Raw genomic sequence first — 57,671 nt, forward strand, 5'->3', positions numbered from 1 at the left:
AAGGACGTCGCGGGGTTCGGGTCGGCGATCTTCAAGGACAGCGCCTGGTTCGAGTCGGCGACCTTCGGGGGCGCTGCCGGGTTCGAGTCGGCAACCTTCGAGCGCGACGCCCGGTTCGTACAGGCGGTTTTCGAGCGGGCAGACAGCGTCGGGCCCTTGGTGTGCTCTGGGCGTGTGGTGCTGTCCGGGGCGGTGTTCAGTGGTCCGGTGACGCTCTCGTTCGCTGGGCGCCGAGTGGAGTGCCGGCGGACGCGTTGGTCGTCAACGGCCGAGCTGCGCCTGCGCTATGCCACGGTGGACTTCGCCCACGCAGTCTTCGAATACCCCCTTACGATCGCCGCAGAACCTGATCTCTTCCTTCTCCCCGACGGACAACCAGTCGGGGAACAGGCGTGTGCCGGTACACCCGACGCCGCTGTACGGCTGGCATCGCTGCGCGGAGTGGACGCGGCCCACTTGGTCCTCGCTGACGTCGACCTGTCGGGGTGCCTGTTCACCGGGACAGTGCATCTCGACCAGCTACGGCTGGAGGGCACATGCTCTTTCGCCGACGTCCCGCCCGGCCTGCACTGGCGGCGCTGGCGCCCGGTGCGGTTCACGCAGCGCCACACCCTCGCTGAGGAACACCACTGGCGCGCGCGACAGTCGGCAGCGGTCCCCGGTTGGAACACGGCGACACCCGGTGCCGGGCATGCTGGCCCGGCACAGCTGGCGCCGGTGTACCGTGCGCTGCGCAAGGCCTTCGAGGACGGCAAGAACGAGCCGGGGGCGGCGGATTTCTACTACGGCGAGATGGAGATGCGCCGCCATGACCGTACCGGCACCAGCCGCTCTGAACGTGGGCTGCTGCACGGCTACTGGCTGCTGTCCGGCTACGGCCTGCGCGCCTCCCGGGCCCTGGGCTGGCTAGTTGCCGCGATGCTCGTCACCATCCTTCTGCTGATGGGCTTCGGACTCCCCGGCCACTCCCCGAAGCAGGAGGCGACCGGCACCGTGCCGCCGGGGGGAGGCAGGATCACCTTCGAGATCGACAAGGAGGACCCGCAGAACCCCATCGGGTACAGGATCACCGGCGACCGCTTCGAGAAAGCTCTGAACGTCACGCTCAACTCCGTCGTGTTCCGCTCCAGCGGACAGGACCTGACTACCGCCGGCACCTACATCGAGATGGCCTCCCGCCTGATGGAACCCACCCTGCTCGCCCTCGCAGCCCTCGCCGTCCGCGGACGCATCAAACGCTGACCGCTCGCCACCACGTGCCCCACCATCACCAACCGTGCCGCTGCCCCCCGGAGGGCCAATTATCTCTGCGCAAAATGGCCAACTGTCTTTGAGCGAGCCCGGTCACCAGCGGCCTTGCACCGCCTCTGGCCAACTATCGCTGAAGGTCACAAAGGCGTGCACGTCTTCACCGGCCGGGCCGACAGCCGCAGCGCCGCCGTCCAGGCCGCGCTCGAGGTCTGCGACGCGGCGCGCGCCGCGTCGCAGGCCGGGCTCGAGATTCCCCACGGGCGCCCGGACGGTTGGGGCGCCTGCGGCTACCGGCCCGGCTGGGAGCTCGACTGGCCCGCCGCGCAGGCCGGCCCCGGGAGGAGCCCGTACAGCTGGCTCAACTCCAGGCCCATCGACCTGTAGCTCTGCCCCGAAACAGCCGCTCTGCTTGGCGGCTTCGACGACTGTCCCGGGCCCATCCATCCCGTACGAGACGAGACGGAGAACCCAAGTATGTCGTCCCTCCTGCGCGTTCAGGGCCAGATCGGCCAGCGCACCCTCCTCCTGACCACCGCCGCACTGCCGTTGACCGGCTGGGCACTGCACATCCGGACGGGTATCACTGCGGCACAGCTCCCGGGCCTGCTGAAATTCTGGCACCGCGGCCCACCTGGCCCGGCCGAACACACCCGGAAGTGACGTCCTCGCCGAACTGCGACGCCGCGTCGCGGCCGGTGATATGCGCTGGGTCATGGACGTCCGGACCCTGTCCCGGGCCATCCCCGAGTACCCGGTCACCCACAGTTCCGCACAGGAGAGCCGGAGGGAGCGAGCTGATGAACGAGAACAACTGGCGGTTCGTCAAGAAGCGGACCGCCGCCGACGGCGCGGTGTACGTCTCCGCCGACGGAACCCGGTACCGGCGCACCGGCGGAGCCGAGCTCCAAGCGGAGGCAGAATTCCAGCGCCAGATTGCGGGCTTGGACTACCCGGTCCCGCACGTCCTGGAGGAGGGCGTCACCGACGACGGCCACTACTACGTCGTGGAGGAGTCGCTGGGCGACCAGGCCCTGCACGACCGGGCGGTGGCGTCACTGGACGGGAACCGCAACCTGCCCGACGACGTCGCCGACACCGCCGCGCAGGTCGCCGCCCGGCTGCTGCGCGCCCAGGCCGCCCACCTCGTTCAGCCCGCGCCCGGCACACTGCGGCAGTGGCTGGACAGCGCCGGGTTCACCCAGAACGTCTTCCAGGAGAACCCCGACCTGGACAACACCCGGACGCACGCTGCGCTCGAGCACGCGCTGGACCACCTGGGCACGGTTCCGCTGGTGCGGGGCCACCTCGACTACGGCCTGCCCAACGTCCTGCCGGCCGGGGTCATCGACTGGCAGCACCACGGCCTGGTGCCACTGGGATACGACGTCCTCCCGGCCCTGGAAATCATCGCCTTCAAGGGCGGCAACAAGGGCTACACCGCCAGCCCCGGCCAGCGGCGCCGCTACCTCGCCGCGCTGGACGACGCGAGCCTGAACGCAACCGGACAGCCGGTCACCCAGAACCTGGGCGCATACCTGCTCGTCAAGGCCCTGTTCTTCCTCGCCCTGATGCGGCCTACCGACCCCTCCCGTACGGACAAGCACCTGAAGTGGCAGTACCGCCGTCACCTCTTCACGAAGGGACTCGAGCAGTATGAGCGCACCGGGACGGTCGATACCGCCCTCTTCCCAGCCTCGAAGAGTTCGCCGCTGGGCACAGCGCCGGCGACCATCCGTGACCGCGACTACCTCCTGGACCGCGCCGGGGTGATCTTCAAAGTCATCGGCGATGTCCATCCCGGCACGCACTTCCTGGGGTACGTCAAGTACTACCCGGACGCCCGCGGCGACCGGGTGCTGTTCGGCCGGACGTACCGGCAGAACAGCGTCGTGTCCAAAGCGTTCGGGATCCTCGCCGACCGGCCCGAGTGCTAGCTCTACTCCCCCGCCGTGGGGTGCGTCATCACCGGCGTGCCCCGCGAGGACATCGTCACCCACTACTCCTGCCGCCAGACCCTCGCCGCACTGCACCAGGCCCCCGGCCTCCTGGACCAAACGGCGGTCAGCGAGGACCTGCTCGCCATCATCAACTGGACCGTCGCGGCCGGCGCTGCGGACGTCATCGGCGTGACCGGGTCCTTCCTGGTCGACGCCTGCAACGCCCGCTCCGACATCGATCTGGTCTGCTACGGGCCGCGCGGCTACGAGGCGGCGCAAGCACTGTTCGCCGAACGCGCCCTCATCCAACCGTACGAGGGCGAGACCCTCACCCGGCTGTACGTGCGGCGCGCCAAGTACATGGTGGGGGGAAGCTTCGACGCGCTCATGCGCCAGGAGGCCCGCAAACTGCAGGGCCTGACAGCCGGTGCGGGGGCGCACATCAACTGTGAGCCGCTGAGGGCTGACGGCGACAAGATGTTCGCCGGGGTGGTTGCCAAAGAGGTAGGGGCGATCTCCGTCCTTGCCCGGATCACGGATCACTCCGAGGGCCTGGTCACGCCGGCGCTCTACGGGATCGAGGTGGACACGGTCACGGAGTCCACGGTCGACGAGCCGTCCGTGTTCGCCCGCCGGATCACCCACCTTCGCAGCTGCCTCGGTGCGTACACCGGGGCGTTTCGCACCGGCGACGTCGTCTACCTGTCCGGCCGGTTGGTCCACATCCAAGGACCCGATGCACACAGCGGCTTCGGCATCGAGCTGACCCCGTGGTCGGCAGCCGAGTCCTTCCTCGCCAACCTCACCCGCTGAGCCATGCGCACGGCGTCCATAGCTCGCGTTCACGGTTGGCGGAACCTCCACCTGTACCCCCGGCGACGATCCGTCGGAGCTCATCCCCCGCACCCCGCGCGCTGTCCTGACTCACGACGTCTCCTTACGGCGTCCCCACCCTTGTGTATAGGCGGTCAGTGACCACCTATGAAACGCGGGTACGGCGCCTGGCCGCGGTCGGCGGGTCACCACTGGGTGATGAGCGGGGTGTCCGGTCCGTGCTGCCGCCAGGCTTCGGTGAGGCGGACGAGGCGGGTGGGGGCGGCGATGCCGCGCACGGTGGCGATCTTGCCATCGGCCAGATCGAAGGTCACGGAGCCGACCACCCGGTCGCCGACCACGGTGACGATGGCGGGGGTGCCGTTGACGAGCGCGAAGTACATGGCGGGCGTACCGCCGGCAAGGCGCCGCTTCACGGCTGAGGGCTTGAAACCGGCCCGTGCGACGGCGGCGATGCGCTCCGGAGTGTCGAACCGCAGCAGCGTCTTGGCCAGGCCCGCGCCGTCGGACACCGCGGTCGCGTCGTCGGTGAGCAGCGCCACCAGCCGTTCGGTGCGGCCCGAGGTGGCGGCGGCGAGGAACTCCTCGACAATTTTGTGGGCGGACGCTGGGTCGACCGGGCCGTCGCCGCGGCGCGCGGCGGTGATGCGGCGACGGGCCCGGTGGAGGTGCTGCTGGCTCGCGGACTCGGTGATGTCGAGGATCCCGGCGATCTCGGCATGGCTGTAGGAGAACGCTTCGCGCAGGACGTAGACGGCCCGTTCGACGGGTGACAGGCGCTCCATGAGAGTCAGCACGGCCAGGGAGACCGATTCGCGCTGCTCGAATGTGTCGGCCGGGCCGAGCATCGGGTCGCCGTCGAGGAGAGGTTCGGGCAGCCAGGCGCCAGCGGTGCGTTCGCGGCGGACCTGTGCCGAGCGCAGCCAGTCGAGGCACAGGTTGGTGACGACCTTGGTCAGCCATGCTTCCGGCACCTTGATCTGCTGCCGGTCCGCGGCCTGCCAGTGCAGGAACGCATCCTGCACTGCGTCCTCGGCGTCGGCAGCGGAGCCCAGCAGCCGGTACGCCAGCGAGGCCAGCCGGTTCCGGCTGGCCTCGAACCGACTGGTGTCGAAGCGATCAGTGGCGGTGCTGTCCACGTGGATCACCCTAGGCGGCTACGCGACCGCTCTTCTCGGCGGACGCATCCGGCGCGGCGGCCAGGCGGCGCTTGCGCTTGGGCAGGCCGAGGGTCGGGTGCGAGGTGCCCCACAGAGCCCCCTTTTCGATGGCCGCCTTGATCCGCGCGGCCTTCCGCCCGCCCATGTACTTCGGCTTTGCCTGCCCTTCGTCGTCGACCGACTGCCAGAGCCCGTCCCGCCGCCCGAGGCTGATGGCGTTGTACAGGTAGACCAACTTGACGTTCGCGATCTTGCAGCCGGTCAGGCGTCCCACGATCGCCTCGATGGCCTGTCGGCCGGTGTAGCCGGCCGAGCCGCAGGACATCGGCAGCGGCAGGCCGTTGTCGCCGAGGGCATGGACACTGTCGCCGACGGCGTAGACGTTCGGGTGAGAGACCGACCGCATGGTGCGGTCGACGAGGATCCGGCCGTTCCCGGTGACCTCCAGCCCGCCGGCGGCGGCGATGGGGTTGACCGCGAACCCGGCCGTCCACACGGTTGCGTCGGACGCCAGGGCGGTGCCGTCGGCGCACAGCACCCGCGTCGCTTCGACGGCTTCGACGCTGGTGTGCTCCAGGACGGTGACGCCCAGCCGGTCGCAGGCCTGGCGTAGGTGGCTGCGGGCTCCGGCGGAGAGCCGGGCGCCCAGCTCACCGTGGGCGATCAGCGCCACTGACAGGCCGGGCCGGGCTTCGGCGATCTCGGTGGCGGTCTCGATGCCGGTCAACCCGTCGCCGACAACGACCACACTCCCGCCTCCGCCCCGCCTGCCCAGGCCATCCAGGCGCTCGCGCAGACGCAGCGCCGAGGGCCTGGCGGCGACGTCGAAGGCGTGCTCGGCCACGCCGGGAACGCCGTGGTCGGCGACGTGGCTGCCGAGCGCGTACACAAGCGTGTCGTAGCCGAGGTCGCCGCCGCCGTCAGCGTCGGCCACGGCAACGACCCGGCGCTCGGGGGCGACGGCGGTTACCCGAGCCACGCGCAGCCGGATCCCCGTGCCCGCGAAGACATCGGCGAGCTGCGGAGCTTCGATGTCCCGGCCGGCCGCCAGCTGGTTCAGCCGCAGCCGCTGGACGAAGTCCGGCACGGCGTTGACCACGGTGATCTCGGTGTCCACCGGGGACAGCCGACGGGCCAGGTTCCCGGCCACATAGGCCCCGGCATAGCCGGCACCGAGGACGACGATGCGGTGCTTCATGTGTCGCTCCTGTCTGTTCGCTTGCCTTCGTGACTTGAGCGGAACAGCGCCCCGATTGCTGACAGGAACTGCATGTGGCATGGGTCACAGAGCGGCAGGAGCGTCGCCAGGCGATGCTCGCGACGCCGAGGCGGCGCAGATGCAGGCCGAGCGTGGGCATGCCGCTGGAGGAAAACGGGCTGATCAGTGCGTACGGGCTCGGGCGCCTGCGGTACGAAGGGCTGCGCACCCTGCTGCCGCTCAAGCTGGAGCAGCTGCGGCGCGCGGTTGATGCCGAACGCCAGCGCGCCGACGCGTAGGTACCTTGGCCCATCCCGCCGCACGGCTCAATCATCACGTGACGATTGAGCCGTGCGGCGGTACCGTGGCGACATCAATCATCACGTGATGATTGGCGGAAGCTCATGGCAACGTGCACCGTCTGCGGCAAACAGCTGCCCGCCCAGCGCGGCCCCCGTGCCCGCCGGTACTGCTCCCGCGCCTGCCAGGCCAAGGCGTACCGCACCCGGCAGCAGCACGCCGGGCACCGTGCCGCAGCGGCAGACGAACAGGCGCTGCTCCGGGAGTACGAGGGTGCGAGCAGTCTCACGCTCGCCGACGATCTGGCATCCGCCGCCCGCCGGCTCGCTGGCGCTCTGACGGCCGGATTGCCCGCAGACGACTTCGACCTCGGGATCGTGGCGCGCATCCCTGTCGTCCTCTCGGCCCGCGCCCAGCAGGCCGCCCCCACCGGCGAGGCGGTGCACGGCATCCCGGACACCACCGCCTCCCCCACGACGACAGTCATCGACCCGACCGAGCCCGCTGCCGACACCGTGACGGCGCCGACCGCAGTCTCCACCCCGGGAGACAAGATCCCGCCGAACCGGCTCTCCGCGCTGGCCCGGTAGGGACTGGGTACCAAGGCCCCGAAGCTGGAGCGAACCCCGGAGCCCAAGCGCACGGCGATGCTCACCGCGGTGATGCGCCACCTGGAGGCCAAGGCGATCGACGACGCCCTGGACCACTTCGAGATCCTCATGGCCACCCGATTGATCAGCACCGCGAAACGGTCCACGGACAAGCAGCGCCTGTCGACCCTGCCACAGCTGGAGAAGGCATCGCGGATCGTGACCAGGGCGGCGACGGTGTTCATCGAGGAGCTGGAGCTCATCGAGCAGACCGGCTGCGATGTCGACGTCAGCGCGCTGTGGCGGGCCTTGGAGGAGGTCGCACCCCGGGCCGCACTGTCCAGCGCGGCGGTCATGGTGGTGAGCCTGGTGCCGGAGGGCGACGACACGACCTAGACCACGCTGCGGAGTGCGCTGGCGCTGCGCTACAACACCGTCAAGCCGTTCCTGTCCTTGCTGGGTGAGTCGAAGGCGCCGGACGCTGCGCCCGACGGCCGGCGGATTCTCACCGGGGTACAGCGGCTCCCGGCGCTCTCGCGGAGGAAGGTGGGCGAGAAGCCGCTGCTGCCGCGTGAGGTCGACGACAAGCTGGTTCCGTCGCACTGGCGCAAGGCGGTGTACGCGAACGCGGACCTGCCGGAGGGGGCGGTGGACCGCGATGCGTACGCGGTATGCGTGCTGGAACAACTCCCACCAGCACGGCGCCGATAACGAGGAAGAGGACTATCTCTTCGATGAGCCAATCGGACATTTGCTTCAGGTCCCTTTCTTTGTGGATTCGCCGCGGTCGGCACTGTCGGTCAGTGACTCGGATGCGGTGGCCAGTGTTTGCGGCGTGAGGCACAGCGCGAACGGCACCACTTCGTAGAACTTCATCGCCTTGCCGTCATCTGACACTTCGATGTGGTCCGCGACCAGGCCAACCGTCTGCAGCCGTTTGAGGTGCACTTGGAGCAGCGCCCTGCTGATCCCTAGGTCCCGAGCCAGTTGGCTCACGTAGGTGGGGCCTGTTGCCAGGGCAGCGAGTACACGCATCCGGTGTGGACTGGCGGGGGTCGCCAGGACTTTCACCAGACTGTCGCCCGTCAGATCAGTAGTTTCCATAGAACTCCTCGGCACATGCAATGAATTAATGGCACGTGCAGGGAAGTTGTCAACTCACGTCTCGCAAACGGTCATTTATGACAATCACGGTGCGCGGCAATCGTTGGTTGGGGTCGGCGCCCGTGTCATATCGCCATCGATCGGGGCGCTGGGGCGCCTCCGTCGTGACCATCTCCGTAGGTGTGCCAGACCGCCGCGCCTCGCCATGGCCAGCGGTCGGGCGAATTTTCTGTGGCCGGAAAGCAACATGATGAGTTGAGACATCTATCCCGTTGTGCGAATCGGCATTTTATGACCTCTGCCAGAGGTCAGTACGGTCGGATTCATGGAGTGGAACTTTCAGACTGCAGAAGAACTCGCGGCTGCCTTGCGTGCCGGTGAAGTGACCTCGGCGGAACTGACCGATGAGGCGATTGCCCGTATCGAGCGCGACGACAAGGTGACCAACGCGATCTGTGTGCCGGACTTCGACCGTGCGCGGGCCGCCGCGCGCGGTGCCGACCAGGCGCGCGCCCGCGGCGAGGTCCGGCCGCTGCTCGGTATTCCGGTGACGGTCAAAGAGTCCTACAACATGGCTGGGCTGCCCACGACCTGGGGCATGCCGCAACACCGGGACTATGTGCCGGCCGAGGACGCGGTACAGGTGTCGCGGCTCAAGGCCGCGGGCGCGGTGGTGCTGGGTAAGACCAATGTGCCCTTGGGGCTGCAAGATATCCAGAGCTTCAACGAGATCTACGGCACCACTAACAATCCGTGGGATCACGATCGCACGCCGGGCGGATCCTCCGGCGGATCAGCGGCGGCCCTGGCGTCCGGATTCTGCGCGCTGTCCATCGGCTCCGACCTCGCCGGTTCGCTGCGCACCCCCGCGCATTTCTGCGGCATCTATGCGCACAAGCCGACACTCGGACTGGCGGCAACCCGCGGCATGGTCGCGCCGCCGGCACCGCCATTGCCGGTCGACCTCGACCTCGCCGTCGTCGGTCCGATGGCGCGCACTGCCCGCGACCTCACGCTCCTGCTCGACGTCATGGCCGGACCGGACCCGCTGACGCTCGGCAAGGCGCACGACTTGACGCTGCCGCCCGCGCGCCACGAGCGGCTCGGCGACTTCCGGGTCTTGGTCGTCGACGAGCATCCGCTCATTCCGACCGGGTCCGCTGTGCGGGCGGGCGTGAACCGGGTGGCCGACGCCCTTGTCGACGGCGGCGCCCGCGTCGAACGGCACACTCCGCTGCTGCCCGATCTGACCGAAGCCGCGACGCTCTACACGCAGTTGCTGTTTTCGAGCTCCGTTGCGCGTTTTCCCGTCGAAGCGTACGAGCAGCTGCGGACCCGCGCCGCCGGACTGAGCGCAGACGACCAGAGCCTCGACGCGACGCGGCTGCGTGGCATGGTGTTCAGCCACCGCGACTGGATCGAGGCGAACAACCATCGCGAACTCCACCGCCACGGCTGGCGGCAGCTCTTCGCCGAGTTCGATGCCGTGGTGTGTCCGATCACGCCCACTCCCGCGTTCCCGCACGACCACAACCCCAATGTGTTGGAACGCCGGATCGACATCGACGGCGTCGGGTACCCGTACTTCGACCAGCTCGTCTGGGCCGGTCTGGCCACTATGCCCGGCCTGCCCGCCACCGCCATACCAGCGGGCCGGTCCGCCGAGGGTCTGCCGGTGGGAGTGCAGCTCATCGGTCCGATGTTCGAGGACCGCACCCCGCTGCGGCTGGCCGAACTGCTCGAGCAGAAGATCGGCGGCTTCCAGGCACCGAAGTAGGGCGTACTACCGGGTGTCCGTCGAGGATGAGGTGCGGATGACGAGCGAGGGCTGGGGCCTGGTCCTGATGCTCGCGGCCTGGCACGCGGGACCGGCCATGCCGGCTGTCCAGTCGCCTCGACAGCCGGATCGTGTTCGCATCAGACGCGAAGCCTTCGCGTCTGATGCGAACACCGAAGGTCCACCAAGGATGTTGTCTTTCCTCTGACCAGTGGCTTTGTCCACGAGAACGAGCAGCAGATGTTCACCACTTCGGGAGGCGCCTGGGCGTCGGCAGATTCGAACGGTCGGTGAGTGTCGACAGCGTCTGGCGTCGTGCTCAGGCCCACCAGTCGTTACCGGAGTGCCAGTGCCGCACCCACTCCTCAAAGCCCCATGCCTCGTCCGCGGGCACCGGGATCGCGCCGACGTCCGCCACCATCCAGACCTCGCCGCGGCGGGATCCAGCAGTCAGCAGAATCCAGAACGACTGCCCGTCTTCAGAGCCGAGAACGACCGAACCTTGGGTGTACACGGTGTTGATGCGCGGGTCGTCGTCATCGACGGTGTCGTCGTCCTCCCATGGCCAGGCTGCTTCAAGAGGGAACGGTTCTCCTGGCGTGCGAGGGCCAAGGTCCGGCCAGCTCGCCGGCAGCCACCCGAGGGGCTGCAGGCCACCGTCCTCGGCGGGGCCGAGACTTGAGCCGTTACTGACCTCTGTGACGAATGTTCTGTACGGCTCCGGAAGCGTCACCCGGTTCTCGGCCTCCCACGCGGCGACGCCTTCCTGGCCCAGCGGGGGTTCGCGCCACTCCGGCGCGAACGCGGAACGCAGGAAGTCGACTGTGGCGTCATCAGGACGCTGATCAGGTGTAGTACTCACGGGAACATGCTGGCAGAAGAGACCACCATCCGTTCTCGCGCCCCATCACTGCCCCCAGGCAGCGTGCTGGACTTCTCGTGAACATCGAACAGGCGGCGGCAGCAGTGCCTCCCGAAGTGGTGAACATCTGCTGCTCGTTCTCGTGGACAAAGCCGGACCAGCGGGAACAACCCCCACGGCCCCTTCCTGGTGTATTCGGTTCCCACCCCTACGGGCGGCCCAGGCCGAGCGTGGCACCTCGTGCACGACTCAGTAGGTTCATGTGGAGTCGTGTACGACTTTGGAGGGGTGATGGATCGAGACCGCAAGGGGTTCACGCCCGCGTTTACCGGACTGCCAATGGGCCAGCGCCGCGGCTTCTCAGTTGCGGACGTTGAGGCCGTTCAGAAGAAGCTCACGGGGTTGCTTGCCGACATCGACGGCACGGCGTTCTCGGTGAACATCCCCCGGCAGGGGCTCTGGACGCGAGAGCAGGTCAGTCTGCTGTGGGGGCGAGTCCGGCACCTGGCAGGGGTACGTGCCCTGTTCGAAGTCGCTATCGAGCACGCCGGCGCGACTGTCACGTTTACCGAAGTCCTTGAGCGCTCAGGGCTCGATGAACGTCAGCAACGCAACGAACACGCACGCCTGAGCCGTGTTGCAGCGGAGCTGTTCGGGGAGAAGCGGTGGCCGATCGAGAACTGGCAGGGCAGCTACAACGGCAACAGCGGCAAGTCCGAGATGCTCTACCGGATGGATCCCCAGGTTGCCGACTGGTGGCGTGGCCTGACGAGCTGACCTTGGGTCTGGGCTCTGTGTGGGTCTGCACGGCCCGTTGTCGCCCCTCACCTCGTGGGGCGGCCGAACGACACATGAGGAGAAGTGAATGACCAACCATGCCAAGCCTCCGGCCGACCCCTACCAGGACGTGCCAACGACCGTGGTCTTCGACGAGTTCTCGGAGACGGCCACCACGCTCACCGGCCTCTTCAACGGCCGCTCGAAAAGGGCAGCGACCGCCGAGGAGCGTGAGGAGTGGTGGGACAAGGTGATGGCACTGCGCGACGCGCGCCGTGCCGTACCGGCCCACGATCGGGATCAGCTCATCGCCCACATCGTCCGATGGACCCGAGAGATCGAGGAACTGGAGTCGTCCGAACGTGGCTGAGGCGAGCAAGTACTTCCTGACCGAAGAGCAGTTACAGGCATTGTTCGACCACACGGTCCGGCGCTATGTCTTCGGTCGATACCAGCCCCAGCCGGACCAGCCGGTCCTGGTGCTTCTCGGCGCCCAGCCGACGGCCGGCAAGTCGCGGGTACCGCTGCACGCCGTTGATTTTGACGAACACCTCGTCCAAGTGCCACTTGTCACCAGGCCCCGGACGGCGCCGACGTAGAGCAGCGGCATAAGCCGGGCCGAACCGGCGCGTCCACTGGTGGACTGTCTCGTGGCTGACCTCGATGCCGCGCTCGAGCATCAGCTCCTCGATGTCGCGCAGGCTCAGGTTGAAGCGGTGGTACAGCCACACGCAGTGGGAGATGACCTCCGGAGGGTAGCGGAAACCCCGGTACGACGGCGTCACCACGGACAGCCCCTCCAGCGATTCGACCAGACAGATGATCACGCCGTCTGAGAAAGCCACCACTCAACCTGACAACGCCTCGAAGACGCCTCCTACTCCTACCTGGTCGAGAACCCACCGCCACCTCTGGCCGCGACCGCGCCGGACATCACCGTCTACGTCTCGGGACTGTCCAAGAGTGTCGCCACCGGCCTGCGGGTCGGCTTCGTCGTCGCCCCGCTGTCTGTGGTGCCGTCGCTCGAACGCGCGATTCGGGCGACCATCTGGAACACCCCGGCCCTCACCACCGCGATCGCCTGCCGCTGGCTCGACGAAGGCACGGTGGACCACTTGGAGGCGCGGAAACGAGACGACGCCAAGGCACGCCGAGCACTTGCCGGACAAGAGCTGGCAGGGCTCCCGCTCATCAGCCACCCCTCGTCCTACTTCACCTGGCTGCCGCTGCCCGACGACGCACGCGCCGATCGTCTGACCGCCACCCTCGCCCGTCAGCACATCTCGGTAACCACGGCCGAGCCGTTCACCACCTCGGTCCACACACCGCAGGCGATCCGCCTCGCCCTGGGCTCAACCGATCTGGACAGCCTCCGGTCGACGCTGTGTACGGTGCGACGAGTCGCTGTCGAGGACGCCTACGCTTGAACGCCTCTCGATCAGCCAATTCCTGCCCGCACCGGCGTCTGCCCACGAAAGGTCGTCGGCGCTGGAGGCCTGCGGAAACCTCGTGGCGGATCTTCCGCGGGGCCCGGTGCAGCCCGAATCGAAAGTCGTCACTGACTTCGGCGTCTTGGGGTCTGGATCTGTGTCGGGACCGGTGACGCGGTCCGTCCGGGCTGGTACGCCGAAGACATGCGGTATCCGGATGGGGGCGGGCTGACCGCCGAGCAGCGCAAGCGCCGGGAAGAGGTGCGGATGCGGACCGTTGACCTTTTCGAGGAGGACGGGGAAGTCCCGTGCATCGCACGGGAGTTACGGGTGAGTGAGAAGTCGGTCTACCAGTGGCGCCGTAGCTGGAGGACGGGCGGACGCGAGGCGCTGTGCTCCATCGAGCGCGATCAGTAGCCGAAGAAGTGACGCGGCACCTTTCTGACCTGCACGTACTCCAGCCGCCGCCCTTCTGGCCTGCGGGTTAGCGGTCGGCGGTTGTCGTCGCCTGTCATCGTTGAGTCCCCTCGCACGGCCCGGAGACGGCTCCAGTCGGATGTATCGGGGTCACGGCCCCCGTCTGGCTGTGCCCGGAGGTTGTCAGCACCAGGTGGCAGGATGCCGTGCTATGACCGCACCGATCAGTGAGTCGTGGACGCGAATCGAGAACTGGCTGGCCGAGCACGCCCCGGCGACCTATGCCGCGCTGGCGCCGCCCGCGGATCCGGCGGACATCGCCGCGACCGAACGCGTCATCGGCCGGCCACTACTGAAGCCCTTGGTGATGTCGCTGCTGCGGCACGACGGTCTCCTCGACCAGCGGGGCTCGCTGCTGCCAGGGTTCTACAGACCGATGAGTGCACGCGAGATAGCGGCCGCGTGGCAACTCTTCACCGGCTTCTACGACAAGCGCACGGCGGATGAGGAAGGAGAGGAGGTGGAGTACGACTTCATGAAGATCGGGGTCAGCAGCCTCCTGTACGGACATCCGCAGTTGATCCCCATCGCGCGGAACGTCGGCGGGGGTTGCCTCGTACTGGACCACCGTCCCGAGATCGACCGGGGGCGCGTCCACGAAGCCGAGGCCGTGGAAGGCATTATGCGCGTATCACACGAGATGTGGACGTCCCTGCCGCTGCTCATGGAGGCGATCGCCACGTCTCTCGAGACCAACCAGCCCCTGAACGGCTACATGCCGGTAGTTGACGAGGACCAGAGGCTGGACTGGAACCTCATACCGCTGCGCAGTGACCGGGGGGTCTGTAAAGTTAATGGCGGTTCTGGAGTTGTTAGTGGGTCAGCGGCAGGCGGCGGAGAGCCGACCGTCGAAGGTGATCTCGAAGGCGTTGAGTGTGGCTTTCCATCGCTGTGACCAGCGTTTGCGGCCCTGCCCCGTCGGATCCAGGCTCATGACGGCCATGTAGACGCACTTGATCGCTGCCTGCCCGTTCGGGAAATGTCCGCGGGAGCGGACGGCCTTGCGGATGCGCGCGTTGACCGACTCGATGGCGTTCGTCGTGCAGACAACTCGCCTTATTTCGATATGAATTGGAGAAACGGCACGAACTCGGCCCAGGCGTTCTCCCACAGCCTCACGATCGCTGGATACTTCCCGCCCCAGGCGTCACTGAACTCCAGGAAACGTTCCGTGGCGGCGTCCTCGGTCGGAACCGTGTAGACCGGCTTGAGCGCCTTCGAGATCTTGTCCCAGCCCTGCCGGGCCGCGTAACGGAACGACGCCCGCAGCAGGTGAACGACGCAAGTCTGCGTGATCGCCTGCGGCCAGACCGCCCCGACCGCGTCCGGGAGGCCCTCGAGGCCGTCGCAGACGACCATGCAGACGTCTTCCGTGCCGCGGTTCTTGATCTCGGTCAGCACCTGGAGCCAGTACTTGGCGCCCTCGCCGCCGTCGCCGGCCCACAGCCCGAGGATCTCGCGGGTGCCCTCGACGGTGACCGCCAGGACCACGTAGATCGGCCTGTTGGCCACCTTCCCGTCGCGCAGCTTCACGTGCACGCAGTCAATGAACAGGACCGGGTATACCGAGTCGAGGGGCCGGTTCTGCCATTCGTTCATGCCGTCGATCACCTTGATGCTCCTATCGTTGGTCAAGCGGCAGCGAGCCACTCGCGGTAGGTGCTGGCGAAGGTGTCATCGCGGCGAAGGCCCCGCTCGAGGAGATGACGGCGGGCCAGATCCCGAAGTGGTTCGCGGCGGCGGTGAGCGTGATGTCTTGGCCTGGCGGGCTGGCCTGGGGTCCGCGATCTCGGGGACCGCGACCGTCGTGGTCAGGAGACGGAAGACCTCACGTGCGATCGCGCGCTTGAGAAGCCGGAGGATCTCCTTCTTCGTCCGTCCGGCGTCGGTCTGTCGGGCAACGTAGTCACGGGTGCGCTGATCTCGGCGCATACGGACGAGCGCGATCCGGTGGAGGGCCGCGTTGGCCGCGCGGTCCCCGCCGCGGGAGAGCCGGTGCCGGTTGGTCTTGCCGCTGGAGGCCGGAACCGGGGCGACGCCGCACAAGGCGGCGAAGAACGCCTCCGTGCGCAAGCGGGCGGGATTGTCACCGGCCGTGATCAACAGCTGTGTCGCGGTGTCGGGCCCGATGCCGTAGGCGGCGCGCAGGCCAGGGTTGAGCCGCGTGACCAGGACGTCCAACTCCGAGGTCAGAGCCATGTGTTCGGCGGTCAGGCTCTGGACGCGCCGCGCGAGCGTGCGCAGAGCGGTCAGGACCGGAGCGTGGATGGGATCGCTGCCGATGCGGAGCCGGACCAGGGCGGCGACGCGCATGTCGCCCCGCAGCACCTCGTACTTCGCGCGGATCCCGTCGGGTGCGCAGATCCGGATGGGTCCGATCTGGTTCAGTGCCGCGGTACGGGCCTTGATCGCGGATCGTGCCGCGTTGTGCAGTGCCCGGATCCCGGTGCCGGTATCGCCCTTGGGGGCGCTGGTGGCCCGGCCGGACACGACCGCCCGAGCGGCGGCGTAGGCGTCAATGGGATCGGACTTGCCGATCCTGCGGCGCTCGGCCTTGTCCGGCCGGTTGACCTCGATCACGGTCGGGCCGGCCTCGCGGGCCGCTCGCGTGAACCCCGAGCCGTAGGAGGATGTGCCTTCCACCCCGACGGAGACGACAGTGCCATGAGCGGCCATGAACGCGATAGCAGCCTTGTATCCAGCGGCCGTTGTGGGGAACTCGGCGTCGGCGAGCTGCCCGCCGCGGTCAGTCACCACGGCGACGTGGATGGTGTCGGCGTGGGAGTCCGCTCCGCCGATCACCACGTGTTCGACGACGGCTTCGGTGTCCGTTCCTGTCATGCTGGAAATGCCTTCCTGACCGGAGGTGGCTCCGGCCGGGCGGGGCAGACAGGACAGTGATGGGGCCTTTGGCCAGGCTCCTATAAGGTCATGATCCACCCGGCCGGGGCCTCGGGAACGGGCCCCGGCCGGGTGGACAGACCAAGGCGAAGACAGCCCAGCAGGACGTCAGTCAGTGATCGAGTCACGACCACCGGGAACCCGGATACCACTATCACTGTCCGTGATCGTGGAGATGGTCGTCTTGGAGACTTCAGCGCTGTAGACCTCCGCGAGATGGACGGAGATCTCCCCGTGGGTCAGGCCGCGGGCCGACAGCGAGAGCACCATCTCATCAACGCCGGTCAGCCGGCGCTGCCGCTTCTTGACAATCTGCGGCTCGAAGCTGCCCGTCCGGTCCCGGGGGACCGCGATCTCGACCGGCCCGACCTCGGTCACCACAGTCTTCGAACGAGTGCCGTTGCGGGTGTTGCCGTCGGCGGCCCTCTCATGCTTCTCGTGGCCGAGATGATCGGTGATCCCACCCTCGAGAGCGGACTCCACGAGCCTCATCGTCAGCTGCTGCTGCAGCAGCCCGCCCTCACCGGTCAACTTGATCCCGCCAGCCTTCGCGCGGTCCACCAGTTGCCCGATCAACTGGTCGTCCAGGGCCTCCGGCATCCCAGCGGGCTGCACTTCCTCGACGGCCTCAGCCGAGACGATCACGTCTGTCATCAGGTGTTACTTCCTGTGCGAAGATCCACCGTTGACCGTACAGACCCTGACAAGTCGTTCGAACTACAGGTCTCTACACCCTCGTTGTCAGAGGCAGCGGTCAGGATGCCGGTCATGACAGACGGAACAACCTGGCTTGCTGCCCCTCAATCCATCGCCTTCGGGGGCTACTACGTGGTGCTCGCCCGCGGGCTGTCGCCGGAAGAGCTTGCCGACCGCCTCGCCGTGTCCGTGCTGTACGACACGGAGCACATCGCCGTGGCGGTCGGGGAGCACGCCGGAGAGTCCCTTCTGGAGCTCATAGACGACACGTACGGCGATCCCCTCGACGGTATCGGTCTGCGCCTCGGCCGAGCCGGGGACCGGTCGTACGCGGTCGCGTACGGCGGTTGGCAGGGCGAGTTCGGCACGCTGGCACCGGTATCGCGCGGCGGCGCGCACGTCTGCCTCCTGGAGTACGAGGAGGAGAACGGCAAGCCGGTCCCGCCCTGGTTCCAGTACTTCCACGACGGCCGCGTGCTGAGTGGCCGCAACCTGCACCTGGACACCTCGTGGGGCTACCAGGGGGTCGACGGCGACCCCGCGACGGCCGCCCGCGTGCAGGAGCTGCTGACCGCCGCCGGCCTGCCGGACCCAGAGCGGGACCGAAGGGGCTCTGCTGGCCGATGAGGCCGCGGGCGATGTGACAGTGATGTGGCCGGACTACCAGCGGATCATCGCGCTGTTCGCGACGTCGGGGTCGGCCTGGCGATGCAAGGACGTGTGCGTGGAGCTGAAGCTGGGGACCGAGGCCCGTCACGTGGAGGGCATGCGCTCGAAGCTGAAGCGTCTGGTGGAGCGGGGGATCCTGGCCGAGACCGCGCCGGGGCTGTTCAGGGTGGACGGACGGGAGTTGGGCTGGTGAGCGCCGCCCTGGAGACCGGCCCTCTGGTGGTGGCCGAGTCCGCGTTCGCCGCCTCCCGCGGCCTGTTCGAGCAGGTCGCCACGGATCTGACGTCGCCGGACGCCGCCGTGTTGACGCATTCAGGGCTGGAGGACCTGCTCGCGGCGCGAATGCGCGAGGTGACCCGGCAACTGTTCCAGGACCATCTGGATCTGCGCGCGGTGCGCGAGCGGCGGGCCGATCCGGTGGTCGATGCGGCCGGTGTCGAGCGCACCCGGATCGAGCGGGGCCGGACCCGGATCCTGGCCACGGTGTTCGGGAAGGTCACCGCGACCCGGATCGCCTATCGGACCACCGGCTCGGCCGATCTGCACCTGGCCGACGCCGCGCTGAACATGCCGGCCGGGATGCACAGCCTGGGGCTGGCCAAGCTCGCCGCCACCGAGTCCGCCCGCGGCTCCTTCGCCGAGGCGGTCAACCGCGTCAACGCGCTGACCGGCGCAGGGATCGGCCACCGGCAGGTCCAGGAGCTCGCCGCGGCCGACATCGACGCTTTCTACCAGGCCCTGGTGCCCGAGCCGTGCACCGACGCCACGCTGCTGGTGCTGTCCACCGACGGCAAGGGCGTGGTGATAAGGCCCGAGGCGCTGCGCGAGGCCACGGCGAAGGCCGCCGCGGCCAAGAACGGAAACAAGATGGCGAGCAGGCTCGCGCCCGGGGAAAAGAACGGCCGCAAACGGATGGCCACCCTGGGCACCGTCTACGACACCGAGCCTGCCGTCCGCGGCGTCGACGACATCATCGCCGACCCCGCTGACCCCGTGAAGGAGCGTCGCCCGGGACCGAAAGCCAGGTCCAAGTGGCTGTGCGGCTCGGTGAACGACACCGCCGAGCAGGTCATCGCCGCCGTATTCGACCAGACCGAAGCCCGCGACCCCGGGCACCGCCGGACCTGGGTCGTGCTGGTCGACGGCGCCCGGCACCGGCTCGACCTCATCCGAGCCGAGGCAGCGCGCCGGAACGTCACCGTGCACATCGTCATCGACATCAGCCACGTGCTCGAATACCTGTGGGGCGCCGCGCACTGCCTGCACCCGGCCGGCGACCGCGCGGCAGAGACCTGGGTCGCCCAACACGCCCGCACCATCCTGGCCGGAGGCTCCGAGCAGGCCGCGGCCTCGATCAGCGCCGCCGCCGACGCCGTCGGGCTCAGGCCCGGTTCACGCAAGGGCATCGACGACGCCATCGGCTACTTGAAGAACAAGGCCGCCTACCTGCGCTACGACACAGCGCTGACCGAAGGCTTCCCGATCGCCACCGGGATCATCGAGGGGGCGTGCCGCCACCTGGTCAAAGACCGCCTCGACATCACCGGAGCCCGCTGGGGCCTTTCCGGCGCAAAAGCCGTCCTGAAACTCCGAGCCCCGCGCAGCAACGGCGACTTCGATACCTACTGGGCCTGGCAGGAGACACAGGAGTTCACCCGCAACCACCAGGCCCGATACCGCGACACGCTCATACCAGCGGCTTGATCACCAGAACCCTCATTGGATCTGCACCCAACTCCGTTCACGGAAACGAACAAGGACATGGCATCACCGATGTCGCATACGAGAGGCAGCCGCCACTATGGAGGACTCGCGAGCGCGGCGCGAACCAAGCCCACGCCGAGGCCCCCCAAGGCTGAAGGCGTCACCATAGTTTCCGCGGGGCCACAAGGGCAACACGGTGCCATTGCGCAGTCAGCGGGCACAGGCGACGCCCCCGGCAGATGCCAGCCCCCAGTCCTGCTGTGGCAGATGACCGGTCGGGCAGGAGTCCGACCGCCACGGAGGTGGCGGTGACCTGTACGAGACGCCACACGCCACCTGGCCGCCGTGGCTATACGAGGCCAGGGCCGACACGGGTGTGCCCGATCGGTGAGCTTGCGCCGTTGACCGTGGAGTTGCCGGCGTGGACGACCCGGGACTTCGCCCCGGTGACCCTGTCCGTCGCCGCGGAGGCCGACGACACCGGGGACTTGCCGGCCTTGGACGCGGTCACCGTCACCGACAGCCGATGGCCGGCATCCCCCGACGTGATCGTGCGCGCCACTGCGGTGGCGCCGGTGATGGGCCGGCCGTCACGCAGCCACTGGTAGGCGTACGCCAGTCCGGTCGTGTTCCACGTCCCGGGGGTTGCCGTCACGGTGGACCCGATCACCGCCGGACCGGTGACCTTCGGAGGCGTCACGACCTCGATGACTTCGACATCCTGGGTGTTGATGACCAGGGTCGCCATCGGCTCGGGGTTGCCGGCGACGTCGGTCGAGAAGTAGTCGACCGTGTGGCTGCCGAAGCCCTTGACGACGGGCTTCTCGTCACTGAGAACCTTCCAGTCCTCGCCGTCGACCCGATAGCTCGTCGTCGCGACACCGCTCAGCGCGTCGTCGGCGGTCAACGTCACCGCGACCTGGTCGGCCGAGTCGGCACCCGGCACACGACTCATCGAGATATGCGTCGAGGGGGCGGTCGAGTCGATCCAGACATCGACGGTCTGCTCGCCGGTCGAGTTTCCGGCAGCGTCCCTGGCCCGGTACGACAGCGAGTGCTTGCCCTGGCCGGTCACCGCGACCGGACCGCTGTAGGCCTGCCAGCCGTCCGCGCCACCGACCTGGACGGTCGGCGTGGCGTCACGCTGGTCCGACGCGTGGATGGTCACGGCCGCATTCCCGCGGAACCAGCCGTTGTCGCCGGCAGGTGCCGCGGAGTCGACCGTGGCACCGGCGAACGGCGCCACGTCGTCGGCGCTGACCGCGAGAACCCACAGATCGGCGATCGAGGGATCGAAGGTGCGCTCGGGACCGCTCGGGAACTCGTACCTGACCCGCACCGTGCCGTCGTTGGCGAGGACCTCGGGATCGTCGACCAGGAGGTCGTACGTCTCCGTGCCCATGCCCGCGGCCTCGTGCTCGACGACCTGGGTCCTGATCAGGTGACCGTCGACGTACACGGGGTACTTCTTGGTCCTGGCCTGGTCGAACGTCTCGATGTTGCGCAGGATGAACGGCTTGCCGGGCTCGACGGCGACCTCTGCGGAGAACCAACTGCCGGGATAGCCCTGGTTGGCGTAGCGTCGGGTCAGCCCGGCCTCGACGTTGGTCCCGCTGTTCGGAGCGGCCTGGAGCGCGTGGGCGGTCTCTGATTCCGGTATGCCGAAGTCGACGTGGTCCAGCGCGGCCCCTGTCGGCGGGGTGGACAGCGTGACCGGGATCTGCGCGGGCTTCTGGTCCAGCGTCGTGCCCTCGCGCTCGAATCGCACAGTGACCGCGCCGGCGCCGGCCACGACATCCTGCGGGATGACGACGGGAGCCGTGACGCTCGCCGACGACCCGGCCTCGATCGTGACGGGGTCCGACGGCACGGGCGCGGCCCAGCCCTCCGGTGCGTCGACGACGAGTTGGCCGCGAACCGCGGTGCGTCCGTCGTTGGACACCTCGGCGTGGGCGACGGCGTGGTCGGCCGGGTCACCGTCGACCGTCGTGACGCCGACGGAATCGATGACGATCCCAGAGGCGACCTCGACCCACCAGGTGGACTCGGTCATCGTGAACGTGCCCGCATCGGTCGTGAAGGTGATGGTCGCCGCGGCGTCGACGCCTCCTGGCGTCCGGCGCTTCGGGACGGTCGTGGTGAATGGCAGCGCGACGGTCTCCCCCGCCCCCAACGACTGGGTCGACGGCAACGCCGTCTTGACGTCCCACCCGTCGACGGACACCTTCGCGGCGACGCCGGTGAGCTCATGATCGCCGCTGTTGGTCAGCTGCACCGTGCCAGCGAGGTCCTGGCCCGGCACGGCTGTTGAGGTGAGCGGAGGGATGGTGACCCGCACGCCGAGGCTCAGCGACACGGCCCGGCCCAGGAGCTGCTCGAGCCTCACCAACCGGGTGTCGAGCTCGCCGAGGACGGGCTCGTCGATCCCCGCTCCGTCCAGCTCGGCGTGGAGGTACTGGACGGTGGTCAGTGCGTCGATGAGCTTCTGCGGCTCGGTCGAGACGTCGCTGCCGTCAGGGGTGGCGGCCTCGACATCGGCCAGCGCCGCGGCCATCGCGTCATGCACTCGGGCACGCCGCGCGGCCGGGAGGTCACCGACATCCGCCAGTTCGCCGGCTCGGGCGTCCAGGCCCTGCACCGCGTCGACGATCGTGTCGAAGAGGTCGGGAGCCGGTGTGGTCGCGACCGGCAGCGCGTCGAAGGCCAGCAGCCCGACTCCGCGGGACGTGCGGATCATGGGGCCCGCTCCGTTGTGCGCGACGTACGCGAGGCTCGTGATGTCCAGCGCCGGGGCGGACAGCTTCAGTTCGAGCCTGCCCCGCGAGAGGTACTGGACATCCGTCACCTTCGCGGAAGTTCCGCGCAGCCGGAAGTCGGCGCCTACGCCGGGGTCCACTGTCAGCGGGTCGGTCTTGGACGCGAGCTGGACCCTGATCGTGTCGGCCTTGCGGGACGTGAACGACGCGGACACCGGATTGGGCGCGGCGACGCCGTCGGAAGGTCCGTCGTACAGATCACGCATCAGGGTCGCCGCCACCTGCTCCCCGAACAGCTTGTAGCCGTTCGACCAGCCGAAGTGGCAGCTGTCGTGGTTGCTCAGCCCGGTCGGCGACAGCACCGTGACGTCGAGCGTCTCCGGCATCCGACGCTGGGCGTCGCGCAGGGCGACCGCCTCGGAGTTGAGGCACGGGGACGTCCGGACCTGGGTCACGTACACCCGCGGCTCCTGGGCGCCGCGCGCGCCGCCGAAGTCGTCACGCCAGTCGACCAGCAGGTTGGTGAACCCGGTGACGTGCTGGGCGGCGTTGTCCGCCTCGGACTCCCCTTGATAGAACAGGACGCCGGAGATCTTGTCGATCGTTCCGGACTTCACGAGCCGCTGCCGCAGTCGGCCGTAGTTGGTCGAGATGTCGTCCGGATCGCTGTCGTTGCGCTGCAGGAAGCCGATCGGGGCCCCGCCATGTGCGCCGTTGATCACTGCGACGGGCACCTTGTTCTGCTCCGACAGCACCCGTGCCATGCGGATACCCCACTGCCCGACCGCTCCCTGGTTGTAGAACGGCTCCCCCGCGGCGAACTTCCACTCACGGTCGGCGCCCGAGACGTCGGGCTGGAAGTCATTCGTGCCGTACGTCCGCAGGAACGGCGACATCTCGCCACGGGATCCCGGCTCGACCCAGGCGGTCGCCTGAGCGTTCGACTGACCCTCGATCACGAACACGTCTCCCGAGACGACATCGGTCCAGTGACCCACGGTGCGTGCCCGGCCGCCGGACACCGTCTCGAGGGTGAAGTCGTACGTGTGCAGGCCCGCCGTGAGGTGCCGGTCGAAGGAGAACGAGTCACCGGCCCGCTGCTCCTCGACCTCGTCCTTGCCCTCGGACGTGGTCGTCAGGCGCACCGTGTCGACTTCCGGCGACGTCACGGCGCCGGCGATCCTGACGTCGGCGCCATTGTCGGCGCCGCGCGGATAGAGCTGACGATCCTGCGGTGCCGAGGTCAGCTTCACGGTCGACGGCCGGGCGAACACCGTCAGCGTACGGGTGTCGAAGGAGCCCGCGTCGGCTGCGAACGTCCAGTCCGGTTCGCCGGCCGGCTGGTTGCCCATACCGATGTCCATCGGCCCGCCACCCGTGAAGTGGTTCACCGCGAAGGCCGTGCTCGGAGCGACCGCCGAGTCTGGATCCGCGCCGACGCTGTGCACCTGGAAGCTGCCGTAGAAGCCCGGCGAGGGCACGTCATCGGCGTCATACGCCGCGGAGGAGGCGTCGGCTATCTGGTCGCTGACGGTCTTCTCGTACGAGTTGGGCCACATCTCTAGGTACCCGGGCATCCCGGTGCCGGTCCTGACGCCGGGGACGTTGGAGGCGACGTCGAGGTCGTCGACCCGCTGGCGCGTGATCTGCCCCGGCCGTGTGGGCAGTCCCAGACGTCCGGGATCGTCCGTGAACGCCTCCATGTCGGCCCACACCCATTGGGTGCCCGAGCCCGAAGTCGTCTCCAGGCAGTACCCGACGCGGTCGAAACCGCCGGACACCGAAGCGGTGTCGTCGAATGAGTACGGCACGTCCTGGTTGCTCCAGTCGGCGCCCGTCGGAACGTCGAGTTGGAGCACGGGTTGGAAGCCCGCCGAGCCGGCGTTGTCCCCACAGGACGTCGGCTCGGCGGACGCGGCTTGCGCCACTTGCGTCACGCCGGGAAGCACCGCCACGACGAAGGCCGCTGCCAGAGTGAAGGTGACAAGCCGGGCGCGCAGGGCGATCTTCACGGGGACTCCTCGGCTCGGCTGTCGGTTGGCGGTTGGCGGTTGGCGGTTGGCGGTTGGCGGTGGATCGGGCGGGGCTCGTGGATCAGAGCACGCGAACGTGCACCTGGGAGGAGGATCCCTCGACCGACGCGTCGCCGGCGTAGACCACCTTCAGGGTGCGCAGGCCCCGTTGATTCATCGTCAGCGCAGTCGAGGCCGTGCCGCCGGCCGAGAGTGTGAGGGTCTTGACCCGGTGCCCGTTCTCGTAGACCAGCACGCTCCCGCCCGGTGTGCCCGCCGTGGTCGAGACCGTGACCGTGAGCGTCACCGACTGCTTCTTCTTCACCGACGTCGCGGAGAGGCCGACGACGACCTGAGACTTCGCCGCGGTCACCCTGGCGGTCTCGGCCGAGGTCGACGACGCCGGAGCCTTTCCGGCCTTGGACGCGGTCACCGTCACCGACAGCCGATGCCCCATGTCGGCCCGGACCAGCCGGTAGGTCGAGGCGTTCGCGGCGCCGATCGGATGCCCGTCGCGGCGCCACTGGTAGGCGAACGACAGGCCCTTGGTGTTCCACGAACCCGTGGTCGCGGTCAGCACCGAGCCGTACTTCGGTGTCCCGGCGATCTGGGGAGCGACCAGGGCCTTGATGGTGTCCACGTCCGCCAGGTCGACGGCCACCGAGTGCACCGGCTCCGGGTTTCCGGCCACGTCGGTGGAGAAGAAGTCGACCGTGTGCCGGCCGAAGCCCTCGACCGCGGGAGTCTCGCCGGCCAGCACCTTCCAGGCGCTCCCGTCGATCCGGTAGGTCGTCGTCGCGACGCCGCTGAGCGTGTCCTGGGCGGTGAAGCCGACCGTGGCCCGGTCTGCCTCCGCCGTCCCGGGCCCGCGGGTGACCGCGAGCTGGGTGACGGGAGCGGTCCCGTCGATCCATATTTGCGCGGTCCGCTGACCGGTGGAGTTGCCGGCCGTGTCCTTCGCCCGGTAGTAGACCGAGTGCTTGCCGTCACCGCTGACCATGACCGGAGCGACGTACGCCTGCCAGCCGGCGGACTGGCCGACCTCGACCGAGGGAGCGGTGTCCCGGTTGTCGACGGCGGCGACGGCCACGGAGGCGTCACCCCGGTACCAGCCGTTGTCGCCAGGCGCGGCGGCACTGGTCACCGTCGCGGAGGCCAGCGGAGCCAGGCTGTCGTCGGACACCGGCAGCACCCAGCTGTCAGCGATCGACGGGTCGAAGTAGCCCGAGGCATCGAGCGGGAACTCGTACTTGATCCGTACGGTGCCGTCGTTGTCGATCGCGGCGGGATCATCGATGACCGTCTGATAGGTCTTCGTGCCCATACCGGTCTCGGTGCGCTTCAGCATGTACGTCTTCACCAGGGTGTCGTCGACGTAGATGTTGTACTTCTTCGTCCTGGCGCCATCGAACGTCTCCCGGTTGCGGAGCATGAAAGGCTTACCCGGCGTCACATGCACCACGGCCGAGTACCACGAGCCCGGGTTGGCCGAGTTCGCATAGCGTCGGTCGAGGCCGGCTTCGATGTTCGTCCCGCTGGCCGGTGCGGCCATGATTGCGTGGGCATTCTCCGAAGCCGCGTTGCCGAAGTCGACGTAGTCGAGGACATCCTGCGTCGGCGGTACCGCGAGGTTGACCCTGATCGTCGCGTTCTTGCTGGCGAGCATCGCACCCTCATCGACGAAGTCGACCTCGGCGTCCTGGTCACCCGCGACGGTCTCGAGTCCGGGGAACAGCGGGAGTACGACGACCTTGGTCGCCCCGGGCTCGATCGTGACCCGGTCGGAGGCGGGCGGGGTCTTCCACCCTTCCGGCAGGACCGCCGTGACCTGGCCCGACACGGCGGAGCGGCTGTTGTTCTTGACAGTCGCGGTCAGAGTGGCCTTCTCGTCGGAGCCGTCGACCGGGTTGGCCGACGTCACGGTGGTGATGTCAACGCCCGACGTCACCGAGACCCACGGCGTCGAGTCGTTCAGGGTGAACGTCCCGTACTGGCTGGTGAAGGTCAGCTTGACCGAGGCGTCATACGTGCCGGGCTTCTGGTGTTTCGGCACACTGACCGTGAACGGCAGTTGTGCGCTGTCGCCCGCTCCGACCGTGTCCTTGGTCGAGCTGGTCGGGTCGACATTCCAGTCGTCGACCGTCACGACGGCCTTCAGATCGCTGATCGCGACATCACCGGCATTCGCGATCCCGATCGTTCCGGGGACGCTCGCTCCGGGCAGCCCCGGCTCGGCGACGGGCGGGACAACCACCGAGATTCCGAGACTCGCGGCGACCGCCTTGCCGAACAGCGCCTCGATCGACTCCAGACGGGTCGTCAGGTCGTTCTTGACCGGTCCGTCGACCGACGAGTCGGCCAGCCAGGTCTTGAGGGTACGGATTGTCGCCACGCCGTCGCTCAGCCGCTGCGATGCCTGACCCGAATCGCCTGCGACGTCCGCCGCGAGGGCATCCTCGACCTTGCCGCTCGCGGTGTCGAGTGCCCCACCGATGTGGGTGCGGCTCGCCGCACCGAGGTCACCCGCAGTTGCCAGGTCGCCGGCATGGTCGTCGGTCTTATGGATTTCAGAGACGATGTCGCCGAACAGGGCGCGCTTGGTGTCGGAGTGGATCGAGTACGAACCCGAGCCGACGGTGAACGTCACGACACCCTTGCCGACCGATACATCGCTGACACCATCGGCCTTCGTGATCGGCGTGCCGCCCTCGGTCACGGCCTCGATGTTTCGGGCCGGGATGCTGACTCTCGAGGTCGTGTTGACCGGGACCGTGATGTCCAGGGACATTCCCTGATCGGTCTTCTTCCAGTTCGAGCCGATCGTCCCGTACACGGATTCGTAGGTTCCATGGCCGCTGGTCAGGTCGCCGCCCATGGCCGGGGCGATCTTCGACTCCTTGTAGCCGGCCTTGATCGCCGAGATGCCGCCGATGTTCTGATACATCCAGTCACCGACCGCGCCATAGGCGTAGTGGTTGAAGGAGTTCATGCTGACATCGCCGAAACTGCCATCGGGGTTGATCGAGTTCCAGCGTTCCCACATCGTGGTGGCACCGTGCTCGATCTCGTAGCCCCACGACGGGTAGTCCTTCTTGAGGATCATCGTGTAGGCCAGGTCGGACCGCCCGATGCTGCTGAGCGCCGGCAGAAGCCACGGTGTTCCGAGGAACCCGGTCGTGAGGTGGTAGTCGCTGGTCTTGAGCTTGGCGACGAACTTCTCGCCGACCTTCTCGCGCAGCGCCGGATCGGTCACGAGGTTCATGCCGAGCGCCATGGCGTATGCCGTCTGGCTCCCGCCTTGGACCGTGCCGTCGGCCGCCACGAGCTTCGACGTGAAGGCATCGCGCACATCGGCTGAGAGCTTCGCATAGGTCGCCGAGTCGGCGTCCTCACCGATCGCTTTCGCCATCTCCGAAAGCATGCGCGCGTCTTCGGCGTAGTACGCGGTGCCGAGGACATCGGTGCCGGTGTTGTCGTCGAGGTTGAGCCAGTCGTTCCAGTTGCCACGCGCCGAGTCGATGAGGTCGTCGCCCGCGCCGTTCTTCACGAAGCCGAGGAACTTCTTCATCGACGCGTAGTTGGCCCGCACGATGGCGTTGTCACCCTGCGCGTGCCACACCGCGTACGGCACCGTGACCGCCGAGTCGGACCAACCGAGGCCACTGCCCATGTCGATCGTCGGCACCGATGGAGCGATGCCCGGGTAGTTGCCATTGCTATAGGCGGAGTCACGCAGGTCGGTCGTCCACTTGCCGAGGAACGCGCGGGTGTCGCGCAGGTAACTCGCGGTCGGCGAGAAGACGTTGATGTCGCCGGTCCAGCCGAGGCGCTCGTCACGGGCCGGGGTGTCGGTCGGGATCGACAGGAAGTTGCCGCGCTGTCCCCACGAGATGTTGCTCTGGAGCTGGTTGAGCATCGCGTTGGAGGTCGTCAGCGTTCCGGTCGCCTTGAGATCGGAACCCCAGACGACGCCGGTGACATCGCCGAGTTCAGGTGCGCTCGTGACATTCGAGATCTCGAGGTAGCGGTAGCCGTGCTGCGTGAACTTCGGTTCGTAGACGACCGTGCCGCTCGTGCTGAACGTGTAGTAGTCGGTGACCTTGGCCGCGCGGAGGTTGGCGGTGTAGAGGCTCCCGTCCTTGTTGAGGACCTCGCCGTAGCGGATCTTGACGGTCTGTCCCGTGACGCCCTGCAGGCGCATCCGGGCGACGCCGACCATGTTCTGGCCGAGGTCGTAGACGTAAGTGTCGGCGGAAGGACTGGTCCTGGTGAGTGCCGGAAGCTCGCCGGTCGCGCGCACGGGCTCATCGGGCTGCGGCACCAGCTTGGCGGTGTCGGAGGCGCCGACCGTGGCAGGGTTCCACGCCGCGTCGTCGTAGGCGGGGCGGTCCCAGCCGGGCTGTTCGGCCCCCGCGTCATACGTCTCACCGTCGATGTTGTCGGCAGCCACGTATGGACCCGAGTGGCTCTTCCACGTGCCGTCGGTCTTGATGACCTAATGGGTGCCGTCGGTGTAGTCGATGCGCATCTGCGCGATCAGGCCGACCGAGTTGCCGAACATGCCGGGGCCCCACATGCCGACCTTGCCGGCCCACCAGCCGTCACCGAGCTCCGCGCCGATCGCGTTCCGGCCGTTGGCAAGCTGATCGGTGACGTCATAGGTCTGGTACTGGATGCGCTTCCTGTAGTCGGTGTCGCCAGGGGCCAGGAACTGGTCGCCGACCTTCTTGCCGTTGAGCTCCAGCTCGTAGGTGCCGTGCGCGGAGGCGTATACCCTGGCCCGGGCGACCGTCTTGTCGGGGTCGGTGGTGAACTCCTTGCGCAGAAGCGGCAGATTGCTGTCGCTGGTCCGCAGGATCGCGTCGAGCTTCTTCTCCACGAGCAGGCCGTCCGGCGTCAGGGTGCCGCCGGTGAACGGGTCGGTGGGCCCGGAGAAGTCGGTCCGGAACAGCACGTCGCCGGCCTTCGAGGTGACCTTGACCGCGTGGATGTGCGCTGTCTCGGGTCCCTCGTTGGCGAGGTCCTGGCGGAAACCGATGAAGCCCTTGGCGAACGTGGCATCGGCGCGACTGTCGATCTCGGCGCCATCGAGCCTCGTGGTGATCGTGGGGCCGTCGACGGTGATCGACAGGCGGTGTGTGCCGGTGAGCAGTTGGGCGGATGTCAGGGTCGTGATCGGGATGTTCCCGAGCAGGGAGTAGCCGCCGTTGACCTTCTTGTGCGGCCGGAACTTCGGGACTGCGGTCCCGTCGGCGGTGCTGACCTGCCACATGTACGCGTTCCCGGTGTCCGACGCGCGCAGGTAGACGCCCAACGCCAGGTTGTCGAGGGTGAAGTCGACGTCTGTGGTGTAGTCGGTCCACTTGTCCATCTCGCCGCCGGCGGACTTGCCGATCCAGTCGCCGGTCCACTCGGCGGCGTCCAGGATGCCGGTCTCGAACCAGCTCGGAGCGCTCCAGTCGCCGGCCTGGTCGTCGCCGTCCCAGACCCTGGCCTGCCAGTAGTAGCGGGTCTGCGAGGCCAAGTCCGGCCCGGCATACCGCACGTCGAGCTGGTCGCTCGACTCGACCTTCCCCGAGGACCACACGTCGTCGGCGGCTGCGCTCGTGCCGACCCGGACCTCGTACGCGCTCTGCACCACGCCACGGGCGCCCGACGTCGACTTCCAACTGAACGTCGGGGCGTTGCCCGCGATGCCGAGCGGGTCGGTCCGGGCGTTCGTCTGGAGAGCGCCGACCGCGAGGCCGTTCCCCTTCGTTGCACCGGCCGCCGGGTCCGCGACCAGGAAGGCGACGGTCACCATGACGAGGGCCGCAAGCAGCGCGAAGAACCGGCGCCCCACTGGGGCGGCGGGTGGGACAGGGAGTGCGGCAACTGGTCTGGCAGGCGTCATGCCGACGGGCCTTTCGTGGCAAGAGGGGGCCCTCGCGGTTCCCACTGCGAGGTGAAACGTTCCAAAAATGATGTGGCAGTCGTCACATGTCAAGGGTTTGGACAACATCGGCCACCGCACTTGACCGCGCCCAGGTGCGCAACCACGCCACCGAGCCCACGCTTACCGTTGATTGAAACGACACATTGTCGAGCCGTGGCGGCGGCGATCTCAGCTGAGCTCACCGCGAACCGCCCAGACGACCGCCTCGATCGGCGTCCCACGTCAAGGAGGTCGCACAGGGCCCGCAACCTGCGGCGCAGGGCCCGCTCGCTGGTGTCGAGTTCGCGTGCCGGCGCCTCGGGCGCGCGCCCAGCCGCGCGCCGGACGACACGGGTCGAAGTTGATCCCCAGGGCGGCGAAACGGGCGGCGGCTCGGCGTACATGGCCCTGCGGTCGATCCGCCGGCCGGAGCCAAGGATCAGGCGACCGCGCCCCCGGCGGCCTCGGACCCGGCGGTGGGCCCGAAGTCCACGTCCTCGCCGCCGAGCCGCAGGCGCACCGCCTTTCAGACACTGCTGTCCGAGCCCAGGTGCGGCACGTCTGCGGGTCGGGTCAACGCCGTGGTCGGGAGCGACCATGCGGTCTGTCCGGCCGCCTCGCCGAGAACTGACACGCTCCGTCCGACTACAGCCGGCAGAAAGCCAGGGCAGGCCACAGAAAAATCAGCGCCGCCTCCTGGTCTTGGCGTTTCCGTTGGTCTCCTCAACCGCTACAGGCCATAAGCAAACGCCAAGTGGGTTGGGTGTGGCTCTTCCGCAGGGACTCTGATCAAGCGCTGAGCTGGGATGTTGTTGGTTGGGCTGCGGTGGGTCATGGTTGTCTCCTACGGTGCCGGGCGAGGTGATGGCGATGGGATCGGTGTTGGGGCGTCTTGAGAAGCTGTCCTCTTACCGCTCTTGGGGTGTGCGAGGCGAACGGGTATCCGGTGTTGACGTCCGGATCGGGTGATCTTCAGGCCGTGCGTGCATGAAGACAGGGCCCCTTGGTAACATGCGCGACGGCGCTGACGCCCGGGGCCTTCCCGAGCCGCTCGCGGTGTACAGGTCCCACCAGGCGGGGTCACTGTCCTCCAACAAGCTGTCGCTCGTCCCGTACAACTGGGAGCTGTACCGCGAGCACGAGGGACTGTCGGTCCCGCGGGCGACGCGGGCGCTGGCCGGCGCTGTGTGGCAGTCGCTGCGCAACTCGCGGATCTAGGAACCTCCGCGAGACCCGGCCAGACACCCGCCCGCACGACCTACGAGGCGGCCTGACCCGTGGCGCCCGCATTGCGCAGGAACAGTTGGAGCAGCAGGCGGCGGTTCTCGGGCGTGACACCGTGCTGGCCATCGCCGAGCGGCTCGCGGCCGTGGACCCAGCGGTGCTGGTTCACGATCAGGAAGTCGCCGCGCTGGAGCGTGTAGGAGACCTGGCCGGCGACCATCTGCTCCGCGAGTTCCTTGGCCGCCTGGGCGTGCTCCTCGTCGAGGCCGGACTCGGCGAGCATCTTGGCGGTGAACCGCACGAACCCGCGGTCCTCGGGCTCCCCGTCCAGGACAGGGAACGGCGTGTACTCCTCGCCGACGTCGGACAGGCCGAAGAAGCCTCCGTAGCGGTACGCCACGTATGCCAGGAGGGCGCGACTCGATGGCGTCAGGCGCGATACGGCCTCGCGAGCATCGGAAAGGACGCTCGCGCCAGCTCCGAGCGGGTCGGGGCGGACGCACAGAAGCGTGGTGTGGTCCGGCGGCAGGGTTGCGTTGACCAGGTCCATGTGGAATGCGTTGTACCCCGTACCGGTGGACAGGCCGGGATTGGCGTTGAGGTTGGTCCCGATTTCCTTCCACAGCGACCATCGCTGGAAGGGCTGGAAGGGGATTGCCACTTCGGCGAGAATCGCCGTCGCCAAGCGGAGGAACTGTTCCTCGACCCTCAGGGCCTGGGCGATGTTCCCCAGACGTACCACGGCGTACCCGCCCTTCTCCCCGTTGAGCGCCGCGAGAAGGGAACCCCGGATCTCGTTGAACAGCGGAGCCGAATCCAGTGCGGTCCAGCGGCTGGTGAGCGCCTGCAACCGGCGTCGGGACCGGTTCCTGATCGCCCTCCTCGACGACTCGGGGCTGCGGATCAGCGAGGCCCTGGGCCTGCGGCATGCCGACTTGAACCTCCGCAAGGGCGAGGTGCACGTCGTTCCGCGCGAGAACAACGCCAACCGGGCCCGCGTCAAGGGCATGAAGGGCCGGATCGTCCCCGTGAGGCCGGAGCTGTTCGACCGCTACGCCGCCTACATGGAGAGCGAGTACGGCACGCTGGACTGCGACTTCGTGTCCGCCAACCTCTGCCGCAAGCCGATCGGCTCCCCGATGACCCGGGCGAACGTCAACGAACTGGTGGAACGCCTGCAGAAGCGGACCGGCATCGCCCATTTCTCGCCACACGCCTGCCGGCACACCTACGCCACACGGCTGTTGCGGGCTGATGTTCCGATCGAGGTCGTGGCCGAACTCCTTGGTCATGCCAGCCCGCAGACCACGGCCGAGACCTACAGTCACCTCAATGTCGAGGATCATCGCCGGGCGCTCCTCTCGGCCGGGATCATCCAGCGCCAGAGCATCCTTCTTGTCCGCCGTATACGGAGATTTGCGTCCCACCAGGACATCCTTCCTCGGAACAACAAGATCCATTGCCAGGGTGTCCACATCCCGGGGGCAGCCTCAATCCACGGCCTGTCCTGGTCGAACGTCATGGGCGGCACGGGCGCAACGGTGACGACCTATCAGCCCGGTCTGGGCGACCTGCACTCACAGGCAAGGCGTTCGGCATGGCGATCCGCTGATCCACCGGCCGTAACGGCCCTGGAGGGACCTTTCCTCGGGGGCCACCAGCCCTCGAAGAGATCCGGGCCGTCGGACGGCCCTCTGACGATCACGTCCGTCACCGTTCGTTTCGGCACCCAAGCACCTCAAGGGGCACGCGCCCGTCGCTCCCGTGCCCGCGCAACGGGCGGACCTGCATGGGGGTTCTCGCGTAGTGCCCGGGCGCGGCCGACACCACTGTGTCCGCGGCCGTCGGCGGCATCGGCGACGACCCGGGCCCACCACACCCGACGCACCGTCATGCGCGCACACTCAACAGCGTGACGGCCCCTCCTGAGGGGCCGTCAGCCGATCCGTCGCTCAGCTACATAAAAACCCCACACCGGGGCTCAGTGCGCGTGCGGTACGAGAACGGGCTTTGGCCGGGGGTGATGTTCTCATTCACCGGACCTGCACGGATCATGACCTCATGTCCCACACTTCACGGCGCAGCCTGCTCGCCATCCTCGCGGCCTCGGCCGCCACCGTCCCGCTGAGCGGTCTTGTCGCCGCCCCGGCCCAGGCCGCCGGGCCGGCGCCCGTCCCCGTTGAGCCCTTCCCCGGCCCAGCCGGCCTGACCTCGGCCCGTTCATCCGTGACGCTGCCCCCGCTGAACGCGTCGTACTTCGCACCGTTGACGCTGAACGCCTCGCTCACCGCCACAGTCCTCTCCGGGACCGCGACCCGCACCGAGGTCACCTCCGGCGGCAATCGCGTAGCGCTGCTGACCCACGGCGCTCGGACCGTCGTCCTGCCCGGCCCGACGCGTACGTTCACCGAGAACAAGAAGCCGTTCGTGGACGACTTCCAGCGCACGCTGCCGGACACGTCCCTTCCGGTCGCGGACCGCCAGTACTGGGGCACATCTCCGGGCGGCGGCAGCTGGTCCACCCTCGGCCCCGCCGACACCGACTACTCGGTCGTGCCAGGCACCGGCATCATCGCCCTCACCACCGACTTCGCCAGCCGCCACGCCACCCTGCGCGACAACGAGATCACCGACGTCGATGTGCGATCCGTGGCCCGGTTCGACAAGGTGCCCACCGGCCAGGCCTGCTCGTACGCCCTGTCCTTCGGCTACCAGGACACCCACAACAATTACCGGGCCCGGCTGTCCTTCCTCACGTCTGGCGCGGTCGAACTGCGTGTCGAGAAGGAAGTCGCCGACACGGTCACCCAGCTGACCGCGGTCGTCACCCTCGCCACGGGCGTGCCCGCGGGCACCGACTGGACGATCCGGGTGCGCCGCGAGGGCGCCCGCGTCCAGGTCAAGGCATGGCGCTCCTCCTCCACAGAGCCATCCGCGTGGACAGTGGAGGTCACCGACTCCACCTTCGAGAAGGGCCGCGTCGGCCTGCGCGCGCTCGCCAACGACGACTGCACCAACCTCCCGGTCAACCTGCTCGTCAGCCGCTTCGAGGTGGACGCCGCCAACTGGGCGACGCCGCCGAGCGTCACACACGACGACTGGGTGCGCGTGCTCCCGGAGCCGTTCAACGGTACCTGGACTCCGGCGCTGGAGCAGATCATCCGTGGCTGGGCCGGCTCCACGGTGCCGGACGTCCTCGCGTACGCGGCGATGTTCCTCGCCGGCGCGCCGGCGGTGACCAGTGGTTCCGGACCGGCCAAGGACAAGCAGGTCCTGGGCGAGTCGGGGTACGGCTACCTGAACCCGCAGGGCTACCGCTACGAGGGCGCCGACTTCCACGAGTACATGAACGTCGGCTGGACCTTCCCCGACGGCACCTACACCGGTCCGTCGAGCAAGCAGGTCGGCAACCTCGACTGCTCCGGCTACACGCGCATGGTCTACGGCTACCACATGGGTGTGCCGATGGCCGCGGGCGAGGACACCTCCGAGACCCGCATCCCGCGCAAGTCGCGGTACATGGTCGACTACGCGCCCGGCGTGCGCATCGACCAGACGACTGACGGCACGGCCCCGCCCGCCGCAGCTCTGCTGCAGCCCGGCGACCTGGTGCTCTTCAACGCCGACTCGGGCGACGACAACGCGACGGTCACGGTCGACCACGTCGGCATCTACCTGGGCAAGGACACGGCCGGCAAGCGCCGTTTTCTCTCCAGCCGCAAGACCATCCATGGACCCACCATGTCCGACCTGGGCGGCGCCTCGCTCCTGGACGGCACGGGCACCTACGCGAAGAAGCTGCACACGGTCCACCGCATCTGACACCGCGCCAGGCACTGAGCGCGGGACCTGCTGCGCTGGTCACAGCGAGCGATGTCGGACCTGCTCGATACCCGCGCGCAGGTCCTGTGCGATCTCGTCGTCGCGGCCGACACATCGATCACCACAGGTCTGCCGCCGACCGCCTCGTCCGCGACGTGCCGCACGTACCGGCTGTGCTCCCAGCCGGAGGACCAGCCGCAGCCCGGACACACAACGGCCACGCCATCCCGGGTCCGCGCCACGATGCGGATCAACTCCGTGCCCGCCCACAATCCACGGGATCTAATGACGGTTGAATGCGAGAGCTGACCAAGAACACCAAAGGCCCACCTTGCTCCGGCGGCCTGCTCGGCCCGGTCGTTCAGCTGGCTGTTGCGACGAGGCGTCGCAGCGTGACGTGGGCGGGTGGGCCCCAGGTCGGCTTGCCGCCGGGGCGGCCGTGGACGCCGGCATCTCCAATGAGGATGCAGACGAGGGCGCGCAGCACCGCCCAGCCGCGGGCGCGACGCAAGGTCGCGGCGTCCGGGGCCGGCCGGTAGGCCCCGTAGAAGTGGTCGGCGGCGCCGTCCGGCAGCAGTACCCAAGGGGCGGCGAGGTCGCAGGCTGGATCGCCTGCGAAGAGGTCGCCGAAGTCGATCACGCCGCAGAAGGTGCCGTCCGCGGTGAGAACATTGGCCGGATGCAGGTCGCCATGGAGCCACAGTGCCGGGCCCGCCCAGTCGGGCGCGGCGGCGTCTTCCCAGACCGCGCGGACGGCGTCCGGGTCGGGGATCAGCCCCAGCTCGGTGGCAGAGGCGAGCTGCTTGGCGAACTGCTCGGCATGGTCGGCCAGCGGCCCCCCGCGGTCACGACCGACGGGCGCCCCGGTGGGAGCGGGTCGGTGAAGAGCCGTCAGACTCCTCCCATGTCGCCGTCATCAACTCTGTGTTCTCGCCGGGTGCTGACGAACTCGCCCGCGCCGCACGGCTGGTAGCGGCCGTCGAGGAAGGGTGGAGGCGTGGTGCGGGCGCGGTCACGTTCGAAGGAGAAATGGTCGACGAAGCGATGGCAGACACCGCCCGGCTGTTGCTCGAACAGCACGCCGGCTACCCAGGCCCCCCGTCGGCCTGACCGAGCCTTACCAGAGTGACCGTGACGCCCTGGCCACGCAGGGCCTTGACGGTCTCCGGGTCCGCTTCGGTGTCGGTGACCAGGGTCCACGGCGGGGCGAGCCGGGTCCAGGCGTGGAAGGGACGGCGGCCCAGTTTCGCGGCGTGGGCGAGAACGTACACCCGCTGGGAGCGGCGGGCGACCAGCTGCTTGAGCCGCGTCTGGCGGTGATCGGCCTCGCAGAGGCCGTGTTCGGCGGTCACCCCGTCCGTCCCGAGGAACGCCCGGTCGAACGTCATCTGCTCCAGGGCGGCCTCGGCGAGCGGGCCGATGAAGCTCTGGCTGAGCGGGCGCAGGGTGCCGCCGAGGCACTGGACGTCGAGGGTGTCGACGTCGCCGAGTTCCTGAAGGGCGGTCAGGCTGCTGGTGGTGACCGTGAGCGGCTTGTGGCCGCGCAGTTCATGGGCGAGGGCACCCACGGTGGTCCCGGCGTCCAGGAAGACACTCTCGCCGGGGACGATCCGGGCGGCGGCCCAGCGTGCGATGGCCCGTTTGGCGTCGAACGCCTCGCCCGTGCGCTGGCGCAGGTTCGCCTCGGGGTGCGCGGTCAGGGCCATCGCACCGCCGTAGGTGCGGGCCAGCCGGCCCTCCCCGTGCAGCCGGGCCAGGTCACGGCGGATGGTGGACGCGGTGACCTCGAAGGTGCGCGAGAGTTCCTCGACGCTGGCCAGTCCGGTTGTGGTGGCGAGGTGGACGATCTGATCGCGACGGCGTGAACCCGTGACACTCACGGTGGATGTGCCCCCGTCCTGTGGTGATCTGAGTCGGCAGCGTGACGTCCGCGGCGGTGGCGGTGGGCGTGGCGGGTCAGCCGGTGGGGTTGGGGGCCAGCGCGGCCGCCTGCCGAAGTGCCTCGATCATGCTACCGGGATCGGCGGTGCCGGTACCGGCGATGTCGAAGGCGGTGCCGTGGTCCACGGAGGTACGGATCACCGGCAGGCCGACGGTGAGGTTGACGCCCGCCTCGAGGCCGAGGATCTTGACCGGGCCATGGCCCTGGTCGTGATACATGGCGACGATCAGGTCGTAGTCGCCTCGGCCGGCGAGGAAGAACGCGGTGTCGGCGGGCAGTGGCCCCCGGGCGTCGATACCGTCCGCGCGCAGGATCTCCAGCGCGGGGACGATCTTCTCTTCCTCCTCGCCGTAGCCGAACAACCCGTTCTCCCCGGCGTGCGGATTGATTCCGCAGACCCCGATCACCGGGTGCTCGACCCCGGCCCGCACCAGGGCGTCGTGGCCGCGCCGGACGGTGCGCTCCACCAGGCCGGGTTCGATCCGCTTGACCGCGTCGATCAGGCCGATGTGCGTGGTGACGTGGATGACCTTGACGGTGTCGGTGGACAGCATCATGGACACCTCCTCGACGCCGGTCAGGTGCGCGAGGAGTTCGGTGTGGCCGGGGTAGAGGTGGCCGCCGGCATGCAGGGCCTCCTTGTTGAGGGGGGCGGTGCAGATGCCCTGGACAGCGCCGGAGAGAGCGAGTTCGGCGGCGACCCGTACGTAGTGGTATGCGGCGTCGCCCGCGACCGCGGAGAGCTTGCCCCAGGGCAGGTCGGCGGGGAGCAGCCCCAGGTCGATGACGTTGATCCGGCCGGGGGTGAACTCGGCGTCCGCAGGCCCTTCGACGGTGACGATCTCCACCTGGCCGGCGAGTCCCACCAGCTCCGCGGCCCGGCGCAGCCGCTCGGCGTCGCCGACGACCACGGGCCGGATACGGCTCAGGGTGCCGGGGTCCAGCAGGGCGGGGACGATCACTTCCGGGCCGATCCCTGCGCCGTCGCCCATGGTGACGGCGATGACCGGCAGCGCGTCGATGTTCTCGGCGGCGGTCGGTGCGGTGTCGGCGGGAGCGGCGGGGGTGGCATTCATGAACGTGCCTTTCGCGTGGTCGTGAGAGGAGCGGCGGGGTTTCGGGGCCGGTCGGCCGGGGGCGGGAGGTGGGGCCGTCGGCGTGCAGGCAGCCGGATTGCGCAGAGCGCGGGCGATGACGCGTAGCGAGTCGGCGTCGCCGAAGCTGCCCGGCCGGGTGACGACGCTCCGGCCGTCGGGGGTGACCGCGAATACTGCCCCGTGGTGGACCTGTCCCAGTGGGCGCAGTTCGCGGACGGCGAGGGCGTCGAGCACCCGGCGGGCGGTCTCGCCGCCGGTGAGCACCAGGTCGGCCGGGCCGGGGGCGGCGTCGAGCAGGGTGGCGGCGGTACGGGCCAGGTTCTGGGCGAGGGCGCGGGCTGCGGCGGGGTCGGGCGGGCCGTTCTGGCGCAGGGTGAGCACGGTGATGCCGGAGCGGAGCGGGGGCGGGGGGTCGCCGGGGTGCGCCGCCCGCGGGTCCAGGGCGTACAGCGCCGCTCCGTCGCTGACCAGACGCCGCACCTGTTCGGCGGCGACGGGTTCGGCGGTGCCGACGACGACGAGCAGCGGGCGGGCGGCGGGGCCGGGCGGGGGCAGTCGCGCGGGTGGCCCGCCGCCGAGCGTCCGGCCCAGGGCGAGGGCGAGTCCGCCGGAGCCGGCCAGAGCGACACGGGGGTCGACGTCCAGTGCGGCGGCGAGCAGCGCGTCGAGGTCGGCGTCCGTCTCCGCGTCGGCGACGACGGGCAGGCCGGTGGCGAGCGCTTCGCACAGGGCGGTGCGCAGGCGGTGGGCGGAATCCCGTACGGCGGTGAGGCCCAGGAGCGCAACGGGGACGCGAAGTGCCTCGGCGACCGAGCGCGGCGGCGGGGTGGCCTCGGCGCGCCAGGCGTGCCCGGTGTGCAGGGGAACGCTGTCGGTGTGCAGGACGCCGTCGCGGACGGTGCGGTGGGCGGTGGGCAGTGCGGGGGCGAGGAGTACGCCCCGGCCGGTGGCCACGAGGGCGGCGATCTCGGAGGCGAGGTTCCCGCGCAGCAGGGAGTCGACCTTCTTCAGGACGAGGGTGCCGGGGGCGGCTCCGGTCATGACGGCGGTGATCCGGGCGGCGGCGCCGGCGGCGGAGAGCTGCCGGGAGTCGAGGTCGAAGACGGTGGTGGTGCCGGCGGGCGCAGACGCGGCTGTGCGCGGATCGAGCAGCACTCGGGTGCGTGTTGTGCGCGAGAGCAGTGCGGCGGCGGTCTCGGCGGCGCCCGACAGATCGTCGGCGACGGCGAGTATCCGCTGACCGGGTCCGAGCGGCAAGACGGCCCTCCTCGGGTAGGAATCATCTGCTGGTGGAGATGGAAGTCGCACCGCCGGTGACCCGCGCTGGACGGCTGCGCGTCCCGCCGGGCGGGGCGCTCTCGATACTGACACACGTTGCGCGATTCGCGCGAGAGACCTTGCGCATATCGCGCACGTCATGTCACGGTGACCGACACGAAACACCTGGCACCCGCCGCCGGTGGATACCAACCGGGGTCAGCGAGACGCAACCCCCGTAAATGTCAAGAGGTCAACGATGACCCGTTTCGATACCGGTGCGCCCCTGAGCCGACGCACCCTGCTGCGTATCGGCGCCGGAGCCGGTGCCGGCCTCACGCTCGGTCTTGGATCGGCGTGCGCCGGGCCGACCGGGGCTCCCGGACCGGGCACGATCAGTCTGGGGTTCAACCGCTCCCTGGTCAGTCTGGACAACAAGCTCAACCAGTTCGACGCGGCCCTCACCGTGCAACGCGCCGTCCGCCAGTCACTCACCCGGGTCGGCGAGGGACTCAAGCTCCAGCTGGTTCTCGCCGACCGTTTCGAACTCACCGCACCCACCCGCTGGACGGTCCGGCTGCGCTCGGGGGTGCGCTACTCCGACGGCAGCCCGGTCACGGTCGCCGATGTGGCCACCGCCCTGAAGATGTACGGCGAGGTGAACGGCTCCTTCATCACCGGTCTCTTCCCGGAGCTGCCGACCGTCGAGCCGGTGGACTCAAGGACCTTCCATCTGCGCACCGAACGTCCCGTGCCAGTACTCGACTACCTCATGGCGAACATCCTCATCACCCCTGCCAAGGCCAACCGCCCCGAGGAACTGTCCGGCGGCGTCGGCTCCGGGCCGTACATCGTGACGTCCGCCAACGGCGGCACAGGCGAATACACCCTGGCCCGCAACACCGCGTACTGGGGCGCCCGTCCGCGCATCGACAACGTGCGGGTGCGGTTCGTGCCCGAGGAGTCGAGCCGGGTGATGGCGATACGCGCCGGGGAGCTGGACGTCATCGACTCCCTCACCCCCGACTCCGCCGACCAGCTCGCCGGGCTGCCCGGGGTGCGTATCGAGCGGGTCTCCGGCACCCGGATCAACCAGCTCTTCTTCAACTTCCGCAAGAAGAAGGGCGAACCCCTGGCCGACCCCCGGGTCCGGCAGGCGCTGAGCCTGGCCGTGGACGGGCAGGCGCTGGTGCGCGATGTGCTCACCGGTTCCGCCGAGGGGGCGCAGGGTGTGGTGCCACTGGCTCTGGCGGGCGCGGTACGCACCGGCTCGTACGTCTACGACCCGGGCAAGTCGCGGAAGATGCTGGAAGCGCTGGGAGTCCGGGGCCTCAAGGTGAAGATCATCTGGGAGACCGGCGAGTTCGCCGCCGACACCTCCGTGATGGAGGCCGTCCTGGAGATGCTGCGCGAGGTCGGCGTCACCACCACCCTCCAGCAGTTCGAACCCGGCGGAGACATCCTGCAGTGGCGCCAGGGGCGTCGCGGCGACTGGGACATCCTCGGCAACGGCTACGGCAGCCCCGCAGGCCAGGCCATCACCACCCTCCAGGGCATGTTCGGCGGCACCGCGGAGAAGGAGATGACCCGCGACACCTACCAGGGCTTCGTCGTCCCCCGGATCGCCGACGCGCTCGCCAACGCCTCGGCCGAGACCGACACCGCCCGCCGCCTGGCCCAACTGGGCACCGTACAGCGGGAGATCTGGGCACTGTGGCCCGCGCTGTGGGCCTTCGTGCCCGATGTGGTCACCGCCCGGCGCAGCCGCGTCCAGGACCTGGGACTGCAGTCCGTCAACTCCTACGACCTCGCCACCGTGCGCCTGGAGGGCTGAGCGATGCCCCGCTATCTGGCACGGCGCCTCGGACAGAGCCTGCTGACCGTCTTCATGACCGTCACCACCGTGTTCGTCCTGGTCCGCCTGGCCCCCGGCGACCCGGCCTCCGCGTACGCCGGCCCCACCGCCACCACCGAAGACCTCGCGCGCATCCGCGAACAGTTCGGCCTCGACAAGCCGCTGCTCACCCAGTACGGGGTCTTCCTCCGCGACCTGGTCACCGGCAACCTCGGGACCAGTTACTCCTTCCGGTCCCCTGCCCTGGAGGTGGTCCTGGACCGGCTCCCGTACACCATCACCCTCGCCGCCTCCGCGATCCTGCTCACCACCGCCGTCGCCGTGCCACTCGGGGTGTGGATGGCCCGCCGCGCCGACACCGCCCGCGAACTGGGCGCCAACGTCGTCACCATCGCCGGGCAGTCCATGCCGGACTTCTGGAGCGGCGTCATGCTGCTCACCGTCTTCGCGGTGCTCTTCCCCGTACTGCCCGCCTCCGGCTTCACCACCTGGGGCGGCCTGGTCCTGCCCACCGTCACCGTCGCCATCCTCCAGATGGCACTGATCTCCCGGCTGGTGCGCCGGGAGATGATGACCACCCTCGCCTCCCCGTACGTCACCGTCGCCCGCTCGCGCGGCGTCTCGGAACGCGCTCTGACCTGGCGGTACGCCATGGGCAACTCCACCATCCCGGTGCTGACCGCCCTCGGCACCCGGTTCGCGGGGATGCTCAACGGTGTGGTGGTCGTCGAAGTCGTCTTCGGCTGGCCCGGCGTGGGCTCCCTGGTGGTCCGCGCCCTGGAAACCCGCGACTACCCGCTGATCCAGGCCACCGTCCTGGTCACCGCGGCCCTCGCCGTCCTCGTACAACTCCTCATCGACCTCGCCTACCCGCTGCTCGACCCGCGGGTACGCCTCGGAAAGGCGGCCTGAGCCATGAGTACCGCACTCCAGTCCCCTGGCCCGGCCGCTCCCGAACGCCCCAGCGCCGTCAGCGCCACCGCGCAGGCCCGATCCTCCGCCACCCGCCGGCGGCGCGGCTCCCGGCTGAAGCTCTGGGCCGGTTCGGTGTGCACCCTGTTGGTGGTGCTGCCCATCGCGCTGGCCTCCGTCCTGCCCCTGCCCGGCCCCGACCACCAGGACCTGGGCCGGCGCCGGCTGGCCCCGCTGACCGACGGCCACCTCTTCGGCACCGATCAGCTCGGCCGTGACCTGCTGTCCCGGGTGCTGCACGGTGGGCAGGTCTCCCTGTCCATCGGTGTTCTCGCCGTCCTGGTCTCCGGAGTGATCGGACTGGCCGCCGGAGCCGCCGCCGGGTACTTCGGCGGCTGGGTGGACGCGGTCGTCTCCCGTCTGCTGGAGGCCCAGCTCTCCCTGCCGCTGCTGATGATGCTGCTTCTGGTGGTGGCCCTCTTCGAACCCTCGATACCGGTGATCACCGCCGTCATCGCCATCGCCCAGTGGCCCGAGGTGGCCCGGCTGACCCGTTCCCTGGTGCTGGTGGAGCGTGAGAAACCGTACGTCGCCGCGGCGCGGGTGCTGGGTCTGCGCAGAGTCGGCATCCTGCTGCGCCACATCGTGCCCAACATCGTGGGGCAGGCCAGCCTGGTCGTACTGCTGCTCCTCGCCCAGGCCGTGCTCCTGGAGAGCGCACTGAGCTACCTGGGCGCGGGGCCGCAGCGTCCCTTCGCCACCTGGGGACGCATCATCTCCGACGGCCAGGACTACATCACCACCTCTTGGTGGCTGGTCACCCTGCCCGGCCTGGTGATCGTCCTGCTCGTCGTCGGGGTCAACCTGATCGGCGACGGCCTTCGCGACCGTATCCGCACCCGCCGTCCAACAGCAGAGGTCACCTCATGAACACCCCTGTCACCGCCGAGGCCGGTACCGCCAACGAGCGCCCCCTGCTGGACGTCGAGGACCTCCAGATCGAGCTGCTCACCGCGCACGGCGTCGTGCGCGCGGTCGACGGCGTCAGCTTCCAGATCGCTGCGGGCGAGACCGTCTCCATCATCGGCGAGTCCGGATCCGGGAAGTCCACCACCGCCATGGGCATCCTGCGGCTGCTGCCCGAAGGGCTCGCCGTGCTCTCCGGCTCGGCCCGGATCTCAGGGGTGGACGTCGTCGCCGACCCCGGTGCCGCCGCGAAGGTCAGGGGCCGCCGAGTCTCGCTGATCCCCCAGGACCCGATGACCGCGCTCAGCCCCGTGCACAGTGTCGGCCGCCAGCTCGGCGAGGCGATCGCCCTGCGCCACCCTTCCCTGAGCCGCGGCCAGGCCCGTGACAAGGGCCTGGAACTCCTGGCCCGGGTCCGGATCGGCGACCCGGACGCCGTCTGGAAGGCGTACTCCCACCAACTCTCCGGCGGCATGCTGCAACGTGTCCTCATCGCCATCGCGCTGGCCGCCGAGCCCGTCCTGCTCATCGCCGACGAGCCGACCTCCGCCCTCGACGTCACCGTGCAGGCCGGGATCCTGGACCTGCTGATGGAGCTCCAGGAACGCACCGCCGTCGGCATCCTGATGATCACCCACGATCTGGGAGTGGCCCGGCTGGTCTCGGACCGGATTCATGTGATGCGCGACGGCCGCTTCATCGAATCCGGGCCCGTCGAGCAGGTGGTCGACGCACCCCGCGAGCAGTACACCCGCGACCTGCTCGCCAGCGTTCCCGTTCTCGGCCCCTGGGACGAGACCCCTGGCACCGTTCCCGCCGTTCCCGCCGACGAGGAGGCCGTCCGATGAACACGCCGTCCATGAACCCGCCATCGATGGACGCCCGCACGACGGGCGACCTTGCGGTGGGCGACACTGCCCGCGACCTGGCGGCGGGCACCCCCTTCCTCACCGTCGAGAACCTCGTCGTCGAGTACCCCGCCCCGGGCGGCACGTTCCGGGCCGTCGACGACATCTCCTTCACCGTCGAACGCGGCACCTCCCTGGCCGTGGTCGGCGAGTCCGGCTGCGGCAAGTCCACCCTGGCCCACTCCCTGGTCCGGCTGGTCCGCCCCACCTCCGGCCGCATCCTGCTGGAGGGCACCGATCTGGGGGCGCTGTCGGAGCGGCGGCTGCGCCCGCACCGTCGCCGGGTGCAGATGATCTTCCAGGACCCGTACGGATCCCTCGACCCGCACCTGAGCGCCGAGGACATCGTCGCCGAGCCGCTGCGGCTGGCCGGTGAACGGTCCCGCACCGCCCGGTCCAGGCGCGCCGCCGAACTCATCGACCGGGTGGGGTTGCCCAGCTCCGCCCTGCACCGCAGGCCCGCGGAGTTCTCCGGCGGGCAGCGCCAGCGCATCGGTATCGCCCGCGCGCTGGCCAGCGACCCCGAACTACTCGTCTGCGACGAAGCCACCTCCGCGCTGGACGTCTCCGTACAGGCGCAGGTCCTGGCGCTGCTCCGGGACCTCCAGGCGAGCACCGGGCTCACCTTCATCGTGATCTCCCACAACCTGGGTGTGGTCCGCGAGATCAGCGAGGAGGTCATCGTGATGCGCTCCGGGCGCATCGTGGAGCGCGGCGCCACCGGCGCCGTCCTGGCCTCGCCCGTCGAGCCCTACACCCGGGCGCTGCGCCGCGCCGCCCTCGACCCGGCCGCCATGCGGGGGCGTAAACCGCGATACGTCGTCGCCGCCTGCTCAGGCGGAACCACCACCGATGACACCCGCACCGTCACCCGTACAGGCACTGGCACGGGCAACGACACCGACACCGGGCCCCGGGCTTCTGCCGACGCGGCGGCCGCCCCGGGGACCGTGGAATGAGTGAGATGACCAGCACCCCGCATACGGACAACTTCCGGCCGGACGCCCCGTCGACGGGCGCCGGCCCGGCCGGCACCACCCTGCCCGGTGTCCCCGTACCGCTGTCCCGGCTCGTACTCGGCACCATGACCTTCGGCGACACCGTCGGCCCTGCCGACGCCCTGACCATGCTCGACGCGGCACTCGACGCCGGAATCACCGGCGTCGACACCGCCAACGCCTACGTCGGCGGAGTCACCGAGACCATCCTCGCCGATGCCCTCACCCCCGCCCGGCGGGCCCGGATGGTGCTCGCCACCAAGGCGGGCATGCTGCACCCCGACACCGGGGACCACTCACCGCTCTCCCCCACCGGCATGCGCCTCGCCCTGGAGGGCAGCCTGCGGCGGCTGCGTACCGACCACGTGGACCTGTTCTACCTGCACCAGCCGGACCGTACGGTCCCCTTGGCCGACACCCTGGCCACCGTCGCCGAGTTCGCCGCCGAGGGCAAGATCGGCGCCCTGGGCGTCTCCAACTTCGCCGCCTGGCAGATCTCGGAGGTCGTCCACACCGCCGAACGGATCGGCGCACCCGGGCCCGTGATCGCGCAACAGCTCTACAACCTGCTGGCCCGCCGCGTCGAGGAGGAGTACCTCGAATACGCCCGCACCAGTGGCCTGTTCACCATGGTCTACAACCCGCTGGGCGGCGGTCTGCTCACCGGCCGCCACCGCTTCGGCGACACCCCGGCCGATGGCCGCTTCGGTGACTCCGCACTCGCCGCCATGTACCGGCAGCGCTACTGGGACCCCCGTCTCTTCGCCGCCGTCGAACAGCTGGCCGCGATCGCGGACGGGGCCGGGATCCCGCTCACCGACCTCTCGCTGCGCTGGCTGCTGGGCCGCGACGACGTGCACGCCCTGCTGCTCGGCGGCTCCCGCCTCGACCACCTGCGGGCGAATATCGACGCCGCCCAGGCCGGGCCGCTGTCCGCCGACGTGACCGCAGCCTGCGACAAGGTCGGCGCCGCACTGCGCGGCCCGATGCCCGCCTACAACCGCTGACCCCCTCCCCACCAAGGAGAGCCTTGATGAACGCTGCCCGGTTCGCCACCGCCCTGCGCTCCCGCGAACAGATGATCGGCTACTGGTCGGTACTGGACACGCCGGTCGCCACCGAACGGATCGCCCGCCTCGGCTACGACTACGTGTGCCTGGACGGCCAGCACGGACTGCTCGGCTACAGCGGACTGCTGCACAGCCTCACCGCCATCGACGCCGGCGGCGCCTCCGTCGGCCTGGTCCGGGTCGAGGCCAACGACCCGGTGCCGATCGGCCGGGCGCTGGACGCGGGGGCCGCCGGGGTGATCGTCCCGTTCGTCGACACCCCGGAGCAGGCAGCCGCCGCCGTCGCCTCCTGCCGGTACGCACCGGCCGGGCGGCGCTCGTACGGGCCCATGCGGGCAGCGCTGCGTATCGGCCCCGCGCCCGCCGAGGCCCACGACGCCACCGTGGTCCTGGCCATGATCGAGACGGTCGCGGGGCTGGCCGCCGTCAAGGAGATCTGTGCCGTGCCCGGCCTCGACGGGGTCTACATCGGCCCCTCCGACCTGCGGATCGCCCTGGGCGGGGCGACCTCCACCGACCCCGCCGTGGACCCCGAGTTCGAGGCCGCGCTCACGACCGTCCGGGAGGCCGCCGACGACGCGGGCATCGCGGTCGGCATCCACACCCCGGACGGAATCACCGCGGCCCGTCGGCTGGCGGAGGGCTTCACGTACGCCTCGGTGGCCAGCGACCTGACCCACCTGGAGCAGGTGGCACGCGACCATCTCGGGGCGGCCCGCCGCCCCTCCGCCACCTGACCCCTGCCCTCGGATTCCGGGCCCCGATACGCCGGCCACCTGCGCTCACGCTCGCCTCCGTACCTCGAACCGCCGTTCCGCCCGCACACAACAGGACGAGGAACCTTCCGTGGAAACCCGTCGACAGCCCGCAGCCTCCCCGCCACCCCCGCCCCGGCCGGACGGCGTCGTGCGCCCCCGCCCGGACGACCCCGCCCGGCACGAGGCGTTCCTTCCCGCGCCGGCCGTACAGAACCACGCGGCCAATCTGGCACTGCTCGCCGACGGCGACCTCGGGTGCGTCTGGTTCGCCGGCACCCAGGAGGGAGTCCCCGACATCTCCGCGTACTTCTCCCGCCTCTCCACCGACGGCACCTGGAGCGAACCCGTACAGCTCTCCGACGACGCCACCCGGTCCGAACAGAACCCCCTGCTGTTCCTCACCCCCTCCGGCGCACTGTGGCTCCTCTACACCGCTCAACTGGCCGGCAACCAGGACACCGCCGAAGTCCGGATGCGGATCTCCGACGACTCCGGCCGCACCTGGGGACCCGTACATACACTGTTCCCCGCCACCGAACGCGGCGGTGTCTTCGTCCGGCAACCGGTCACCGTGCTGCCCGGCGGGCGCTGGCTGCTGCCGGTCTTCCACTGCGTGGCCACTCCTGGCGTCCCCTGGGCCGGCGACCACGACACCAGCGCGGTCATGATCAGCGACGACGAGGGCCGCACCTGGACGGAGCAGCCGGTGCCGGGCAGCACCGGCTGCGTCCACATGAACATCCACGCGCTGGCCGACGGCACCCTCCTCGCCCTCTACCGCAGTCGCTGGGCCGACGCCGTCCACATGTCACGGTCCGAGGACGACGGCGAAACCTGGAGCGAACCGGAGGCCGGCGAACTGCCCAACAACAACTCCTCGGTGCAGTACGTACCGCTCGCCGACGGGCGGCTCGCCCTCGTCCACAACCACAGCAGCGCCGCCGACGCCACCGCACGGCGCGTCTCGCTTTACGACGAGATCGACGACGACGGGCTGGCGAGCGACGGATCAGCAGGCGGAACCCCCGTACCGCAGCCCCAGTCCCCCGCCGCCGCCGACGGCGTCAGGACGGCGTTCTGGGGAGCGCCCCGCGCGCCCCTCACCCTCGCACTCTCCGCCGACGGTGGCCGGACCTGGCCGGCCCGCCGCGACCTGGAAGCCGGTGACGGCCACTGCCTCACCAACAACTCCCGCGACCGGCTCAACCGGGAGTTCTCCTACCCGACGATCCTGCAGAGCCCGGACGGGACGCTGCACATCGCCTACACCTACTGGCGACAGGCCATCAAGTACGTTCGCGTCGCACCGGACTGGGCCACCGATGCCTGAGCCGCGCCACGCCGTCGTCACCGGAGCCAGCTCCGGGATCGGCACCGCCATCACCGCGCGACTCCTCGACGAGAAGTGGCAGGTCACCGCGCTCTGCCGCACCCGGCCGCCCACGGAACGCCCCGCACTCCGCTGGATCCCGGCCGATCTCTCCGACACCGCGGGACTTCCCGCGCGGCTGGAGGAGGTCGGCCCGGTCGACGCGGTCTTGCATGCCGCCGGACTTCAGCGCTCCGCACGGCTGGGCGCGCTGTCCGCGGACGACGGGGCACTGATGTGGAGCGTGCATGTGCAGGCGGCGGCCGTTCTGCTGGACACCCTGGTCGGACGGATCGCGGACGGCGGCCGGGTGGTACTGATCGGCAGCCGTACGATGACCGGCGTGCCGGGCAAGAGCCAGTACGCGGCGACCAAAGCGGCGCTCGCCGCGCTGGCACGCTCATGGGCCGCGGAGCTCGCCCCGCGCCGGATCACCGTCAATGTCGTCGCACCCGGCCCCACCGACACCCCCATGCTCAGCGACCCCGGGCGGGCCGCCACCCCGCCGGTACTGCCGCCGCTGGGCACCCTGGTCGCCCCTTCGGACGTCGCGGGCCTCACGGCGTTCCTGCTGGGCGTGGAAGGCGGCTCGGTCACCGGGCAGACGCTGGTCATGTGCGCGGGCGCCTCGCTGTGACCGCGTCCGCCGAGCGGCCCGCAGCCGACGCCGTTTCGCCCGCCTCAGGAAGCTGATCCTGTCGCTGTACCGGCTGCCGAAGCAACGGTTGTGCGCATCTACCTCGAAGCGGCTGTCGGCGTGCCTCTGTTCGTGCTGACCGGGCGCTTCCTGGAGGCGCGGGCCCGGCACGGGACCGGGGCCGCGCTGCGATCGCCGGTCCAACTCGCCGCCAAGGAAGTGTCCGTACGGGACGGCAATGCGGAACGGCTCATCCCAATCGAGCAGTTGGCCATCGGGCAGGTCTTCGGCGTGCGCCCTGGTGAGCGGGTGGCCACGGACGGAGAGGCGGTGGAGGGCAGTCCGCCGTGGATCTGTCCCCTGTGACCGGGGAGAGCGAGCCGGTTGAGGTTCATCCGGGCTCTGCCGTGGTCGGGGGAGCCGTCAACGCGGGCGGGCTGCTGCTGGCTACCGCGGTCGGTGTTGATACGCAACTCGCCCGGATCGCTCCACTGGTGGCCCAGGCGCAGGCCGGGAAGACGAAGGCACAGCCGCTGGCCGACTCGGTGGCGGGTGTTCGTGCCCGTGGTGCCGGCGCGGCGCCGTCAGCCGGCGGTCGTCGTGGTCGCCTCGGACCGCGGGACGGGCGGCGCGGATTCGGGGCCGGAGTCGGATTCGGCCGGGTCCGGCTGGGCCAGGGAGCCGGCGACGAGGAGGACGCCCAGGATGAGCAGCAGCGGCACGCACATGGCCGCCCGGTAGGAGACGGCCGCCCCGACGGCCCCGACCAGGGGCGGGCCGATCAGGAAGCCCACGTAGTTGAAGAGGTTGATGCGAGCCACGGCGGTGTCCACCGTCCCCGGCAGCCGCTGCGCACCAACCACGAAGAGCTGGGGCAGGATCACGGACAGCCCCGCGCCGAGGACGGCGAAACCGAATGCACCGGTCAAGGGTTCCGGTGCGGTGGCGATGACGGCGAACCCCACGGCGGAGAGCAGGGCGCCCGCCCGCACCACGGCCACCGCTCCCCACCGCTGCACCCAGCCGTCCCCGAGAGCACGGCCCACCAGGGTGGCCGCCATGTAGAGGGCGTACGGCACGGTCGCCATCGCCTCCGAGCTGTGCAGGGTGTCCTCAAGGAACTTGGCGCTCCAGTTGGTGGCGGTGGAGTCGGCGATGACGGCCACGGTCATGATCAGGCAGAGCGGCAGCAGCGGCTTCCAGGGGACTCCGTGCGGGCGAGCGGGCCGTGGGGAGGAGGGCTTCGTGGACGAGGGCTGCGCGGCCGGTTCGGCCGCGGCACGGCCGCCGGTCACCGTGCCCGGCCCGCCCTGCTGCCGGGTCAGGCGCGGGCCGACCGACACCGCGAACGGCAGCAGCAGGGCGACCGAACCGGCGAAGAGGGCGAGCAGGGAGAGGTGCCAGTGGGCTCCGGCCCAGGCGAGCAGGGCGCCGAGGATGCCGCCGAGGCTGGCGGCACCGTGGAAGCCCAGCATGATGCTGCGACCGTAGCCGCGCTGGATCCCGACGCCCGTCATGTTCAGGCTCGCCTCCATGGCACCCACCAGCAGCCCGAAGACGCCCAGGCAGGCCACGAGCTGCCAGACGGTCTCGCCCGCCCCGACCCCGACCAGGCACAGACAGATCAAGGGCTGGAGCACGCGTACCACCACGGGGGCAGGAACCCGGCGCACCACACGCGAGACGGTGACGCTGCCCACGCCGGCCAGGACCGGCACGGCGGCGAGAAACAGCGGGAGTGCGGCGTCGCTGAGGCCGTACCGATCCTGGATCGCCGGGATGCGGGTGACCAGCAGGGCGAAGGCCGCGCCGTGGACGAGAAAGACCAGGAGCAGCGCGGAGCGGGCCTGTCGCAGCCGTACCGGGATCTCCATGGCATCTCCTTCGGTGTTCGCCGCCACTCACCCGAGGGCAGCACCGGGCGTGACCATAGGGAGCGACGCTGAAGCGCGGCTTGAGCGGCAGGCAGGACGACGGTTTGAGGAGACTGCTCGGGGTGGCGGAGCACCGGTCGCATCCTGGGGTTGGAGGCTGCCCTTACACGTGAGACCGCCCGTAACGGCCCAAGTCTCAGCCTCTACGGAGCCAGCGTGGGCGGTCGTCCCGTTGCCTGGCGGGCCGGCCCAGCGGGCAGGCGACGAAATGCCGCCGGATCGTGTGCACAACATGCCTGAAACATTCGGTACCTAGTGTGCCGGAAAGCACCGATTCTCCAGGGGGCCCGATGTCCGTTCCCCATGAACGCCCCCGCGCCGGACAGAGCCGGTCGGAGCGGATTCAGGGCAACGCAGGCACAAAGGCCTTGGCGTTGGAAATGTGCTGGTCGAGCAGCTGGACCGCCTCCTCCACCTTGGCCTTCCGGATCATCTCCGCGATCTTCCGGTGCGCTTGTAGCATCTCCGGCAGGTCGTCGCTCGACTGGTCCACCGAGGAGATGGCCAGCTGCAGTTCCGCGAGCAGGGAGCCCGCAACCTCCGTCAGCCGCGGGCTGCCGAGCAGTCCAACAATGGCCAAGTGGAACTGCATGTGGGTCCGGGCGATCTCGACCGGTCCACCGTCCTCGACCGCTACCTCGTACTCCTCAAGCCTGGTACTCAGGGTCGTCAGGTCCCGTCGGCTGGCGCTGACGACCGCGCGCACCCCGGAGAGCTCCAGGATGCGCCGGGCGCGGAAGATGTCCTCGACGTCCGCCTCGGTGAGCTGGCGGACCAGTACGCCCTTGTTGGGCTCCCTGACGAGCAGCCCCTCGCCGATGAGTAGCTGCATCGCTTCCCGAACGGTGCTTCGTGACACCTTGAGGCTCCCCACGAGGGCGCCCTCACGCAGGGCCGTACCGGGCTTCAGGCGTCCAATAAACAGCTGCTCGCGCAGCGCACTCGCCACCTGCTCCACGATGCTGGAGCGGTCGAGGTTGATCGATTCCATGTTTCCAATCTAGCGCAAGATTGTCCGAATGTCGGACGATGTATTGACGCACGGGACTTCGCATCCTCAACATTGTCCGACGATCCGACGTGCGCCCAACATCGGGCTCACAAACGAAAAGGTGTTCCGTGACCAGTACGACGACCAAGCTGTGGGGCGGGCGCTTCCGCGAGGCCTCCGATCCGGCCCTAGCCAAGCTCTCCCGTTCGGAGCCCGGCTACTTCGACATGGCCCCCTACGACCTCGCCGGATCCCGCGCACACGCACGCGAACTGCGGCGTGCGGGAATCCTGGACGAGGCCGAACTGCAGGCCGTCCTCGAAGGAATCGACCAGCTCGACACGGACTACCGCACCGGCACGGTCACCCCGTCCCCCAACGACGAGGACGTGCACACGTTCCTGGAGAGGGTTCTCACCCAGCGCCTCGGGCCGTTGGGCGGCAAGCTGCGGGCGGGCCGCTCCCGTAACGACCAGGCCGCCAACGACCTGCGCCTCTACCTGCGCGACCAGTCCCGCGCCGTCGTCCTGGCCACCGTCGGCCTCATCGAGGCGCTGCTCGCCCAGGCTGCCGAACACACGCACACGCCCGCACCGGGCTTCACCCATCTGCAGCCTGCCCAGCCCATCACCTTCGGGCACCAACTCCTCGCGCACGCACACGCACTGGACCGGGACGCGGAACGTATACGGGACTGGGACCGGCGCGCAGCGCAGTCCCCACTCGGCGCCGCCGCCCTGGCCGGGTCCGCCGTGGCCCTGCATCCGGAGCTCGCCGCCGCGGAGTTGGGCTACGACCGGGTGTGCCGCAACTCGCTCGACGCGGTGGCCGCCCGCGACCACGTCGCCGAGTTCGCCTTCGCCGCCTCGATGCTCGCCGTCGACATCTCCCGGCTCGCCGAGGAAGTCTGTCTGTGGGCGTCCCGGCAGTTCCGCTGGGTCGGTCTGGACGACCGGTTCGCCACCGGGTCGTCGATCATGCCGCAGAAGAAGAACCCGGACATCGCCGAGCTGGCCCGCGGCAAGGCCGGCCGCCTCCTCGGCAACCTGACCGGCCTGCTCGGCGCCCTCAAGGGCCTGCCCCTCGCTTACAACCGGGACCTCGCCGAGGACAAGCGCGCAGCCATGGACAGCGTCGACACGCTGCTTACCGTGCTACCCGCCATGTCGGGCCTGATCCGCACACTCACGGTGGACACCGCCGAGATGCGCACCCAGGCCACCGCCGGTTTCACCCTGGCCACCGAGATGGCCGACTGGCTCGCGCTGCGCGGCGTGCCCTTCCAGGAGGCGCACGAGATCACCGGAAGCGCGGTGCGGCGCTGCGAGGACCTCGGCATCGACCTGCCCGACTTGAGCGACGACGACCTCGCGGCCGTCGACCCCCGACTCACCCCCGAGGTCCGCTCGGTCCTGACCGTCGAGGCCGCCCTGGCCGCGCGCTCGAGCCGGGGGGGAACCTCCCCCGCGCGGGTCGTCGAGCAGATCGACGAGTTCGCCGAACGGATTCTCGCCCACCGCGACTGGGCCGCCGTGTACACCGGTCCTCGCGTCTGATCGCCCCATCGCCCCATCCGCCGGCCTCCCCACTCCCCCGTCCGCTCTCCCCTCGACCCCGTACCCCAGTCCGGTCCCCGGAATCCGCCGTGAGGAGCCCCCAATGCCCAGTACATCCGCTACCAAGACTGCCAGCAGCACCGATCCGCCCCTCGCTGCCGAGGAGTTGCTCACCGAGTCCCGCAAGCACCCCGGGCGCTGGGCCGCCGCTGCGGCCGTGCTCCTGGTCGCCGCCCTCCTGATCAACGCCTTCGCCAAGGCAGCCATCGACTGGGGCGTCGTACGCCACTACCTCGGCGCCGGATTCCTCATCCAGGGTCTGGGGATGACCATCCTCCTCACCGTGGTGGCCATGCTGCTCGGTGTGGCGCTCGGCGTGCTCATCGCCGTCATGCGCCTGTCGAAGAACCCGATCACCAGCGGCATCGCATGGTTCTACGTCTGGGTCTTCCGGGGCACCCCGGTCTATCTCCAACTCCTGATGTGGTTCAACCTCGCGCTGATCTTCCCCATGGTGTCCGTCCCCGGCATCTACAGCGCCCGCACCGTCGAAGTCATGACGCCGTTCGTGGCCGCCGCCCTGGGCCTGGGCATCAACCAGGGCGCGTACACCTCCGAAGTCGTCCGCGCCGGCATCCTCTCCGTGGACGAGGGGCAGGTGGAGGCCGCCTACGCCATCGGCATGGGCCGCCTGAAGACCATGTACCGGGTCGTGCTGCCGCAGGCCATGCGCGTCATCGTTCCCCCGATCGGCAACGAGACCATCGGCATGCTCAAGACCACGTCGCTGGCGTCGGCGGTGGGCGTGACGGAGATCCTCCTGGAGGCCCAGCACGCGTACTACGTCAACAACCGCATCATGGAGCTGCTGATCGTCTGCGCTGTCTGGTATCTGGCGGCGGTCTCCGTCCTGAGCGTGCTCCAATTCTACGTCGAACGGCACTTCGCCAAGGGTTCCTCCCGCCCGCTGCCCCCCACCCCCCTGCGGCGGCTGCGCGCCGCCGCCGGACGAAAGCCCGTGCTGCGATGACCACTTCAATGACCACGCCCCCTGTCGTGCGCGCCGAGGCGGTCCACAAGTACTACGGCGACCACCACGTCCTCCAGGGCATCGATCTGGACGTCAAGCCCGGCGAGGTCCTGTGCCTGCTCGGCCCCTCGGGCTCGGGCAAGAGCACCCTCCTGCGCTGTATCAACCACCTGGAGACGATCCACTCCGGCCTGATCTGGCTCGGCGACGAGACCATCGGCTACCGTCGGCAGGGTGACAAGCTCGTGGAACGGCCCGAGCGGGAGATCGTGCACCAACGCCGCTCCATGGGCATGGTCTTCCAGCGGTTCAACCTCTTCCCCCACCGCACCGCCCTGCAGAACGTCATCGAGGGACCGGTGCAGGTCAAGGGCGAGAATCCCAAGTCCGCCAAGAAGCGCGGTACCCAGCTCCTGGGGCGGGTAGGTCTCGCCGACAAGCTCGACGCCTACCCCCGGCAGTTGTCCGGCGGTCAGCAGCAGCGGGTCGCCATCGCGCGGGCTCTGGCGATGGAACCGCAACTGATGCTCTTCGACGAGCCCACCTCGGCCCTCGACCCCGAACTCGTCGGGGAGGTCCTCACCGTGATGAAGGACCTGGCCGACACCGGTCTCACCATGATCGTCGTCACGCACGAGATCGGCTTCGCCCGCGAAGTGGCCGACCGGGTCGCGTTCATGGACGGCGGCCGGATCATCGAGATCGGTACCCCCGCCGAAATCCTCGACGCCCCGCAGCACGAGCGCACCAAGGCGTTCCTGTCGCGGGTTCTGTAGTCCCCTGTCCGGATATCGCCGGTCAGCGTCGCCCGCGCGTCAAACACCACGCTCCCCTCATCTCCGCTCGTCCCCCTTGGAGTTGCGCCATGCCCCGATGCACCCGTGTCCTCAAGCCCCTGCCCGTGCTCGCAATAGGCACGGTCCTGCTCGCCTCCGCCTGCGGCAGCGGCAACGCCGCCGGCAGCGACACCGCCGCGAAGAGCGGGCTGCCCGCTGCCGTGGCCCAGTCAGGCACCCTTCGGGTGGGCATGTCCCCCGACTTCCCGCCGATGGAGTACCTCGACGAGAAGACCAAGAAAATCTCCGGCATCGACGTGCAGCTGGCGAAGGCGCTCGGCAAGCAGCTCGGCGTGAAGGTCGAGTTCGTCCAGCAGTCATTCGACCAACTCCTCAACTCCGTGCAGACCGGCCGGGTCGACCTCGTCATGTCGGGCCTCTCGGACACCGCCGAGCGGCAGAAGACGGTCGACTTCATCGACTACTTCGGTTCCCAGGGCCGCTTCTACACCCGCCAGAAGGACGCCGCGAAGTACAAGGAGGCCGTGGACACCTGCGGCAAGACCCTCGCGGTGAGCAAGAAGACGGACTACTACCAGCAGGCCGAGGACTTCAGCAAGAAGTACTGTTCCGGCGCCGGCAAGCCCGCGATCACCCTCCTGCCGACCGACTCGGGGTCCGCGGCCCGCCTCCAGCTCGAGCAGGGCCGCGTGGACATCGCGGTGCAGGGCGCGGAGAACCTGGCCTACTTCGAGAAGAAGGACCCCAGCAAGTTCGAGGCCGTCCTCGAACCGCTGGAGTCGAAGCCTTTCGGGATCGTCTTGAAGAAGGGCGACTCCAAGATGTCCGACTCCGTCCTCAAGGGCATGAACGCCCTTGTCAAGAACGGTACTTATGAGCGCATCCTCAGCGAGGGCGGCATGAAGTACGCCGTGATCACCCCGGCCCTGAACGGGACCAAGTAGCGCCCCGGCGTCGCGGGTCCCGCCCCGGCGGGACCCGCGACGCTTTTCCTCTCATCCCCTAGGACCACGTGTGAGCACAACCGATCCCGGCGCAGCCGGGTACTGGCCCGACGGCTACCAGAGCGCAGTCGCGCTCGCCTTCGACGTCGACGGGCCGACCGGCGACGCGATGCTGAACGGCTCGATCTGGCGCAAGCCCAGCTACTTCGCTCTGGGCGCCTACGGTCCCCACCGCGCGCTGCCCCGCATCCTGGACCTGCTCGACGAGGCCGGCGTACGGGCGACGTTCTTCACCCCGGCGTGGGTCGTCGAGACCTGGCCCGAGGCCTGCCGCGCGGTGGTCGAGCGCGGCCACGAGATGGCCCACCACGGCTACCAGCACGAGCGCTACTGGGACCTGGAGCCCGACCAGCAGGCCGAGGTGATCGAGCGCAGCCAGAAGATCTTCCGCGAGGTGCTCGGCGCCCCGGCGGCCGGCTTCCGTACACCTTCCGGCGACTGGCACCCCGACACACCCCGGCTGCTCGTGGAGGCGGGGTTCGCCTACTCCAGCTCGATGCGCGGCGACGACCGCCCGTACCTGCACGAGATCGACGGCCGGGCCACCTCACTGGTCGAGATCCCCGGGCGCTGGGACCTGGACGACTACGCGTCGCTCGCCTATACCCGCAATCCGGACTACCCAGCCGGTCAGGACCGCATCGCCAGTTACGAGTTGACGCTCGACAACTGGATTCGCGAGTTCGACGGCTCTCACGCCGAAGGGCTGTGCATGACCACCCTGTTCCATCCGAAGGTGTGCGGGAAGCCGGGTCGGCTGCTCCTGCTCGAACGCTTCCTGAAGCACATGCGCTCCGGTGGTGACGTCTGGTTCGCCACCTGCGGTGAGGTGGCCGAGTGGTGGTCGCGCCCCGCAGCGCCCGCCGTCCTGCAGGGGGGCGGTCAGTATGTCTGAGGTCAATTCTGCGGCAGGCCGCTGGCCGGGGGGCGCGCGCTGCGCGGTCATCGTGAGCGTCGACTTCGATGCCGAACTGCCGCTGCTCGCCTCGTCCCCGGACATCGCCCGGCGGGCGAAGACACTCTCGGTGGGACGCTACGGCGCCACCCGCGGCGTTGACCGGCTCCTGCGGACCTTCGGCGAACTGAGCGTACGCACCACGTGGTTCGTGCCCGGACGCCAGGCCGAAATCCGTCCCGGCCTGGTCGGTGAGATCGCCCGGGCCGGCCACGAGATCGCCCACCACGGCCACGCGCA

Annotated in this window: 45 protein-coding genes and 8 pseudogenes (1 of these 53 cut by a window edge); 35 read left to right on the forward strand and 18 right to left on the reverse strand. The window is 69.3% G+C overall.

What is annotated here, in order from left to right:
* The 5 genes from AB0I23_RS08100 to AB0I23_RS08120 form a co-directional block, all read left to right on the forward strand.
* Positions 1 to 1,242 (forward strand): pentapeptide repeat-containing protein (locus AB0I23_RS08100; protein ID WP_359107915.1); only part of this gene is annotated, 1,242 nt, incomplete at its 5' end.
* Between the two features lie 156 nt (positions 1,243 to 1,398).
* Positions 1,399 to 1,635 (forward strand): hypothetical protein, encoded by a 237-nt coding sequence (locus tag AB0I23_RS08105; protein ID WP_359107917.1) that lies wholly within the window; start codon positions 1,399 to 1,401, stop codon positions 1,633 to 1,635.
* Between the two features lie 90 nt (positions 1,636 to 1,725).
* Positions 1,726 to 1,911, forward strand: coding sequence for a hypothetical protein (locus AB0I23_RS08110; RefSeq protein ID WP_359107919.1), 186 nt, complete (start codon positions 1,726 to 1,728; stop codon positions 1,909 to 1,911).
* A gap of 137 nt (positions 1,912 to 2,048) precedes the next feature.
* Positions 2,049 to 3,185, forward strand: a complete 1,137-nt coding sequence (locus AB0I23_RS08115; protein WP_359107921.1) for a phosphotransferase — start codon at positions 2,049 to 2,051, stop codon at positions 3,183 to 3,185.
* A 15-nt stretch (positions 3,186 to 3,200) separates the two neighbouring features.
* Positions 3,201 to 4,001, forward strand: coding sequence for a hypothetical protein (locus AB0I23_RS08120; protein WP_359107923.1), 801 nt, complete (start codon positions 3,201 to 3,203; stop codon positions 3,999 to 4,001).
* 206 nt (positions 4,002 to 4,207) lie between these two features.
* Here the strand turns inward: AB0I23_RS08120 and AB0I23_RS08125 are convergent, their stop codons facing one another.
* Positions 4,208 to 5,161, reverse strand: coding sequence for a sigma-70 family RNA polymerase sigma factor (locus AB0I23_RS08125; RefSeq protein ID WP_359107924.1), 954 nt, complete (start codon positions 5,159 to 5,161; stop codon positions 4,208 to 4,210).
* Between the two features lie 10 nt (positions 5,162 to 5,171).
* The gene (locus AB0I23_RS08130; protein ID WP_359107926.1) at positions 5,172 to 6,380 is read right to left on the reverse strand and encodes an NAD(P)/FAD-dependent oxidoreductase; all 1,209 of its coding nucleotides are present in this window, start codon (positions 6,378 to 6,380) and stop codon (positions 5,172 to 5,174) included.
* Positions 6,381 to 6,454: 74 nt separating this feature from the next.
* Between AB0I23_RS08130 and AB0I23_RS08135 the strand changes: the two genes are divergently transcribed.
* Together AB0I23_RS08135 and AB0I23_RS08140 are read left to right on the forward strand one after the other, a co-directional pair.
* A complete protein-coding gene (locus AB0I23_RS08135; RefSeq protein ID WP_359107928.1) occupies positions 6,455 to 6,679 on the forward strand; it encodes a hypothetical protein in 225 nt (74 codons plus the stop codon).
* A gap of 552 nt (positions 6,680 to 7,231) precedes the next feature.
* Positions 7,232 to 7,960: pseudogene (locus AB0I23_RS08140) on the forward strand (Tn3 family transposase); the annotation flags it as partial.
* Between the two features lie 66 nt (positions 7,961 to 8,026).
* Here AB0I23_RS08140 and AB0I23_RS08145 read toward each other — a convergent pair.
* Positions 8,027 to 8,374 carry an ArsR/SmtB family transcription factor gene (locus AB0I23_RS08145; RefSeq protein ID WP_359107930.1) on the reverse strand — a complete coding sequence of 116 codons (348 nt, stop codon included), beginning with the start codon at positions 8,372 to 8,374 and terminating at the stop codon, positions 8,027 to 8,029.
* A gap of 325 nt (positions 8,375 to 8,699) precedes the next feature.
* Between AB0I23_RS08145 and AB0I23_RS08150 the strand changes: the two genes are divergently transcribed.
* On the forward strand, positions 8,700 to 10,151 hold the full coding sequence (locus AB0I23_RS08150) for an amidase (RefSeq protein ID WP_359107932.1): 1,452 nt from the start codon (positions 8,700 to 8,702) through the stop codon (positions 10,149 to 10,151).
* Positions 10,152 to 10,470: 319 nt separating this feature from the next.
* On the opposite strand, the gene AB0I23_RS08155 is transcribed toward AB0I23_RS08150, so the two are convergent.
* Positions 10,471 to 11,013, reverse strand: a complete 543-nt coding sequence (locus AB0I23_RS08155; protein WP_359107934.1) for an SMI1/KNR4 family protein — start codon at positions 11,011 to 11,013, stop codon at positions 10,471 to 10,473.
* Between the two features lie 291 nt (positions 11,014 to 11,304).
* Between AB0I23_RS08155 and AB0I23_RS08160 the strand changes: the two genes are divergently transcribed.
* Entirely contained in the window at positions 11,305 to 11,790 is a 486-nt protein-coding gene (locus tag AB0I23_RS08160) for a hypothetical protein (protein ID WP_359107936.1), read from the forward strand.
* 88 nt (positions 11,791 to 11,878) lie between these two features.
* A complete protein-coding gene (locus AB0I23_RS08165) occupies positions 11,879 to 12,160 on the forward strand; it encodes a hypothetical protein (protein WP_359107938.1) in 282 nt (93 codons plus the stop codon).
* A 148-nt stretch (positions 12,161 to 12,308) separates the two neighbouring features.
* Here AB0I23_RS08165 and AB0I23_RS08170 read toward each other — a convergent pair.
* A pseudogene (locus AB0I23_RS08170) lies at positions 12,309 to 12,584 on the reverse strand (IS6 family transposase); the annotation flags it as partial.
* A 93-nt stretch (positions 12,585 to 12,677) separates the two neighbouring features.
* Between AB0I23_RS08170 and AB0I23_RS08175 the strand changes: the two are divergent.
* From AB0I23_RS08175 to AB0I23_RS08185, 3 genes and pseudogenes are all read left to right on the forward strand, one after another.
* Positions 12,678 to 13,217 (forward strand): aminotransferase class I/II-fold pyridoxal phosphate-dependent enzyme, encoded by a 540-nt coding sequence (locus AB0I23_RS08175; RefSeq protein WP_359108039.1) that lies wholly within the window; start codon positions 12,678 to 12,680, stop codon positions 13,215 to 13,217.
* Positions 13,218 to 13,424: 207 nt separating this feature from the next.
* Positions 13,425 to 13,619 (forward strand): annotated as a pseudogene (locus tag AB0I23_RS08180) (helix-turn-helix domain-containing protein); the annotation flags it as partial.
* Positions 13,620 to 13,848: 229 nt separating this feature from the next.
* Positions 13,849 to 14,592 (forward strand): SMI1/KNR4 family protein, encoded by a 744-nt coding sequence (locus AB0I23_RS08185; RefSeq protein WP_359107942.1) that lies wholly within the window; start codon positions 13,849 to 13,851, stop codon positions 14,590 to 14,592.
* Here AB0I23_RS08185 and AB0I23_RS08190 read toward each other — a convergent pair.
* The 3 genes and pseudogenes from AB0I23_RS08190 to AB0I23_RS08200 all read right to left on the reverse strand — a co-directional run.
* Positions 14,518 to 15,311: pseudogene (locus AB0I23_RS08190) on the reverse strand (IS256 family transposase); the annotation flags it as partial. The gene AB0I23_RS08185 and the pseudogene AB0I23_RS08190 overlap by 75 nt on opposite strands.
* Before the next feature lie 60 nt (positions 15,312 to 15,371).
* Complete coding sequence (locus tag AB0I23_RS08195) at positions 15,372 to 16,538, reverse strand: IS110 family transposase (RefSeq protein ID WP_359107943.1); 1,167 nt, start codon at positions 16,536 to 16,538, stop codon at positions 15,372 to 15,374.
* Positions 16,539 to 16,757: 219 nt separating this feature from the next.
* Positions 16,758 to 17,198 (reverse strand): annotated as a pseudogene (locus AB0I23_RS08200) (transposase); the annotation flags it as partial.
* A gap of 168 nt (positions 17,199 to 17,366) precedes the next feature.
* Here AB0I23_RS08200 and AB0I23_RS08205 point away from each other — a divergent pair.
* The 3 genes from AB0I23_RS08205 to AB0I23_RS08215 are packed head-to-tail and all read left to right on the forward strand — an operon-like array spanning position 17,367 to position 19,667.
* On the forward strand, positions 17,367 to 17,921 hold the full coding sequence (locus AB0I23_RS08205; RefSeq protein WP_359107945.1) for a hypothetical protein: 555 nt from the start codon (positions 17,367 to 17,369) through the stop codon (positions 17,919 to 17,921).
* 13 nt (positions 17,922 to 17,934) lie between these two features.
* Complete coding sequence (locus AB0I23_RS08210) at positions 17,935 to 18,156, forward strand: hypothetical protein (RefSeq protein WP_359107947.1); 222 nt, start codon at positions 17,935 to 17,937, stop codon at positions 18,154 to 18,156.
* A gap of 23 nt (positions 18,157 to 18,179) precedes the next feature.
* Positions 18,180 to 19,667, forward strand: coding sequence for an ISKra4 family transposase (locus AB0I23_RS08215; protein WP_436846894.1), 1,488 nt, complete (start codon positions 18,180 to 18,182; stop codon positions 19,665 to 19,667).
* Positions 19,668 to 20,016: 349 nt separating this feature from the next.
* Here AB0I23_RS08215 and AB0I23_RS08220 read toward each other — a convergent pair whose 3' ends face one another.
* The 3 genes and pseudogenes from AB0I23_RS08220 to AB0I23_RS08230 form a co-directional block, all read right to left on the reverse strand.
* Positions 20,017 to 24,435: an OmpL47-type beta-barrel domain-containing protein gene (locus AB0I23_RS08220; RefSeq protein ID WP_359107950.1), complete on the reverse strand. Its 4,419-nt coding sequence runs from the start codon at positions 24,433 to 24,435 to the stop codon at positions 20,017 to 20,019.
* Positions 24,436 to 24,517: 82 nt separating this feature from the next.
* Positions 24,518 to 27,379: an OmpL47-type beta-barrel domain-containing protein gene (locus tag AB0I23_RS08225; RefSeq protein WP_359108041.1), complete on the reverse strand. Its 2,862-nt coding sequence runs from the start codon at positions 27,377 to 27,379 to the stop codon at positions 24,518 to 24,520.
* Positions 27,377 to 30,436, reverse strand: a pseudogene (locus AB0I23_RS08230) (family 78 glycoside hydrolase catalytic domain); the annotation flags it as partial. The pseudogene AB0I23_RS08230 and the gene AB0I23_RS08225, both read right to left, overlap by 3 nt.
* A 915-nt stretch (positions 30,437 to 31,351) precedes the next feature.
* Between AB0I23_RS08230 and AB0I23_RS08235 the strand changes: the two are divergent.
* Positions 31,352 to 31,567: pseudogene (locus AB0I23_RS08235) on the forward strand (glycosyltransferase family 2 protein); the annotation flags it as partial.
* A gap of 40 nt (positions 31,568 to 31,607) precedes the next feature.
* Here AB0I23_RS08235 and AB0I23_RS08240 read toward each other — a convergent pair.
* Complete coding sequence (locus AB0I23_RS08240) at positions 31,608 to 32,423, reverse strand: TauD/TfdA family dioxygenase (protein ID WP_359107952.1); 816 nt, start codon at positions 32,421 to 32,423, stop codon at positions 31,608 to 31,610.
* Here AB0I23_RS08240 and AB0I23_RS08245 point away from each other — a divergent pair.
* Positions 32,410 to 33,489: a tyrosine-type recombinase/integrase gene (locus AB0I23_RS08245; RefSeq protein ID WP_359107954.1), complete on the forward strand. Its 1,080-nt coding sequence runs from the start codon at positions 32,410 to 32,412 to the stop codon at positions 33,487 to 33,489. The genes AB0I23_RS08240 and AB0I23_RS08245 overlap by 14 nt on opposite strands.
* Before the next feature lie 145 nt (positions 33,490 to 33,634).
* Positions 33,635 to 35,395 carry an NlpC/P60 family protein gene (locus AB0I23_RS08250; RefSeq protein ID WP_359107956.1) on the forward strand — a complete coding sequence of 587 codons (1,761 nt, stop codon included), beginning with the start codon at positions 33,635 to 33,637 and terminating at the stop codon, positions 35,393 to 35,395.
* 361 nt (positions 35,396 to 35,756) lie between these two features.
* Here the strand turns inward: AB0I23_RS08250 and AB0I23_RS08255 are convergent, their stop codons facing one another.
* From AB0I23_RS08255 to pdxA, 4 genes are all read right to left on the reverse strand, one after another.
* Entirely contained in the window at positions 35,757 to 36,290 is a 534-nt protein-coding gene (locus tag AB0I23_RS08255) for a phosphotransferase (RefSeq protein WP_359108043.1), read from the reverse strand.
* Positions 36,287 to 36,475 (reverse strand): hypothetical protein, encoded by a 189-nt coding sequence (locus AB0I23_RS08260; RefSeq protein ID WP_359107958.1) that lies wholly within the window; start codon positions 36,473 to 36,475, stop codon positions 36,287 to 36,289. Before AB0I23_RS08260 ends, AB0I23_RS08255 begins: the two co-directional genes overlap by 4 nt.
* A gap of 5 nt (positions 36,476 to 36,480) precedes the next feature.
* A complete protein-coding gene (locus AB0I23_RS08265; RefSeq protein ID WP_359107960.1) occupies positions 36,481 to 37,275 on the reverse strand; it encodes a DeoR/GlpR family DNA-binding transcription regulator in 795 nt (264 codons plus the stop codon).
* A gap of 76 nt (positions 37,276 to 37,351) precedes the next feature.
* Positions 37,352 to 39,691 carry a 4-hydroxythreonine-4-phosphate dehydrogenase PdxA gene (gene pdxA, locus AB0I23_RS08270; RefSeq protein WP_359107962.1) on the reverse strand — a complete coding sequence of 780 codons (2,340 nt, stop codon included), beginning with the start codon at positions 39,689 to 39,691 and terminating at the stop codon, positions 37,352 to 37,354.
* 259 nt (positions 39,692 to 39,950) lie between these two features.
* Here pdxA and AB0I23_RS08275 point away from each other — a divergent pair, with 259 nt between their 5' ends.
* The 10 genes and pseudogenes from AB0I23_RS08275 to AB0I23_RS08320 form a co-directional block, all read left to right on the forward strand.
* Positions 39,951 to 41,525, forward strand: coding sequence for an ABC transporter substrate-binding protein (locus AB0I23_RS08275; protein WP_359107964.1), 1,575 nt, complete (start codon positions 39,951 to 39,953; stop codon positions 41,523 to 41,525).
* A 3-nt stretch (positions 41,526 to 41,528) separates the two neighbouring features.
* Positions 41,529 to 42,458, forward strand: a complete 930-nt coding sequence (locus AB0I23_RS08280) for an ABC transporter permease (RefSeq protein ID WP_359107966.1) — start codon at positions 41,529 to 41,531, stop codon at positions 42,456 to 42,458.
* Between the two features lie 3 nt (positions 42,459 to 42,461).
* The gene (locus AB0I23_RS08285) at positions 42,462 to 43,388 is read left to right on the forward strand and encodes an ABC transporter permease (RefSeq protein ID WP_359107968.1); all 927 of its coding nucleotides are present in this window, start codon (positions 42,462 to 42,464) and stop codon (positions 43,386 to 43,388) included.
* Positions 43,385 to 44,272 (forward strand): ABC transporter ATP-binding protein, encoded by an 888-nt coding sequence (locus AB0I23_RS08290; RefSeq protein WP_359107970.1) that lies wholly within the window; start codon positions 43,385 to 43,387, stop codon positions 44,270 to 44,272. The genes AB0I23_RS08285 and AB0I23_RS08290 overlap by 4 nt, the downstream gene beginning before the upstream one ends.
* Positions 44,269 to 45,291 carry an ABC transporter ATP-binding protein gene (locus AB0I23_RS08295; RefSeq protein WP_359107972.1) on the forward strand — a complete coding sequence of 341 codons (1,023 nt, stop codon included), beginning with the start codon at positions 44,269 to 44,271 and terminating at the stop codon, positions 45,289 to 45,291. Before AB0I23_RS08290 ends, AB0I23_RS08295 begins: the two co-directional genes overlap by 4 nt.
* Entirely contained in the window at positions 45,288 to 46,337 is a 1,050-nt protein-coding gene (locus AB0I23_RS08300; protein ID WP_359107974.1) for an aldo/keto reductase, read from the forward strand. The genes AB0I23_RS08295 and AB0I23_RS08300 overlap by 4 nt, the downstream gene beginning before the upstream one ends.
* Positions 46,338 to 46,363: 26 nt before the next feature.
* Complete coding sequence (locus AB0I23_RS08305; protein WP_359107976.1) at positions 46,364 to 47,137, forward strand: HpcH/HpaI aldolase family protein; 774 nt, start codon at positions 46,364 to 46,366, stop codon at positions 47,135 to 47,137.
* A gap of 109 nt (positions 47,138 to 47,246) precedes the next feature.
* Positions 47,247 to 48,488 (forward strand): sialidase family protein, encoded by a 1,242-nt coding sequence (locus AB0I23_RS08310; RefSeq protein WP_359107978.1) that lies wholly within the window; start codon positions 47,247 to 47,249, stop codon positions 48,486 to 48,488.
* Positions 48,481 to 49,164, forward strand: a complete 684-nt coding sequence (locus AB0I23_RS08315) for an SDR family NAD(P)-dependent oxidoreductase (protein ID WP_359107980.1) — start codon at positions 48,481 to 48,483, stop codon at positions 49,162 to 49,164. The genes AB0I23_RS08310 and AB0I23_RS08315 overlap by 8 nt, the downstream gene beginning before the upstream one ends.
* Positions 49,165 to 49,251: 87 nt before the next feature.
* Positions 49,252 to 49,721 (forward strand): annotated as a pseudogene (locus tag AB0I23_RS08320) (heavy metal translocating P-type ATPase); the annotation flags it as partial.
* 27 nt (positions 49,722 to 49,748) lie between these two features.
* Here the strand turns inward: AB0I23_RS08320 and AB0I23_RS08325 are convergent.
* Entirely contained in the window at positions 49,749 to 51,038 is a 1,290-nt protein-coding gene (locus AB0I23_RS08325; protein ID WP_359107982.1) for an MFS transporter, read from the reverse strand.
* A gap of 403 nt (positions 51,039 to 51,441) precedes the next feature.
* Positions 51,442 to 52,089: a GntR family transcriptional regulator gene (locus AB0I23_RS08330; protein WP_359107983.1), complete on the reverse strand. Its 648-nt coding sequence runs from the start codon at positions 52,087 to 52,089 to the stop codon at positions 51,442 to 51,444.
* Positions 52,090 to 52,217: 128 nt separating this feature from the next.
* Between AB0I23_RS08330 and argH the strand changes: the two genes are divergently transcribed.
* The 6 genes from argH to AB0I23_RS08360 form a co-directional block, all read left to right on the forward strand.
* On the forward strand, positions 52,218 to 53,645 hold the full coding sequence (argH, locus tag AB0I23_RS08335) for an argininosuccinate lyase (protein WP_359107985.1): 1,428 nt from the start codon (positions 52,218 to 52,220) through the stop codon (positions 53,643 to 53,645).
* 103 nt (positions 53,646 to 53,748) lie between these two features.
* Positions 53,749 to 54,675 (forward strand): amino acid ABC transporter permease, encoded by a 927-nt coding sequence (locus AB0I23_RS08340; protein WP_359107987.1) that lies wholly within the window; start codon positions 53,749 to 53,751, stop codon positions 54,673 to 54,675.
* Between the two features lie 8 nt (positions 54,676 to 54,683).
* Positions 54,684 to 55,451 (forward strand): amino acid ABC transporter ATP-binding protein, encoded by a 768-nt coding sequence (locus AB0I23_RS08345; protein ID WP_359107989.1) that lies wholly within the window; start codon positions 54,684 to 54,686, stop codon positions 55,449 to 55,451.
* An 89-nt stretch (positions 55,452 to 55,540) separates the two neighbouring features.
* Positions 55,541 to 56,416 carry an ABC transporter substrate-binding protein gene (locus tag AB0I23_RS08350; RefSeq protein WP_359107991.1) on the forward strand — a complete coding sequence of 292 codons (876 nt, stop codon included), beginning with the start codon at positions 55,541 to 55,543 and terminating at the stop codon, positions 56,414 to 56,416.
* Positions 56,417 to 56,486: 70 nt separating this feature from the next.
* Entirely contained in the window at positions 56,487 to 57,371 is an 885-nt protein-coding gene (locus tag AB0I23_RS08355) for a polysaccharide deacetylase family protein (RefSeq protein WP_359107993.1), read from the forward strand.
* Positions 57,364 to 57,671 carry the beginning of a polysaccharide deacetylase family protein gene (locus AB0I23_RS08360; protein WP_359107995.1) on the forward strand. Its footprint extends 601 nt past the window's final position, so the window shows 308 of its 909 coding nt (coding positions 1-308); the start codon lies at positions 57,364 to 57,366; its stop codon lies beyond the right edge, outside the window. Before AB0I23_RS08355 ends, AB0I23_RS08360 begins: the two co-directional genes overlap by 8 nt.

This window comes from Streptomyces atratus (assembly GCF_040655115.1).
GTDB classification, from domain to species: Bacteria; Actinomycetota; Actinomycetes; order Streptomycetales; family Streptomycetaceae; genus Streptomyces; species Streptomyces atratus_D.

Bases quoted from the DNA above. Each gene is read 5' to 3' on its own strand.
- AB0I23_RS08110 (WP_359107919.1), top strand. From the start codon at position 1,726: ATGTCGTCCCTCCTGCGCGTTCAGGGCCAGATCGGCCAGCGCACCCTC.
- AB0I23_RS08115 (WP_359107921.1), top strand. From the start codon at position 2,049: ATGAACGAGAACAACTGGCGGTTCGTCAAGAAGCGGACCGCCGCCGAC.
- AB0I23_RS08130 (WP_359107926.1), bottom strand. From the start codon at position 6,380: ATGAAGCACCGCATCGTCGTCCTCGGTGCCGGCTATGCCGGGGCCTAT.
- AB0I23_RS08145 (WP_359107930.1), bottom strand. From the start codon at position 8,374: ATGGAAACTACTGATCTGACGGGCGACAGTCTGGTGAAAGTCCTGGCG.
- AB0I23_RS08150 (WP_359107932.1), top strand. From the start codon at position 8,700: ATGGAGTGGAACTTTCAGACTGCAGAAGAACTCGCGGCTGCCTTGCGT.
- AB0I23_RS08160 (WP_359107936.1), top strand. From the start codon at position 11,305: ATGGATCGAGACCGCAAGGGGTTCACGCCCGCGTTTACCGGACTGCCA.
- AB0I23_RS08165 (WP_359107938.1), top strand. From the start codon at position 11,879: ATGACCAACCATGCCAAGCCTCCGGCCGACCCCTACCAGGACGTGCCA.
- AB0I23_RS08185 (WP_359107942.1), top strand. From the start codon at position 13,849: ATGACCGCACCGATCAGTGAGTCGTGGACGCGAATCGAGAACTGGCTG.
- AB0I23_RS08195 (WP_359107943.1), bottom strand. From the start codon at position 16,538: ATGACAGGAACGGACACCGAAGCCGTCGTCGAACACGTGGTGATCGGC.
- AB0I23_RS08205 (WP_359107945.1), top strand. From the start codon at position 17,367: ATGACAGACGGAACAACCTGGCTTGCTGCCCCTCAATCCATCGCCTTC.
- AB0I23_RS08225 (WP_359108041.1), bottom strand. From the start codon at position 27,379: ATGTATCAGAACATCGGCGGCATCTCGGCGATCAAGGCCGGCTACAAG.
- AB0I23_RS08250 (WP_359107956.1), top strand. From the start codon at position 33,635: ATGTCCCACACTTCACGGCGCAGCCTGCTCGCCATCCTCGCGGCCTCG.
- AB0I23_RS08275 (WP_359107964.1), top strand. From the start codon at position 39,951: ATGACCCGTTTCGATACCGGTGCGCCCCTGAGCCGACGCACCCTGCTG.
- AB0I23_RS08280 (WP_359107966.1), top strand. From the start codon at position 41,529: ATGCCCCGCTATCTGGCACGGCGCCTCGGACAGAGCCTGCTGACCGTC.
- AB0I23_RS08285 (WP_359107968.1), top strand. From the start codon at position 42,462: ATGAGTACCGCACTCCAGTCCCCTGGCCCGGCCGCTCCCGAACGCCCC.
- AB0I23_RS08290 (WP_359107970.1), top strand. From the start codon at position 43,385: ATGAACACCCCTGTCACCGCCGAGGCCGGTACCGCCAACGAGCGCCCC.
- AB0I23_RS08295 (WP_359107972.1), top strand. From the start codon at position 44,269: ATGAACACGCCGTCCATGAACCCGCCATCGATGGACGCCCGCACGACG.
- AB0I23_RS08300 (WP_359107974.1), top strand. From the start codon at position 45,288: ATGAGTGAGATGACCAGCACCCCGCATACGGACAACTTCCGGCCGGAC.
- AB0I23_RS08305 (WP_359107976.1), top strand. From the start codon at position 46,364: ATGAACGCTGCCCGGTTCGCCACCGCCCTGCGCTCCCGCGAACAGATG.
- AB0I23_RS08315 (WP_359107980.1), top strand. From the start codon at position 48,481: ATGCCTGAGCCGCGCCACGCCGTCGTCACCGGAGCCAGCTCCGGGATC.
- AB0I23_RS08325 (WP_359107982.1), bottom strand. From the start codon at position 51,038: ATGGAGATCCCGGTACGGCTGCGACAGGCCCGCTCCGCGCTGCTCCTG.
- AB0I23_RS08330 (WP_359107983.1), bottom strand. From the start codon at position 52,089: ATGGAATCGATCAACCTCGACCGCTCCAGCATCGTGGAGCAGGTGGCG.
- AB0I23_RS08340 (WP_359107987.1), top strand. From the start codon at position 53,749: ATGCCCAGTACATCCGCTACCAAGACTGCCAGCAGCACCGATCCGCCC.
- AB0I23_RS08345 (WP_359107989.1), top strand. From the start codon at position 54,684: ATGACCACGCCCCCTGTCGTGCGCGCCGAGGCGGTCCACAAGTACTAC.
- AB0I23_RS08350 (WP_359107991.1), top strand. From the start codon at position 55,541: ATGCCCCGATGCACCCGTGTCCTCAAGCCCCTGCCCGTGCTCGCAATA.